Origin of the sequence: Faecalibacterium sp. AF10-46 (genome assembly GCF_003604105.1) — a bacterium.
Classification (GTDB): domain Bacteria; phylum Bacillota; class Clostridia; order Oscillospirales; family Ruminococcaceae; genus Faecalibacterium; species Faecalibacterium taiwanense.
Window position 1 is genome coordinate 1 of sequence record NZ_QVGY01000009.1, and the last position, 57,024, is coordinate 57,024.

General features: G+C 57.7%; 54 protein-coding genes (1 of these 54 only partly in view). 38 read left to right on the forward strand and 16 right to left on the reverse strand.

Annotation, left to right across the window (positions count from 1 at the left end; genetic code table 11):
* The first annotated feature begins 161 nt into the window (after positions 1-161).
* A complete protein-coding gene (locus DWV57_RS10020; RefSeq protein WP_097777460.1) occupies positions 162-1,022 on the forward strand; it encodes a GIY-YIG nuclease family protein in 861 nt (286 codons plus the stop codon).
* Positions 1,023-1,150: 128 nt separating this feature from the next.
* Here DWV57_RS10020 and murC read toward each other — a convergent pair whose 3' ends face one another.
* Positions 1,151-2,533, reverse strand: coding sequence for a UDP-N-acetylmuramate--L-alanine ligase (gene murC / locus DWV57_RS10025; protein WP_120020693.1), 1,383 nt, complete (start codon positions 2,531-2,533; stop codon positions 1,151-1,153).
* Between the two features lie 330 nt (positions 2,534-2,863).
* Between murC and DWV57_RS10030 the strand changes: the two genes are divergently transcribed.
* On the forward strand, positions 2,864-3,712 hold the full coding sequence (locus DWV57_RS10030) for a DegV family protein (protein WP_097777379.1): 849 nt from the start codon (positions 2,864-2,866) through the stop codon (positions 3,710-3,712).
* Positions 3,713-3,747: 35 nt separating this feature from the next.
* Here the strand turns inward: DWV57_RS10030 and coaBC are convergent, their stop codons facing one another.
* On the reverse strand, positions 3,748-4,944 hold the full coding sequence (coaBC, locus tag DWV57_RS10035) for a bifunctional phosphopantothenoylcysteine decarboxylase/phosphopantothenate--cysteine ligase CoaBC (protein WP_120020694.1): 1,197 nt from the start codon (positions 4,942-4,944) through the stop codon (positions 3,748-3,750).
* A 228-nt stretch (positions 4,945-5,172) separates the two neighbouring features.
* Here coaBC and DWV57_RS10040 point away from each other — a divergent pair, with 228 nt between their 5' ends.
* The 13 genes from DWV57_RS10040 (at position 5,173) to DWV57_RS10100 (ending at position 16,831) form a co-directional block, all read left to right on the forward strand.
* Positions 5,173-6,069, forward strand: coding sequence for a type III pantothenate kinase (locus DWV57_RS10040; protein WP_097777381.1), 897 nt, complete (start codon positions 5,173-5,175; stop codon positions 6,067-6,069).
* Between the two features lie 28 nt (positions 6,070-6,097).
* Positions 6,098-7,078, forward strand: coding sequence for a Gfo/Idh/MocA family oxidoreductase (locus DWV57_RS10045; RefSeq protein ID WP_120020695.1), 981 nt, complete (start codon positions 6,098-6,100; stop codon positions 7,076-7,078).
* 148 nt (positions 7,079-7,226) lie between these two features.
* Complete coding sequence (locus DWV57_RS10050; protein ID WP_242959221.1) at positions 7,227-7,820, forward strand: ECF transporter S component; 594 nt, start codon at positions 7,227-7,229, stop codon at positions 7,818-7,820.
* Between the two features lie 138 nt (positions 7,821-7,958).
* Positions 7,959-8,753: an NAD(P)-dependent oxidoreductase gene (locus DWV57_RS10055; protein WP_120020696.1), complete on the forward strand. Its 795-nt coding sequence runs from the start codon at positions 7,959-7,961 to the stop codon at positions 8,751-8,753.
* The gene (locus DWV57_RS10060; protein WP_120020697.1) at positions 8,750-9,343 is read left to right on the forward strand and encodes a dipicolinate synthase subunit B; all 594 of its coding nucleotides are present in this window, start codon (positions 8,750-8,752) and stop codon (positions 9,341-9,343) included. The genes DWV57_RS10055 and DWV57_RS10060 overlap by 4 nt, the downstream gene beginning before the upstream one ends.
* 97 nt (positions 9,344-9,440) lie before the next feature.
* Complete coding sequence (locus DWV57_RS10065; protein WP_120020762.1) at positions 9,441-10,781, forward strand: serine hydrolase; 1,341 nt, start codon at positions 9,441-9,443, stop codon at positions 10,779-10,781.
* Between the two features lie 72 nt (positions 10,782-10,853).
* Entirely contained in the window at positions 10,854-11,420 is a 567-nt protein-coding gene (rfbC, locus tag DWV57_RS10070) for a dTDP-4-dehydrorhamnose 3,5-epimerase (RefSeq protein WP_097777386.1), read from the forward strand.
* 6 nt (positions 11,421-11,426) lie between these two features.
* A complete protein-coding gene (locus DWV57_RS10075) occupies positions 11,427-12,236 on the forward strand; it encodes an ABC transporter permease (protein WP_223388262.1) in 810 nt (269 codons plus the stop codon).
* A 12-nt stretch (positions 12,237-12,248) separates the two neighbouring features.
* Positions 12,249-12,992: an ABC transporter ATP-binding protein gene (locus DWV57_RS10080; protein WP_005943870.1), complete on the forward strand. Its 744-nt coding sequence runs from the start codon at positions 12,249-12,251 to the stop codon at positions 12,990-12,992.
* A gap of 1 nt (position 12,993) precedes the next feature.
* A complete protein-coding gene (locus tag DWV57_RS10085; protein WP_120020698.1) occupies positions 12,994-14,871 on the forward strand; it encodes a glycosyltransferase family 2 protein in 1,878 nt (625 codons plus the stop codon).
* A 4-nt stretch (positions 14,872-14,875) separates the two neighbouring features.
* Positions 14,876-15,412, forward strand: a complete 537-nt coding sequence (locus DWV57_RS10090; RefSeq protein WP_120020699.1) for a DUF5662 family protein — start codon at positions 14,876-14,878, stop codon at positions 15,410-15,412.
* A gap of 283 nt (positions 15,413-15,695) precedes the next feature.
* Entirely contained in the window at positions 15,696-16,238 is a 543-nt protein-coding gene (locus tag DWV57_RS10095; RefSeq protein WP_120020700.1) for a hypothetical protein, read from the forward strand.
* A gap of 56 nt (positions 16,239-16,294) precedes the next feature.
* The gene (locus DWV57_RS10100) at positions 16,295-16,831 is read left to right on the forward strand and encodes a hypothetical protein (protein WP_120020701.1); all 537 of its coding nucleotides are present in this window, start codon (positions 16,295-16,297) and stop codon (positions 16,829-16,831) included.
* 162 nt (positions 16,832-16,993) lie between these two features.
* Here the strand turns inward: DWV57_RS10100 and DWV57_RS14955 are convergent, their stop codons facing one another.
* The gene (locus DWV57_RS14955; RefSeq protein WP_279221645.1) at positions 16,994-17,119 is read right to left on the reverse strand and encodes a hypothetical protein; all 126 of its coding nucleotides are present in this window, start codon (positions 17,117-17,119) and stop codon (positions 16,994-16,996) included.
* 313 nt (positions 17,120-17,432) lie between these two features.
* Here DWV57_RS14955 and rsxC point away from each other — a divergent pair, with 313 nt between their 5' ends.
* The 7 genes from rsxC (at position 17,433) to DWV57_RS10135 (ending at position 24,047) form a co-directional block, all read left to right on the forward strand.
* On the forward strand, positions 17,433-18,749 hold the full coding sequence (rsxC, locus tag DWV57_RS10105) for an electron transport complex subunit RsxC (RefSeq protein ID WP_242959231.1): 1,317 nt from the start codon (positions 17,433-17,435) through the stop codon (positions 18,747-18,749).
* Positions 18,749-19,708, forward strand: a complete 960-nt coding sequence (locus tag DWV57_RS10110) for an RnfABCDGE type electron transport complex subunit D (RefSeq protein ID WP_097774296.1) — start codon at positions 18,749-18,751, stop codon at positions 19,706-19,708. Before rsxC ends, DWV57_RS10110 begins: the two co-directional genes overlap by 1 nt.
* Positions 19,705-20,253 (forward strand): FMN-binding protein, encoded by a 549-nt coding sequence (locus DWV57_RS10115; RefSeq protein WP_097777392.1) that lies wholly within the window; start codon positions 19,705-19,707, stop codon positions 20,251-20,253. Before DWV57_RS10110 ends, DWV57_RS10115 begins: the two co-directional genes overlap by 4 nt.
* Positions 20,254-20,269: 16 nt before the next feature.
* Complete coding sequence (locus DWV57_RS10120) at positions 20,270-20,935, forward strand: electron transport complex subunit E (protein WP_005943886.1); 666 nt, start codon at positions 20,270-20,272, stop codon at positions 20,933-20,935.
* A gap of 1 nt (position 20,936) precedes the next feature.
* Positions 20,937-21,569 carry an Rnf-Nqr domain containing protein gene (locus DWV57_RS10125; protein ID WP_005943888.1) on the forward strand — a complete coding sequence of 211 codons (633 nt, stop codon included), beginning with the start codon at positions 20,937-20,939 and terminating at the stop codon, positions 21,567-21,569.
* Between the two features lie 15 nt (positions 21,570-21,584).
* On the forward strand, positions 21,585-22,484 hold the full coding sequence (locus tag DWV57_RS10130; protein WP_120020702.1) for an RnfABCDGE type electron transport complex subunit B: 900 nt from the start codon (positions 21,585-21,587) through the stop codon (positions 22,482-22,484).
* A gap of 423 nt (positions 22,485-22,907) precedes the next feature.
* Complete coding sequence (locus tag DWV57_RS10135; RefSeq protein ID WP_120020703.1) at positions 22,908-24,047, forward strand: MFS transporter; 1,140 nt, start codon at positions 22,908-22,910, stop codon at positions 24,045-24,047.
* A 27-nt stretch (positions 24,048-24,074) separates the two neighbouring features.
* On the opposite strand, the gene DWV57_RS10140 is transcribed toward DWV57_RS10135, so the two are convergent.
* Positions 24,075-24,704, reverse strand: coding sequence for an epoxyqueuosine reductase QueH (locus tag DWV57_RS10140; RefSeq protein ID WP_005943897.1), 630 nt, complete (start codon positions 24,702-24,704; stop codon positions 24,075-24,077).
* 130 nt (positions 24,705-24,834) lie between these two features.
* Between DWV57_RS10140 and DWV57_RS10145 the strand changes: the two genes are divergently transcribed.
* From DWV57_RS10145 to DWV57_RS10170, 6 genes are all read left to right on the forward strand, one after another.
* Positions 24,835-25,059, forward strand: coding sequence for a DUF896 domain-containing protein (locus tag DWV57_RS10145; protein ID WP_120020704.1), 225 nt, complete (start codon positions 24,835-24,837; stop codon positions 25,057-25,059).
* A gap of 210 nt (positions 25,060-25,269) precedes the next feature.
* Positions 25,270-26,562, forward strand: a complete 1,293-nt coding sequence (locus DWV57_RS10150; protein WP_044953951.1) for an adenylosuccinate synthase — start codon at positions 25,270-25,272, stop codon at positions 26,560-26,562.
* A gap of 45 nt (positions 26,563-26,607) precedes the next feature.
* Positions 26,608-27,510 (forward strand): DegV family protein, encoded by a 903-nt coding sequence (locus DWV57_RS10155; protein ID WP_005943906.1) that lies wholly within the window; start codon positions 26,608-26,610, stop codon positions 27,508-27,510.
* Positions 27,511-27,681: 171 nt separating this feature from the next.
* Positions 27,682-28,056, forward strand: coding sequence for a hypothetical protein (locus tag DWV57_RS14350; protein ID WP_133300977.1), 375 nt, complete (start codon positions 27,682-27,684; stop codon positions 28,054-28,056).
* A gap of 58 nt (positions 28,057-28,114) precedes the next feature.
* A complete protein-coding gene (gene clpB / locus DWV57_RS10165) occupies positions 28,115-30,727 on the forward strand; it encodes an ATP-dependent chaperone ClpB (protein ID WP_120020706.1) in 2,613 nt (870 codons plus the stop codon).
* 259 nt (positions 30,728-30,986) lie between these two features.
* Entirely contained in the window at positions 30,987-32,291 is a 1,305-nt protein-coding gene (locus DWV57_RS10170; protein ID WP_120020763.1) for a hemolysin family protein, read from the forward strand.
* A 135-nt stretch (positions 32,292-32,426) separates the two neighbouring features.
* Here DWV57_RS10170 and DWV57_RS10175 read toward each other — a convergent pair whose 3' ends face one another.
* The 9 genes from DWV57_RS10175 to DWV57_RS10220 form a co-directional block, all read right to left on the reverse strand.
* A complete protein-coding gene (locus DWV57_RS10175) occupies positions 32,427-33,347 on the reverse strand; it encodes an ROK family protein (protein WP_120020707.1) in 921 nt (306 codons plus the stop codon).
* A 100-nt stretch (positions 33,348-33,447) separates the two neighbouring features.
* Complete coding sequence (gene cysS / locus DWV57_RS10180) at positions 33,448-34,845, reverse strand: cysteine--tRNA ligase (protein WP_120020708.1); 1,398 nt, start codon at positions 34,843-34,845, stop codon at positions 33,448-33,450.
* Between the two features lie 119 nt (positions 34,846-34,964).
* Entirely contained in the window at positions 34,965-35,720 is a 756-nt protein-coding gene (gene pflA, locus DWV57_RS10185; protein WP_120020709.1) for a pyruvate formate-lyase-activating protein, read from the reverse strand.
* Positions 35,707-37,959: a formate C-acetyltransferase gene (pflB, locus tag DWV57_RS10190; RefSeq protein ID WP_005943931.1), complete on the reverse strand. Its 2,253-nt coding sequence runs from the start codon at positions 37,957-37,959 to the stop codon at positions 35,707-35,709. The genes pflA and pflB overlap by 14 nt, the downstream gene beginning before the upstream one ends.
* 895 nt (positions 37,960-38,854) lie before the next feature.
* The gene (locus DWV57_RS10200; protein ID WP_120020711.1) at positions 38,855-39,313 is read right to left on the reverse strand and encodes a hypothetical protein; all 459 of its coding nucleotides are present in this window, start codon (positions 39,311-39,313) and stop codon (positions 38,855-38,857) included.
* A 6-nt stretch (positions 39,314-39,319) separates the two neighbouring features.
* Positions 39,320-40,357, reverse strand: a complete 1,038-nt coding sequence (locus tag DWV57_RS10205; protein WP_120020712.1) for a lysylphosphatidylglycerol synthase transmembrane domain-containing protein — start codon at positions 40,355-40,357, stop codon at positions 39,320-39,322.
* A 160-nt stretch (positions 40,358-40,517) separates the two neighbouring features.
* Positions 40,518-42,113: a glycosyltransferase family 4 protein gene (locus DWV57_RS10210; RefSeq protein WP_120020713.1), complete on the reverse strand. Its 1,596-nt coding sequence runs from the start codon at positions 42,111-42,113 to the stop codon at positions 40,518-40,520.
* A gap of 26 nt (positions 42,114-42,139) precedes the next feature.
* Positions 42,140-42,931, reverse strand: a complete 792-nt coding sequence (locus tag DWV57_RS10215) for a hypothetical protein (protein ID WP_097777402.1) — start codon at positions 42,929-42,931, stop codon at positions 42,140-42,142.
* A gap of 58 nt (positions 42,932-42,989) precedes the next feature.
* Positions 42,990-44,105 carry an acyltransferase gene (locus DWV57_RS10220; RefSeq protein ID WP_120020714.1) on the reverse strand — a complete coding sequence of 372 codons (1,116 nt, stop codon included), beginning with the start codon at positions 44,103-44,105 and terminating at the stop codon, positions 42,990-42,992.
* A 402-nt stretch (positions 44,106-44,507) separates the two neighbouring features.
* Here DWV57_RS10220 and DWV57_RS10225 point away from each other — a divergent pair, with 402 nt between their 5' ends.
* The 4 genes from DWV57_RS10225 (at position 44,508) to DWV57_RS10240 (ending at position 49,097) form a co-directional block, all read left to right on the forward strand.
* Positions 44,508-45,956 (forward strand): class I adenylate-forming enzyme family protein, encoded by a 1,449-nt coding sequence (locus DWV57_RS10225; RefSeq protein ID WP_243112344.1) that lies wholly within the window; start codon positions 44,508-44,510, stop codon positions 45,954-45,956.
* A 20-nt stretch (positions 45,957-45,976) separates the two neighbouring features.
* The gene (locus DWV57_RS10230; protein WP_120020715.1) at positions 45,977-47,449 is read left to right on the forward strand and encodes a class I adenylate-forming enzyme family protein; all 1,473 of its coding nucleotides are present in this window, start codon (positions 45,977-45,979) and stop codon (positions 47,447-47,449) included.
* A 187-nt stretch (positions 47,450-47,636) separates the two neighbouring features.
* Positions 47,637-47,879 (forward strand): acyl carrier protein, encoded by a 243-nt coding sequence (locus tag DWV57_RS10235; protein WP_044953961.1) that lies wholly within the window; start codon positions 47,637-47,639, stop codon positions 47,877-47,879.
* Between the two features lie 6 nt (positions 47,880-47,885).
* Positions 47,886-49,097 (forward strand): hypothetical protein, encoded by a 1,212-nt coding sequence (locus tag DWV57_RS10240; RefSeq protein ID WP_120020716.1) that lies wholly within the window; start codon positions 47,886-47,888, stop codon positions 49,095-49,097.
* Between the two features lie 54 nt (positions 49,098-49,151).
* Here the strand turns inward: DWV57_RS10240 and DWV57_RS10245 are convergent, their stop codons facing one another.
* Complete coding sequence (locus DWV57_RS10245; RefSeq protein ID WP_120020717.1) at positions 49,152-50,114, reverse strand: biotin--[acetyl-CoA-carboxylase] ligase; 963 nt, start codon at positions 50,112-50,114, stop codon at positions 49,152-49,154.
* Between the two features lie 161 nt (positions 50,115-50,275).
* Here DWV57_RS10245 and DWV57_RS10250 point away from each other — a divergent pair, with 161 nt between their 5' ends.
* The 4 genes from DWV57_RS10250 to DWV57_RS10265 are packed head-to-tail and all read left to right on the forward strand — an operon-like array spanning position 50,276 to position 52,898.
* Positions 50,276-50,815, forward strand: a complete 540-nt coding sequence (locus DWV57_RS10250) for an RNA polymerase sigma factor (RefSeq protein ID WP_223388239.1) — start codon at positions 50,276-50,278, stop codon at positions 50,813-50,815.
* On the forward strand, positions 50,802-51,368 hold the full coding sequence (locus tag DWV57_RS10255; protein ID WP_120020718.1) for a hypothetical protein: 567 nt from the start codon (positions 50,802-50,804) through the stop codon (positions 51,366-51,368). Before DWV57_RS10250 ends, DWV57_RS10255 begins: the two co-directional genes overlap by 14 nt.
* 11 nt (positions 51,369-51,379) lie before the next feature.
* A complete protein-coding gene (locus DWV57_RS10260; protein WP_120020719.1) occupies positions 51,380-52,069 on the forward strand; it encodes a hypothetical protein in 690 nt (229 codons plus the stop codon).
* Positions 52,050-52,898, forward strand: a complete 849-nt coding sequence (locus DWV57_RS10265) for a DUF1109 domain-containing protein (RefSeq protein WP_120020720.1) — start codon at positions 52,050-52,052, stop codon at positions 52,896-52,898. The genes DWV57_RS10260 and DWV57_RS10265 overlap by 20 nt, the downstream gene beginning before the upstream one ends.
* Positions 52,899-53,260: 362 nt before the next feature.
* On the opposite strand, the gene DWV57_RS10270 is transcribed toward DWV57_RS10265, so the two are convergent.
* Complete coding sequence (locus tag DWV57_RS10270; protein WP_120020721.1) at positions 53,261-54,130, reverse strand: phosphoribosylaminoimidazolesuccinocarboxamide synthase; 870 nt, start codon at positions 54,128-54,130, stop codon at positions 53,261-53,263.
* Between the two features lie 288 nt (positions 54,131-54,418).
* Between DWV57_RS10270 and DWV57_RS10275 the strand changes: the two genes are divergently transcribed.
* Positions 54,419-55,858, forward strand: a complete 1,440-nt coding sequence (locus tag DWV57_RS10275) for a 6-phospho-beta-glucosidase (protein WP_120020722.1) — start codon at positions 54,419-54,421, stop codon at positions 55,856-55,858.
* A 41-nt stretch (positions 55,859-55,899) separates the two neighbouring features.
* Positions 55,900-56,874, forward strand: a complete 975-nt coding sequence (locus DWV57_RS10280) for a glycerophosphodiester phosphodiesterase family protein (protein WP_005943990.1) — start codon at positions 55,900-55,902, stop codon at positions 56,872-56,874.
* Between the two features lie 108 nt (positions 56,875-56,982).
* Here DWV57_RS10280 and DWV57_RS10285 read toward each other — a convergent pair whose 3' ends face one another.
* On the reverse strand, positions 56,983-57,024 hold the 3' end of the coding sequence (locus DWV57_RS10285) for an AEC family transporter (RefSeq protein ID WP_347562394.1). The gene runs 921 nt beyond the window's last position; only the last 42 of its 963 coding nucleotides appear in the window; its start codon lies beyond the right edge, outside the window; it ends in the stop codon at positions 56,983-56,985.

Consider the following 57,024-nt stretch of genomic DNA (forward strand, 5'->3'; position numbering starts at 1 on the left):
CCGAAGATAGTTCGCTGGAAACGGCGCGTGAAAATAGGTAGTCGCCGGCTTGAACAGAAAACGCTTTGAGAGAAATCTCAAAGCGTTTTTTCTTGTCGGAAAATCAATAATTGAAATTCAAGGTACGATGCGATAGAATGAAAAGGGCAGGTGAAGAGAATATGGCATATGGAAAATCTATTGAGCTATTTTTGGTGAACGGGTCGCCAGACAGCATTATAACGGCAGAGCTTTCGAACTGGAACGGTAAAGCAATAAAAATTCCAAGGATTGACGTTCCGTCCTGTACGAGAAATGATATTATGCAGGCGGGCGTTTATTTCTTATTTTGCAAAGAGGATGATGGAACAGAAGCTGTATACATTGGTGAAGCGGAAAATGTAAAAGAAAGACTTGTACAGCATATCCGTGATTATCAAGCCGAAAAAGAAAAGTATTACTGGACTACAGCTGTGATTTTTGTTGGTCGGGATTTGAATAAAGCATTGATACGGTATCTTGAAAATCGCTTTGTTGAAATTGCGAGAAATTGTAAACGCTATGAGGTTCTTACAAAAAATACATATCGCAATACTGTGATGAAAGAATCTCAAATTGCTGTAATGGAAGAATTTATTGACAATGTGAAAATTCTGATTAGTGCATTGGGATATAAGGTTTTGGAAGCTGTTTTAAATACACCTACGCAAAATGATTCTTTACTTGATGATGAAATGTTGAGCATTGAAATTGGAAATGTTAAAGCAAATGGTAAAGTGACAACGGAAGGTTTCGTTGTGCTGAAAGGTGCAACAGTAAATGAAAAAACATCCGACAAATCTTTGACCGCGGGTGCAGTGAAGTTGCGAGAAAAGTATTTTCAGGATGGGCATGTAAAAGATTTAGTACTGACAGATGATATCCTTTTTTCGAGTTCTTCGGCGGCAGCTGATTTCCTTTTAGGGTATAGTGTGAGTGGGCCCAGAACATGGAAAACAACGGATGGAAGAGCATTAAAAGACCTTGAAGCAAGTACAGTTTAAGATATTGGAGAAGTCGGCAGGCATTGTGAGGTGTTATTGTATCTTCCCAATGACAGACAATCATAAAAAGCGGCCCCGCCGCGTTGAGCATTCAACGTGACGGGGCCGCATATTTTATTGGCTGGAGTTTACTTATTATCAGCCACCATCATCTTGCTGGCCTTGTAGATGTCGCCGCAGCCGAGAGTGATGACCAGATCGCCCTCCCGGGCGTTCTGCTTGACCCACTCGGCGGCCTCCTCCAGACTGTTCACCAGAACAGAGCCGGGAATCTGAGCGGCCAGTTTTGCACTGGTAATGGTGGGATCGTTGGGCTCACGGCTGCCCATGATCGGGGTCAGCACGGTGATATCGGGAATCTTGAGCACATCCACAAAGTCGTTGAACAGCATCTTGGTGCGGCTGTATGTAAACGGCTGGTGGACGGCGATCAGACGCTTGTAGCCCATCTCCTTGGCAGTGTTCAGGGTAGCGCGCAGTTCGGTGGGATGATGTGCATAATCGTCCACGACCAAAGCGCCGTTACACTCGCCGTAAACCTCAAAGCGACGGCCGGCACCCTTGAAATTCAGGGCTGCATCGGCGCACTGCTCCACGGTCAGGCCGATGAAGCGGCAGACGGCGCACATGGCAAGCGCATTGTAAATGTTGTGGTAGCCGGGCACAGCCAGACGGATATGGCCGGTGACCTTGTTCCACTCCTTCAGGTCGAACTCAAAGAAGCCGGGCTTGTATTCATTCACGTTCAATGCCTGATAATCGCCGTCGTTCTGGATGCCAAAGGTGCGCACGCGGCGGTCCAGCGTGTACATGACATCCATGGTGTTCTTGTCGTCCGCATTGGCAAAGATCATGAACTTGGTCATCAGGGCAAAGCGCTTGAAGGCAAACTTCAGTTCGCCCATGCTGCCGTAGTAATCCAGATGGTCGTTGTCGATGTTCAGCACAACGGACAGATAGGGGGTCAGCTTGAGGAAGGTCTCGGCGAACTCGCAGGACTCGATCACGATGTCGTCGCCCTTGCCGGCCTTGCCGTAGCCGTTGATGAGGGGCAGCTTGCCGCCGATGACAGCGGACGGGTCGCGGCCTGCCAGCTCCAGCGCGGTGGTGATCATGGAAGTGGTGGTGGTTTTTCCGTGAGTGCCGGAGACGCAGATGCTCTGTTTGTACAGGCGGCTCACGTAACCCAGCAGAACGCTGCGCTCGATGGTGGGGATGCCGTAGGAGGCAGCGGCATTCAGCTCCACGTTATCTTTGGAAATGGCGGCAGAGTAGACCACCATGTCGGTGCCGATCACATTATCGGCGCTGTGACCCAGGCTGACCTTGACACCCATCTCACGCTCGTAGCGGATGATGCTGCCATCCAGCACATCGCTGCCGGAGATCTCGTAGCCTTTTGCGGCAAGGATCTGGATGAGCGGATACATGCCGCTGCCGCCGCAGCCGATGAAGTGGATCTTTTTTACATTGTCCAGCAGGTGCTGGTTGTAATCGGTGTACATGAACATATAAGGCAACCTCCAAATAAATAACGGCCGCAGAGCAGACCGATTCAATCCATTCTATTAGGATACATCTTATTATATAATTTTTGGCGGACAAAATAAACAGGTAAACCCGAATTTTCGGAAAGAACCATAAATCCAATTCGGAATTTGTGATAAGTGTACAAGAAAACCGAAACCGGGAACTGCTTCATAAAAGATTTACATTTGCCTTTCCAAAATACTTAACAACTTTGAATCATCTGTGGTAAAATAGAAAAGGACAATTTTTTTGAGGGATCATAGGCGCGACCGACAGAGGATGCAGAACGGTTTTATAAAAGGAGAAATAACATGAGAATCAAGATCACAGCGGACAGCACCTGCGACCTGTCCGAAGAGCTTTTGGCACAGTGGGACATTGCCCTGATGCCCATGCACATTCTGATGGGCGAGGACAGCTATCTGGACGGCGTAACGATCCACCCGGCAGATGTGTTTGCCTATGTGAATGCGGGTGGCAAAATGCCCAAATCCGCCGCTGCAAATCTGGTGGAATATACCGATTTTTTTGAGCCGTTTGCCAAAGAGTGCGATGCGGTGATCCATATTTCGGTCAGCAGCAAGCTTTCGTCCTGCTTCCAGAATGCGAAGCTGGCGGCAGGCGAATTCGAGAATGTCTATGTGGTGGACAGTCAGAATATCTGTACGGGGCAGGGCTATCTGGTGCTAAAAGCGGCCAAGTGGGCTGCAGATGGCCTGACTCCCCGCAACATTACGATGCGTCTACAGAGCCTTGCCAAACGGGTAGAGCTGAGCTTTGTACTGGACCGGCTGGACTTTATGGCCAAGAGCGGCCGCTGCTCCGGTGTGCTGGCCTTCGGGGCAAACCTGCTGGGCATCAAGCCCGCACTGGAAGTGATCGACGGCGAACTGAAGGTAGTCAAAAAATACCGCGGCAGCCTGCCCATCTGCGTGGGCAAGTACATCACCGACCGTCTGGTGGAACGCGACGACATCGAGGACAGCCTTGTGTTCATCTCCTCCTGCCAGCCGAAGCCCGGCTGCATGGACGCAGTGAAGGCGGGGCTGAAGAAATACGCCAGCTTTAAGGAATGCCACGAGACAGACATCGGCACCACCATCGGCGGCTATTCCGGCCCGGGTACCATTGGCATCGTGTTTGCACGGAAGGAAAAATAAAAAGTGGCTGTTGCACATGCGACAGCCACTTTTTCTCACTGGGAGCGGCGTTTTAGAATTTCATCCAGAATGGCATCGGCCACATCGGCCTTGCTCATCAGCGGCAGCTCACGGGTGCCGTCCGGGGTAATGAGGGTGACTACATTGGTGTCCACACCAAAACCGGCACCGGCCACTTTCAGATTGTTGGCAACCACCATGTCCAGATTCTTTTTGGTCAGCTTTGCAGAGGAGTTTTCCACAAGATCGCGGGTCTCCATGGAAAAACCGCACAGGAACTGGTGGGTCTTTTTGGGGCCGATGGTGCCCAGAATATCCGGCGTGCGTTCCAGAGGGATGGACATGTCGCCGTCCTTTTTTTTGATCTTGTCGTTTGCCACGGCAGCGGGGCGGTAGTCGGCCACGGCAGCGGCCATAATGAGCACATCCGCAGCATCAAAGCGGCTGGTGACGGCTTCGTACATCTGCTGGGCGGTGGTCACGGGCACATCGGTGGTAAACTTGACCGGCTGCAGGGCAGTCTCGCCGTGGATGAGGGTGACATCCGCGCCGCGCATGGCGGCGGCACGGGCAAGGGCATAGCCCATCTTGCCGGTGGAATGGTTGGTGAGGTAGCGCACCGGGTCCAGCGGCTCCTGCGTGGGGCCGGCGGTGACGGTAATGCGCAGACCGGCAAGATCTTTGGGCCGGGCAATGGCATGCAGGATATACTCGATTAGAACATCTTCCTTAGGCAGACGGCCGCTGCCAACATCCTTGCAGGCCAGCACGCCGCTCTCGGAGGGGATCACCGTGAAGCCGTAGCGTTCCAGCGTGGCGATATTATCCTGCGTGATGGGGTTTTCCAGCATTCCGGTATTCATGGCCGGAGAAACGAGCTTGGGGCACTTTGCAGCCAACACTGTGGTGGTGAGCATATCATCGGCGATGCCGTGGGCCATCTTGGCGATGACGTTGGCAGTGGCCGGGGCGACAAGGATCACATCTGCCTTTTTGGCCAGCGAGATATGGGTGACATCAAACTTGAAATCGCGGTCAAAGGTGTCCACCATGCATTTGTGGCCGGTGAGGGTCTCAAAGGTGAGAGGAGTGATGAACTGGGTGGCGTTCCGGGTCATAATGACCTCCACATCGGCTCCCAGCTTGCGCAGTGCGCTGGCCACGTTGGCCATTTTATAGGCGGCAATGCCGCCGCTTACGCCCAGAAGGACGCATTTTCCGTTCAGATCCATTGGTAAAACCTCCTGCAAAAACATACTGTTTCCACATTTCTTACCTTAGTATAATGCAAAAGTTCCGCCAGCACAACAAAATCTTTGTACGGGCTTGTAACTGGGGACAAAATGCGGTAAAATACAGCTTGACAAAGAATAGACAGACTGCGGTGAGGGGCAGGCCATCGGGGAGCTTTCTCCGCCGTCCTGCCGGATACTGCCGCGTTATAAAGGGAAAACAGAATTATGATCTTAGCCATTGATATAGGCAACACCACCGTCGCCCTTGGGGGCATTCGGGACGGACGTGTATGCTTTGTGGCGCGCATGGACACGGTGCGCACCCGCACGGCTGCAGAATATCGTGTCGAAATGGATAAAATTTTTGCGCACCGCCGCCATCCTGAGCGCCCCATGCGCTTTGAGGGCGCTGTGCTCACCAGCGTGGTGCCCCAGATCACCGGGGCACTGGCTGAGTGCGCCCGCCATTATACGGGCAGGAAGCCGGTCATCGTCTCGCCGGAGATCCGAACCGGACTGACCATGGGGGTGGAGGAACCCCACGCCGTGGGCAAGGATCGCCTTGTGGATGCGGCTTATGCGGCGGCAAATTTTCCGCTGCCGGTGGTCACGGTGGATCTTGGCACTGCCACGACCTTTAATGTGGTGGACGAGAACCGCGTGTTCCGGGGCGGTGTCATCTGCCCGGGGCTTTCCACCGGGCTGCGGGCACTGGGCGACCGCTGTGCCCAGCTGCCGCAGGTGCATCTTGGCTCGCCCAAAAGCGCCATTGGCACCAACACCGAAAAATGTATGCTGTCCGGCTCCGTGATGGGCACGGCTGTGCTCATTGACGGCATGGTGCAGCGCATTGAGGAAGAGCTTGGCCGTCCGGCCACTCTGGTGGTAACAGGAGGGCTGGCAAAGTATGTGACACCGCTGTGCCGCCACCCGCTGACCTACGACCCGGAGCTGCTGATGAAGGGACTTGCCCTTTTGTACCAGCTCAATGCGTCCCAGCCGCAGCACCACAGTGCGGGCGGCGGCAGGCACTATGGCCGACAGAACCAGCACGGCCATGCAAAACAGCGCACCTACCCCAAAAAGCGCACCCGCCGCGAGCCGGAAGCGCTGGTAGGCTGACCAACGACAGGATGGGGAGAAAAATCAGATGAAATTAGGCATTCTTGGCACGGGCAAGATCGTGCGGGAATTTTTGCCATGGCTTGCAGAGCACACGCCTTTTACGGTGCAGGCCATCTGCAGCACCGAGCGCAGTGCCGAGCTGGCTCAGAGCCTTTGCGGCCAGTACGGCGTGCCGCAGCACACCACCAATTTTCTGGAACTGCTGCAGTGGGTGGATGTGGTGTACATTGCAGTGCCGAACCTGCAGCATGTGCGCTATGCCCGCGTGGCGCTGGAAGCAGGCAAACATGTTATTGTGGAAAAGCCGCTGGCACCCACGGCGGCCCAGACGGAAGAACTGGTAAATCTGGCACGGCACAAAAAGGTGTTCCTGTTTGAGGCCATCACCACCCAGTACCTTGAAAACTACGCAAAGATCCGGGAGCTGCTGCCCCGCATTGGCACCGTGAAGCTGGTACAGTGCAATTTCAGCCAGTATTCCAGCCGGTACGATGCCTTCTGTGCAGGCGATGTACAGCCTGCCTTTGACCCGGCCTGTGCCGGCGGTGCCCTGATGAATCTTGGCGTATATAATGTAAGCTACATCGTGGGCCTGTTCGGGGAGCCGAATCAGGCCAAATATACCGCCAACATGGAGCGCGGCATCGACACCAGCGGCATCCTGACCATGGATTACAGCGGCTTCAAGGCCGTGAGCATCGCCGCCAAGGACTGCGCGGCCCCGGCCCGGTACATCATTCAGGGCACGAAGGGCTATATCCTGCAGAAGTCCACCGCCAACTGCTGCGGCGGCATCACCTTCCACCCTAACGAGGGCAAGGAAGAGCACTATAACTTGAATGGCGGCAGGCCCCGGCAGGCGGCAGAGTTTGAAGCCTTTGCCCGTGCGCTGGAGAGCGGAGATCAGGAGATGTGCGGCCGGATGCAGGATACCACCATCGCGGTGAGCCGTGTGCTCACGGTGGCCCGCCGCAATGCGGGCATCCGCTTCCCGTGCGACCACTGACCCCCAAAACAGCCATTTCCATTGGAACACGCCCTGACAAAACGCGCTCCAAATTATTTGAATATTTACTTTAAAACCCGCATAGAGCGGGCAGGTTTGCGCCGTATCCGACGTATAGGGCGGAACGGCAGCAGGAGGAAAACTGAATATGAAAAATACGAAAACTCTTACCCGTGTGGCGCTGCTGGTTGCCATTGAGCTGGTCATGAAGATGGTGGGTCTGGGCAGTGTGCCTGTGGGCCCGCTGTACATGAGCTTCCTGACCCTTCCCATTGCAGTGGGTGCCATCACCATGGGCCCCGCTGTGGGCGCATTGCTGGGCGGTGTGTTCGGCGCAGTGAGCTTCTACGATGCCATCACCGGTGCTTCCGCCATGACCGGCGCACTGTTTCAGGTGAGCCCCGTCAACACCTTTATCCTGTGTGTGGGTATGCGTGTGCTGATGGGCCTGTGCTGCGGCCTGATCTTCAGCGGCCTGAAGCGCTTCGACAAGCCCGGCACATGGAGCTACATCGTCAGCGCCATGAGCGCCCCGTTCCTGAACACGGTGTTCTTCATGGGCTGGATCGTGCTGGCCTTCTACGGCTGTGACTACGTGCAGAATCTGGTGTCCGTCAAGGGCGCTGCGAACCCCTTCATGTTCGTGGTGCTGCTGGTCGGCGTGCAGGGCGTGGCCGAGTTCCTTGTCTCCGGCATTCTGGGCGGCATCGTAGCCCGTGCTGTGGCAAAGTTCGTAAAATAAAAGATGTGCCGGATGTCAGGGCGGCGCATTCTATAATCGTGATAAAAAACTCCTCCGGCGAAAGCTGGAGGAGTTTTTTTCACAACAAATATTTCTCGTGCATAGGATGGCCCACGAGCAGGCAAAGGGGGATGCGGCATGGAAGAGAAAAAGCTGTTTGCGGTGGTGGGCACCGATGCCCGGCAGGCGGCGGCAGGCCGGGTGCTGGAACGGGCAGGTTATGCGGTGGGCGGAGCCGAACAGGTTGCACTGGCAGATTATATCCTGCTGCCTCTGCCGCTGGATGCGGCCCGCACCCCGCTGGCAGAGCTGCTGCGGGCCGCAAAGCCCGGTGCGGTGGCACTGGGCGGCAGGCTCTCAGTTCAGGCAAAGGCCATCGCACAGGAAGCTGGCGTGGAGCTGGTGGATTACTTTGCCCGACCGGAGCTGACGGTGTACAATGCCATCCCTACGGCGGAGGGCTGCATTGGCATCCTGCTGGCCGAGCGCACCCGTACCCTGTGGGGCACAAACCTTCTGCTGCTGGGCTTTGGCCCGGTGGGGCAGGCGCTGGGGGCGCGGCTGGCGGCACTGGGGGCAAATGTGACTGTCTGTGCCCGGCGCGCCGAACAGCGTGCGCTGGCCGAGAGCCTTGGCCTGCGGGGGGCAGAGCTTGCCCGGCTGGCCGCGCTGGCTCCGGCCTTTGATACGGTGGTGAACACTATCCCGGCCCCGGTGCTGACCGAGCCGGTGCTGGCGGCTCTGCGGCCCGGCAGCCTGATCGTGGATCTGGCATCGAAGCCCGGCGGCACCGACTTTGCTGCGGCGCAGCGGCTGGGCTGCAAGGCCATCCATGCGCTCAGCCTGCCCGCCGCCTGTGCGCCGGATACGGCCGGGGAAGCGGTGGCACGCACCGTGCTGACCATTTTGCGGGAGCGGGAGGAACACACATGAGCACGCAGAAAAAAGAACGCATTGCATTTGCGGTGTGCGGAAGCTTCTGCACACTGGAAGCGGCGCTTGCGGCAGCGCAGCAGCTGACAGAACAGGGCTGGGAGCTGCTGCCCATCATGAGCTTTGCCGCAAAGCAGGATACCCGCTTTGGCACCGGGCAGTTCTGGCAGGAACGGCTGGAAGCCCTTACCGGCCACGCAGTGCTGGACACATTGCAGGCCGTGGAGCCGCTTGGCCCTAAAAAGCTGGCCAGTGCACTGGTGATCGCGCCCTGCACCGGGGCCACGCTGGCACGGCTGGCGGAGGGCCTTTCCGATACGCCGGTAACGCTGGCGGCAAAAAGCCTTTTGCGGGTGGGATGCCCGGTGGTGGTGGGCGTTTCCACAAACGACGGGCTGGGCGCATCGGGGGAGAACATGGCCCGGCTCTACCAGCGCAAGCACTACTATTTTGTGCCCTACGGGCAGGATGACCCCACCCACAAGCCCAACAGCCTGAAGGCGGACTTTGCCCGTCTACCCGCTGCACTGGACGCTGCGCTGGCCGGGCGGCAGCTGCAGCCGGTGCTGCTGGGAAATCACGACGCGTGAATGTCTTTTCAGCCGGGGCAAAGTGTGGTATACTATTATCTGATGCTTTGCCGGTGCAGTACGACGGGCAGAAAAACGCTCAATGGAGAAAAACCAGATGAAAAAACTGACGGCGACGCTGTGCGTTGTGCTGCTTATGATCTGCGTGTTCGTGCCGGGGGCAGCGGCGGCTGGCCCTGCCCTTGGTGCCACCCGCGCTTACTGCATCATCGATGCAGACACCGGCCTTGTGCTGGCACAGCAGAATATGAACGAAGAGCTGCACCCGGCATCCATCACCAAGGTGATGACGCTGGGCCTTGCCTGCGAAAAGGCGCAGGGGAACTGGGATGATATAAAGCTCACCGTGACCCACGAGGATGTTTACTCGCTGGCGGGCACCGATTCCAGTCACATCGCCCTGCTTGAAGGCGAAGAGGTCCCCCTGACGGATGCACTGTATGCCACCCAGATGGCCAGCGCCAACGACGGCGCGAACCTGCTGGCCGAATATGTGGGAGAGGGCACCATCGCGGACGGCGTGGCAAAGATGAATGCGCGGGTAGAAGAGCTGGGCCTTGCGCACACCCACTTTGCAAACCCTCACGGCATCAGTGACGACGACCACTACACCAGCTGCTACGATATGGCGCAGATCCTGCGCTGGGCACTGGAGCAGCCGGGCTTTGAGCAGGTGTTCACCCGCAATGAGATGTACACCATGGACCCCACCAACATCCAGCCCGTGACCCGCTACTTTTCCCAGCAGGACAAGATGCGCATTGGCTCCAGCCGGTACTACATCTCGTCCATTCTGGGTTCCAAGCTCGGTTATACCAACACGGCCCGCTACAGCTACGCCTGTCTGGCGGAGCAGAACGGCGTCCGGCTCATCTGCGTGACCATGCAGAGCGAGCTGAGCACCGATAAATACAACGATATGCGCACCCTGCTGGATTATGCGTTCAGCACCTTTACCGGCTACACCGACCTGCCCGCGCAGGGCATCACAGCACCACTGAGCGTGGTGGGCGGCGGCGGGAGCCTTGGCACCGTGACCGTCTCCGACCCCGGCGTGCGGCTGCTGCTGGCCAACGGCCTGACTGCCGACGATGTGGAGGTGACGCTGGAACTGCCGGAAAGCTATGTCCTTGGCTCCGACCCGGAGGTGTACGCTGTGTACACCGTCCACGGCGGCGAAAAGCAGGAGAGCACCAGCGTGCGTGTGGATGCGGAAATTTCCGGCCTGCCTGAACTGCTGGAGAACAGCACCGGTCAGGAGCTGGAAGCGGCCAAGGCGGTAAAGCCCCAAAGCCATGCATTCTGGCTGTTGGGCATCTCGCTGGGGTCCACCGCAGCGGCAGCGCTGGTGACCTTTCTGGTGGTGCGGTTCATCACTTGGCGGAAGAAACGCCGCAGAACGCGCACGGAACAGGGACAGACCCGCCGCGGCAAATAAGCGCAAAAGCCTGCGTCGAACAGACTTTTCCAGATAAAACAAACATGCTTCACAAAAAGAGAGGTACAAAATATGGGCAAGTTTACGTTTACTCAGACCGAGATCCCCGGTGTTGTGGTCATTGAGCCGCAGGTGTTCGGCGACGACCGCGGTTATTTTATGGAGACCTATCAGAAGGATCAGTTTGCCGAAGCCGGCATCGATAAGGAATTCGTGCAGGACAACCAGAGCCGCTCCACCCGCGGCGTGCTGCGCGGCCTGCACTTCCAGAAGGAGCACACGCAGGGCAAGCTGGTGCGCGTGACCAAGGGCGAGGTGTTCGATGTGGCCGTGGATTGCCGCCCCCACAGCGCCACCTTCGGCAAGTGGGTGGGCGTGACCCTGTCCGAGGAGAACAAGAAGATGTTCTACATCCCGGAGGGCTTTGCACACGGTTTTCTGGTGCTGAGCGATGTGGCAGAGTTCTGCTACAAGTGCACCGATGTGTACGACCCCACCAGCGAGGGCGGCATCCCCTACGATGACCCCACCGTGAACGTGCAGTGGCCGGACTGCGGCTGCGAGCACAAGACCAGCGCAAAGGACAAGCTGCACGAGCCCTTTGCTGCACAGAAGTTTGAATATTTTGAAAAGTGGTGATCGCCTGTGGCAAAATTCAAAGCAATGTGGAACGGCTTCTGGTGCTACCGCTACCTGCTGTGGAATCTGGTCAGCCGTGACTTCAAGCTCAAATACCGCCGCAGCGTGCTGGGCGTGGTGTGGAGCGTTCTGAACCCGCTGCTCATGTGCCTTGTGTACTGGGCCGTGTTCAGCAGTCTGATGGACATGCGGGGCAGCGGCATCGACAACTTTGCCGTGTTCCTGATGTGCGGCCAGCTGCTGTTCAACTTCTTCAACGAGGCCACCTCCACCGGCATGAGCAGTGTGCTGGGCGCTGCGCCCCTGCTCAAAAAGGTGTATATCCCCAAGTATATCTTCCCGCTGGAAAAGTGCTGCTTTGCCATGGTGAACTGCGTGTTCAGCTTTGTGGCGCTGCTGCTGGTCATGATCTTTACCGGTGCACCCTTCCACCTGACCCTCATCGAGGCGGTCTACCCGCTGGTGACGCTGTTCTTCTTCAGTCTGGGCGTGGGCCTGCTTCTGGCAGCGGCTACCGTGTTCTTCCGGGATATCATGCACATCTGGAGCGTGTTCATCACCGCATTGCTGTATTTTTCCGCCATCTTCTACGACCCCACCCAGATGACCTTTTCCATCGGCGGGTTCAACATGCAGCAGATCATCAAGCTGAACCCCATGTACTGGTACATCACAGGCTTCCGCCGTACCGTGATGTGGGGCATCCCGCTGGATTTCAACATGTTCGCGGTGTGCGGCTGCTGCGCCGTGCTCTCCATGCTGGTGGGCGTGTGGGTGTTCCGCAAAACGCAGGACCGCTTTGTGCTGCATATTTAAGGAGGAAGAACAATGGAACCAATCATCAAAGTGGACAATGTTTCCATGTGCTTCAACCTCTCCAAGGAAAAGCATGAGAGCCTGAAAGAGTATTTTCTGGCCATGGTGCAGGGCCGCCTGCAGTACGATGAATTCTACGCCCTGAAGGACGTGAGTCTGGACATCATGCCCGGCGATTTCTACGGCCTTGTGGGCCTGAACGGCTCGGGCAAGTCCACCCTGCTCAAGACCATTGCGGGCGTGTACAAGCCCAGCAAGGGCAAGGTGACGGTCCGCGGCTCCATCGCCCCGCTCATCGAGCTGGGCGCGGGCTTTGATATGGACCTGACTGCCCGCGAGAACATCTATCTGAACGGCACGGTGCTGGGCTTCTCGCCCAAGTATCTGGACGAAAAGTTTGATGAGATCGTGGAGTTCAGCGAGCTGCAGAACTTTCTGGATGTGCCGCTCAAGAACTACTCCTCCGGCATGGTGGCCCGCATCGGCTTTGCCATTGCCACCATCACCAAGCCCGATATCCTCATTGCGGACGAGGTACTTTCGGTGGGCGATTTCCTGTTCCAGCAGAAGTGCGAAAAACGGATGCAGGAGCTGATGGCGGGCGGCACCACGGTCATTCTGGTGTCTCACTCCATTGAGCAGATCGAGCGCATGTGCAGCAAGGTGGCATGGCTGAGCCACGGCCACCTGAAAATGAACGGCGATACGGCAACGGTCTGCGCGGCCTACAAGGCAACGCAGCGCGGCGAGGCCTGATATGAATGTACGACTGAAACGTGCCAGAGAACTGGCAGGCTATGCGGTGCAGCTGACGAGGGACGAGGGCCTGCCCACCATGCTCAAACGGGGCGCGGGCTTTGTCAAACGCCGCTGCTTTGGCAAGCGTGCCCGCTATCTGCCCGCCAAAAAGGTGCTGGAAGCCCAGCGGGCCGAAATGGCCGGCAAAACGGCGGCAGACTGCGGCCTGCCCATCATCAGCATCCTGACCCCGCTGTATAATACACCGGAAAAATACCTGCGGGAATTTCTGGATTCCTTTGTGAACCAGACGGCCCCCAACGGTCAGCTCTGCCTTGCGGATGCTTCCGATGCAGAACATGCCGATGTGAAGCGCATCGTGGAGGAATATCAGGCGAAATATCAACAAATCGTATACAAAAAGATCGAAAACAAGGGCATCGCGGCCAACACCAATGCTGCGGCAGAGCTTGCCGCAGGGGAATATCTGGCCCTTGCCGACCACGATGATATCCTTGCGCCCCACGCCATGTACACCATGGGCAAAGCCATTCTGCAGCTGCGGGCGCAGGGCGGGCCGGACGGCTTCCTCTACAGCGATGAAGCACTCTTTTCCAAGAGCATCCAGCGGCCCATGGTGGCCCACTTCAAGCCGGATTACGCCCCGGACTACCTGCTGTGCTGCAACTACATCTGCCACTTGGCGGTGTTCCAAAAGGCGCTGTGGGATGAGATCGGCGGGGAGCGGCCGGAGTGCGACGGCAGTCAGGACCACGACCTGTTCCTGCGCCTTGTGGAAAAGACCGGCGGCGCGGCCCATGTGCCGCAGGTGCTGTACTACTGGCGGGTGCACGCAGGCTCCACCTCCGGCGGCACCGATGCCAAGCCCTATGTGGCGGCAGCAGCCAAAAAGGCGCTGGCCGACCATCTGGCCCGCACCGGACGCACCGGCACCGTGGAGGATGGCCTGTTCCCCAGTACCTACCGGGTGAAGTGGGATATCGTGGGCGACCCGAAGGTAAGCATCCTCATCCCGAACAAGGACCACACCGACGATCTGGAAAAGTGCCTGCACAGCATCTGGACCAAAACCAGCTGGGAGAACTTTGAGGTCATCGTCATCGAGAACAACTCCACCGAACCGGCCACCTTTACCTATTATAAGGAAGCCCGGCAGCGCTACGACGGCCTGCAGGTGGTCAACTACCCGCAGAAGGGATTCAACTTTTCCGGCATCAACAACTTTGGCCGGCAGTACGCCAGCGGGGATTATCTGCTGCTGCTGAACAACGACGTGGAGGTGCGCAATGCCGACTGGCTCACCGAGCTTTTGCGGCAGTGCGCCCACCCCGGCGGCGCGGCCATCTGCGGCGCGGAGCTGCTTTACCCGGACGAGACGTTGCAGCATGCGGGCGTTGTGACCGGCCTTGGCGGCTACGCGGGCCACAGCCACAAATACCGCAAGGCGGGCGGCAGCGGCTACCTGTTCCGCGCTGCCACGGTGCAGGACTTTTCCGCTGTCACCGGTGCCTGCCTGCTGGTAAAGACCAGCGTGTGGGACGAAGTGGGCGGTCTGGACGAAGCCTTTGCGGTGGCCTTCAACGATGTGGATTTCTGCCTGCGGGTGCGGGATGCAGGATACCGCATTGCGTGGACACCCTATGCTCAGCTGACCCATTACGAGAGCAAGAGCCGCGGCGGCGACGAAAAAGACCCGGTGAAAGCCCGGCGCTTTGCCGCCGAGCAGCAGCGGCTGTATGCCGTGCACGGCAAGGCGAACATCCTGCACGACCCCTACTACAACCCCAACCTGACCATGGACCGGGAGGATTTTTCCGAAAGCAATGATCTGCGCGGGCTGAAAGAAGGACGTATCACGGTGCAGTGGAGGAAATAACAGCATGAACATCAAAGGCCATTTTGAGACCATCACCCGGCACAAGCTGCTGGTGATGAAATACTGCTTTGCCTGCGGGCTCTATGAGCAGGGCCTTGCCCACGACCTGAGCAAGTACAGCCCTACCGAGTTCATTCCGGGCTGCATCTATTATCAGGGTGACCACAGCCCCAACGAAGCGGAACGTCTGGCGCGGGGCTATTCCTCCGCGTGGCTGCACCACAAGGGCCGCAACAAGCACCATCTGGAATACTGGATCGATTACAGCACCCGGAAGGCGGGCCTTGCCGGCATGAAGATGCCCCTGCGCTATGTGTGCGAAATGGTGTGCGACCGGGTGGCGGCAAGCCAGATCTATCTGGGCGACAAGTACACCGATGCTTCCCCGTGGGAATACTACGAGCGCAGCAAGACCCACTACCTGCTCCACCCGGACACCCGTGCCCTGCTGGAAGAGCTGCTGAAGATGGTGCGCGACCTTGGACACGAGCGCACCTTTGAGCACATGAAATACCTGCTGGGCTGCGAAAAAGATTACTAAAAGGAATATTTTGCCTAAAAACACCGCTGAGGGAGACCCGGCGGTGTTTTTTTGTATGCCATGAAAAAACACAAAAAAGCTCCGGCGCGGTGCTGTGCTTTCCTGCCAAAGGATACGCCGCAGCCCCAAAACGGTGCGCACCTGTGCCAAAAGGCGGACGTATTTTTTGTTTTTTCTGCGAATTGACGTTGCTGCCGGGGGGGGGGGGTACAATAGATAAAACAGACCGGAGGGGTTCGGTCTGGATGTGAGATACCTTTTTGATAAAAAGGAGGAGAAAAAAATGAAACTGTTCAAGAAACTGGCGGCTGCCGTACTGGTGGCGGCTCTGGCACTGACCATGGTGGGCTGCGGTGCAGGCGGCACGGGCTCGGCAATTGATCTGAAGAACGAAGTGCTGAATGTGATCGAAGACAGCTACTGTGCTGACCACAAGGTTGCGACCCACACGACTGCCATGGATGCGGCAGCGGCTGCGCTCATTGAGAAGGCTGCAGCGGATGAAGCAGCAAAAGACGATGATGTTACGGTGAAAGCATTGCTGAAAAAGCAGACCATTGACGGCAATTACATTGCGATCTTTAAACCTTATGGCCAGCTGAGTACGGAATTGATGCAGTATCTCTACATTGGGGAAATGGAAGACACACTTGATAAAGCAATCCAGTACATTGCAAACGAGGGGTACTACAATAATTCTGATACGGCCGTTAAAATTGGCAGCCCTGTAATTGGTGAGGACGATTCGATCGAGATTGGTGCAGCTACGGGTAAGATCAAGGACAAGAACTATCTGGTTCTGCTGGTGAAAAAGGCAGAGGCCTGATCGACCGGCGAAAACAGAACATCGACCTGTAAATAGATTTTAGGAGGAACAAGACCATGAAATTGTTCAAAAAACTGGCTGCTGCTGCACTGGCAGCGGTTCTGGCTCTGTCCATGGTGGGCTGCGGCAATGCGAGTGGCGTCAACTCTACCAAGCAGTTCATTCTGAATTTGATGAGTGATGCTGCAGTGATGACAGATACAGAATGCCACAACACTCCTGAGTTGGACGGCATTGCACAGAAGCTGCTGACCGAAGCCAACGCTGCCTATCAGGATAAAACCCAGACGGATAAGACCGTAGGAGCTCTGATGCAGGCAGCTACGGAAAAAGAGGGCGTCCTGAAGGAAAACACTGGCTATGATATTTCCTTTGTAGAGGACTACAAGTTTAAGTGCAGCATTATTCCTGAAGCTCAAAAACAGGAAATGCTTATGCGGATGATGGATACTATTTATGTAAATAGTGGCGTTGATCGGGATGCAACCAAACGGGATGTTGGCGTTGCTGTTGGTAAAATTGGCGACAAGACCTATGTTGTAGTTGTTGAAACCGAGACCCCGGCTGCCCCTGACACCACTACCAAAAACTAAGCAAACCCCAAACTTTAAAGCATAACAAAAAGGCGCTGGCTCCGGCCAGCGCCTTTTCTGTATCGGTCAACGATCTGCCGACCCGGCAAAAACCACAAAACCCCCGGCCCGGGCAGCGGCACTGCCGCTCAGGCTGGGGGCTGTTTTTGTGCAGGACGGGTGTTACTGCTCGTTTTCGTAGATCTGGATATAGCGAGGCGCGTTTTTATCCTGAATGAACAGCAGCGCGGCGGTCAGGGCAACGGCCAGCGTGGTGAGCAATGCGAGCAGCACTTTGAGAACTTTCATGGTTTGAAGCCTCCTTGGAAAAATCTTGCGCGGAGCGGGGGACGTTCCGCAAGTGAATGTTGACAATAGTATACCATATTTCGTCTGCAAAGGCAAACACCGGATACAGGAAGAAAAATACGGTGGTTAGTTATATATAACCACGAAAAAATGAAAAGAAAGTTCAGGAAAATACATCATTTTTGTGCCATTGTCGTTGACTTCCCACGCCAAAATGATACAATAAACATGTTAAGCAGCTGCTGTCCCTGTACCAGTGCGCCTGCATGGGCGTGGGGGCGGCAATTCAAGCAGAATGGGGGATTTGAATTCCATGTTGAACAAGCTGAAACGTGCGGCGCTTGGCGCGCATACGCCGCATGACAAGGCAACTGCTGCAAGCAAACCGATCCCGATGCCTCTGCCCGCGCAGGTACGCATCCTTATGAGCCAGCATATCGGCGCTCCCGCCAAAGCTCTGGTCAAAAAGGGCGACGAGGTATTCGTTGGCACCAAGATCGGCGAGGCTGGCGGCTTCGTCTCTGCAAACATCCACTCCAGTGTCTCCGGCACGGTTGCCGCAGTGGAGCCCTTCCGTCTGTCCAATGGCCGCATGTGCGACTCTGTCGTCATCAAGACCGATGGCAAACAGACCGTGGATCCGGCTGTCAAGGCACCGGAAGTGACCGATAAGGCCAGCTTCCTCAAGGCTGTGCGTGAGTGCGGCCTGGTCGGTCTGGGCGGCGCAGGCTTCCCGACCGACGTAAAGCTGCAGCCCAAGCAGCAGGTGGATACCCTGCTGATCAACGCTTCCGAGTGTGAAGTGTGGCTGACCAGCGATACGCAGGAAATGCTGAACTGCAGCGATGATATCATCCGCGGCATCAAGGCCGTGCTGCAGTACACCGGCATCCCGAAGTGCGTCATCGGCATTGAGAACAACAAGCCCGAGTGCATCGACCTGCTGTGCAAAAAGACCAATGGCGACAGCACCATCGAGGTCAAGCCCCTGCCCAGTGTCTACGGCACCGGCGCAGAGCTGATTCTTATTGAAAAGTGTCTGGGCCGCGAAGTGCCCCACGGCGGTCTGCCCGCAGATGCCGGCGCTATCGTCATGAACGTGACCAGCGTTTCCACCCTTGGCAAGTATCTGGCTACCGGTATGCCGGTGGTCGAGCGCACCATCACTGTGGACGGCGATGCCTGCGCAAAGCCCCAGAACATCGTTGTCCCCGTGGGTACTGCCTATCAGGACATCATTGATTTTGCGGGTGTCAAGGGCGAGCTGGGCAAAGTGGTTGCCGGCGGTGCCATGATGGGCCCCGCTGTGGAGAACCTGAGCTACCCCACCACCAAGACCACCTCCGGCCTGATCTTCCTGAGCAAGGCCGCTGCAGAGCCTGCACCGGTGAATCCCTGCATCCGCTGCGGCCGCTGCGTGGAGTACTGCCCCATGGGTCTGGAGCCTGTGGAGGTCAATCAGGCATACGCTGCACGCGATGTGCAGGAGCTGGGCAAGCTGCATGCAGACTACTGCTTCAACTGCGGCAGCTGCTCGTTCGTCTGCCCGGCAAAGCGCCCTGTTACCCAGATGATGAGTCTGGCAAAGGCGTTCTACCTTGGTGAAATCAAAAAAGGAGGCAATAAGTAATGGATACGAAGCTTATTGTTTCGGCTTCCCCGCATGTGCGCAGCGAAGAGACCACCCAGAGCCTGATGGCCAACGTGATCGTCGCCCTGTGCCCCTGCGTGGTGGCCTCTGCCATTATTTTTGGTATGCGTGCACTGCTGGTAACAGCCGTGTCCGTGGTGGCCTGCGTGGCCTTTGAGTGGCTGTACTGCAAGCTGCTCAAGAAGCCCAACCCCATCAGCGACCTGTCCGCCGTCGTCACCGGCATCATTCTGGCCATGAACGTGCCCGTGGGCATGCCCATCGGCCAGCTCATCATCGGTGATCTGGTGGCCATCGTCATCGTCAAGCAGCTGTTCGGCGGCATCGGCATGAACTTTGCCAACCCCGCTCTGGTGGGCCGTATCGTGCTGTTCATCAGCTTTGCCGGTTCCATGAACAAGTGGGTGTTCCCGGATGCAGCGGTGGACCAGCTGTCCAGCGCTACCCCGCTGGCTGTGGCCGATAAGTCTAAGCTGAGCCTGCTGGATCTGTTCATGGGCATCCACGGCGGTGTGCTGGGCGAGACCTGCGCACTGGCCATCGTGCTGGGCCTGATCTATCTGGTGGCCACCAAGACCATCAGCATCGCTATCCCGGCTTCTTACGTCGGCAGCATGTTCGTGTTCTACCTCATTGCTACCCACAGTGTGCACGAGGCTCTGGTTGCCGTGCTGAGCGGCGGCCTGCTGTTCGGTGCCGTGTTCATGGCTACCGACTACGTTACCAGCCCCTTCACCCTGAAGGGCAAGCTGGTGTACGGCGTGGCACTGGGCATCGTCACCTTTGCCATCCGTTACTGGGGCAGCTACACCGAGGGCGTGTCCTTCGCACTGCTGTTCATGAACCTGTGGGTTCCCTACATCAACGATCTGACCCGTCAGACCCCGTATGGCTACATCAAGCCTGCAAAGAAAGCAAAGGAGGGTGCTGGCAAATGAGTAAGTCTTCCAACTGGGAGAGCACCATCAAGCCCATTGTTGTGCTGAGCGTTATCTCCCTGATCGCCAGCCTGCTGCTGGCACTGGTGAACGGTATGACCGCCCCGGTCATTGCCGAGAACACCAAGCGCACCACTCTGGCCGCTTATGTCGGCGTGCTGCCCTCCGTTTCGGATGCCAGCGAGCTGGAAGAAGTGACCGATTACACCACCGCCGGCATCACCGGCGTGGTCAAAGCTCCGGACGGCAGCACTGCGATCAAGGCCGAGGAAAAGGGCTTTGACGGCGGTATCCTGACCGTTATCATGGGCTTTGATGCCAACGGCGCCGAGACCGGCATCTGGGTGGACGCTTCCACCCAGACCAAGGGCATCGGTTCCAACGTGAGCAGTGACGACTTCCTGGCGCAGTTCGACGGCATGGACGGCACCCAGAACATTGTGATGAATCAGGATTACGACGCCTACAGCGGCGCAACCATTTCGTCCACCGCTCTGTTTGCTGCCATCAATGACTGTGTCAACTGCTACAACGAGCTGGCGTAAAGGAGGTTGGTAAGAAATGGCACAAGAAAATAAGTCCAAGGTAAGCATCCTTACCAACGGCATTATCAAAGAAAACCCCGTTCTGCGTCTGGTTCTGGGTACCTGCTCCATTCTGGCAGTTACCACTGCAGTTTCCAGCGCTCTGGGCATGGGTGCCGCCTTCACCTTCGTGCTGGTGTGCTCCAATATCATGATCTCCCTGCTGCGCAAGGTGATCCCCGGCAAGGTGCATCTGCCCTGCTACATCGTCATTATCGCAAGCTTCGTGACCATCGTTCAGATGTTCATGCAGGCTTACATGGAAAGCCTGTACAACGCTCTGGGCGTGTTCCTGCCCCTGATCGTTGTCAACTGTATCATTCTGGGCCGTGCCGAGATGTTCGCCTGCAAGAACAGCATCGTGGACTCCGCACTGGACGGCGTGGGCATGGGCGTTGGCTACACCCTCACCGCTACCCTGATGGCATCCATCCGTGAGATCCTGGGCAGCGGCACATGGCTGGGCTTCCAGGTGATCCCGGAAAGCGTTGCCAAGGTCTCCATCATGACGCAGGCTCCCGGCGCATTCTTCTGCTTTGGCCTGTTGATGGCCGGCTGTGTGTGGCTGGAAGGCAAGCTGGATGCCCGCATCGAGCGCAAGAGCTGCTGCGACCTTGATAACCTGAAGAAGGAGGCAGAATAAGATGTTAGTAAAACTCGCTGCGATCTTCTTCAGCATGATCCTGGTCAACAACTACGTGCTGGTGAAGTTCTACGGTATCTGCCCGTTCCTGGGCGTTTCCAAAAAGCTGGATTCTGCGGTTGGTATGTCCGGTGCCGTCATCTTCGTCATGTTCATGGCAACGGCCGTTACCTTCCCCATCCAGATCTTCATTCTGGACCCGGCTGGTCTGAGCTACCTGCAGACCATCGTGTTCATTCTGGTCATTGCTGTTCTGGTGCAGTTCATCGAGATCTTCCTCAAGAAGTACGTGGTTGCACTGTATAACTCTCTGGGCGTTTACCTGCCCCTGATCACCACCAACTGCTGTGTTCTGGCTGTCACCATTCTGGTCGTGGGCGACTACGGCGCAGATGTGGCTGCTATGGGCTTCGGTGTTGCTTACATTGAGGCTCTGGTGTGTGCCATCGGCGCAGGCTGCGGCTTCATGCTGGCTATGGTCATGTTCAGCGGCGTGCGCAAGCGCGTGGAAGCCTGCGATCCCCCGGCACCCTTCAAGGGCCTGCCCATCACCCTGATCGCAGCAGCAATCACCAGCCTGTCCTTCATGGGCTTCGGCGGCATCGTCGAAAACCTGTTCAATGTCACGCTGTAAGGGAGGAACAGGATTATGAATATTGTATCTGCTGTTATCCTGTGTACCATCGTGGGCGCAGTCGGCGCGATCGTTCTGGTCGCAGCGTCCAAGTTCATGGCGGTGGAGGAAGACCCCCGCATTGAAGAAGTTACCAACTGCCTTGCCGGTGCAAACTGCGGCGGCTGCGGCTACGCAGGCTGTGCGGACTACGCAAAGGCTGTGGTCATGGACGGCGTGCCCTGCGACAAGTGCGCACCTGGCGGCCCCAAGGCTGCCGCTGCCATTGCCAAGATCATGGGCGGCACGGCCAGCGCTGTGGAAAAGAAGGCGGTTGTCCAGTGTCAGGGCAATTCCGAGCACTGCAAGCCTGCTTACGATTACAAGGGCATCCAGACCTGTGCAGCTGCTGCAGCCCTGTACGGCGGCCCCAAGACCTGCTCCTTTGCCTGCGTTGGTCTGGGCGACTGCACCAAGGTGTGTAAGTTCGATGCCATCCACATTGTGGACGGTGTTGCCAAGGTGGACAAGGACAAGTGCACCGGCTGCGGTGCCTGCGCAAACATCTGCCCCAAGCAGGTCATCATGATCGATGTGGGCGGCCCGCGCAAGCCGGTGGTCATGTGCTCCAACAAGGACAAGGGTGCTGTGGCAAACAAGCTGTGCACCACCTCCTGCATTGCCTGCGGCATGTGCGAGCGCACCTGTAAGTTCGACGCTATCCACGTGGTGGACGGCGTGGCCCGCATCGACTATGACAAGTGCAAGGGCTGCGGCATGTGTGCCCAGAAGTGCCCCAAGCACATCATCCTCTTCCCGCTGAAGGATGACCCCAATCCCCCGAAGCCGGTGGTGAAGCCCGCCGCTCCCGCTGCTGCCCCCGCAGCAAAGCCGGAAGCCAAGGCTGAGGCAAAGCCCGAGACCAAGGCAGAGTAAACTGTAAATCAAAGCCCGCCGTGCAGCGATGCCCGGCGGGCTTTTTGCATGAAAATGATTGGGAGTGCCCTCCGCGTTGCTCTGGGCATAATTCAAGGAAGTATTCTTCTGGATTTCGGTAGAACGGAACGCCTGCGGGCGTTCCGTTCTACCATTTTCACAAGAAAGGTCGCAGAGAAGAGATGAATTTTCCCGTCACAGCTCCTCTCGTGAAAAAAGCGTTTGGAGCGCTCCGCAGAGCGCGACAAACGCGAAATTAAAAATGATTTTTCCGCTGAAGATGCCCAGAGCGCAAGCGGAGGGCATTTTAAATCGTCCGTGCCCCGGCGGGCTTTTTGCAACTTTTTGTAAGAAAATCCGGTTGCAATGATGCGGAATTATGGTTAAATAGAAGGAGGATATTTTCACAGAAAGAGGACGATCATGGAACAACAGTCTGCACGCCTGCGGAATACAGGCTTTCTTACTTTCTTCTTCAGTGGCATCTGTGCCATCAGTGCGGGCGTGGTGGTCAGCCTGCTGCAGGAGCGCTACGGCTTTGCCTACGGCATGACCGGCACCCTGCTCTCACTTATGAGTGTGGGCAATCTGCTGGCAGGCCTGCTCATCGGTATGCTGCCCAGTGTACTGGGCATGAAGCCCAGTGTGCTGCTGCTCACCATCGGCTATGCGGTGGGCTACGGCATCATGGGCCTGACCGGTGTAGAGATCCTGCTGGCAGTAGCTTTCTTTGTGGTGGGCATTGCTAAGGGCAGTGTTATCAACACCTGCACCATTCTGGTCAGCGATCACTCTGCTGACCGCACCCGGGGCATGAACCTGATGCACAGCTGCTACGCCTGTGGTGCGCTGCTGTGCCCCTTCCTCATTGCGGCAGCGGCGAAGGTGAGCACTGAGCTGGCGGTGTTCCTGCTGGCGGCACTGGGACTTGTGCTGTGGCTGGTATATGCCTTTACCCCGCTGGGCGGCGGCAAGGCCAGGAATGCCAAGGAAAAGCAGGCCATTGACTGGAGCTTTCTGCGTTCGGCACGGTTCTGGATGCTGACCGGCCTTTTGTTCTTCCAGAACGCTGCAGAGCAGAGCGTCAACGGCTGGATGGTCACTTACTTCAAGGGCAGCGGCATCATTGCGGGCACACTGGCGGCTTACACCGTCACGGTCATGTGGGGTGCCACGCTGGTGGCCCGTCTGCTGATCGCATTCGTGTTCCCGTTCAAGAGCCCGCGCAAGGCCATGGTGGGCATGAGCGTGCTGTGCACCTTCTTCTATGTGCTGCTGGTCATGGCCCACACGCAGGGCATGGCCATCGTGCTGCTGTTTGCGTTTGCGTTCTCCATGGCGGGCCTGAACCCCACCGCCGTGGCCAGCGCAGGCCGCATGACCAGCGTGACCAGCATGGGCATCATGCTGCCGGTGGCATCCAGCGGTGCCATCCTCATGCCGTGGATCATTGGCATCGTAGCCGAAAAGGCTGGCCTTGCCGCCGGTATGGCTTCCAACATCGTGCCCTGCGTGGGGCTGATTATTTTCACCCTGCTGGTGGCAAAGCTGCCGGAAGAGTAAGCAAAAAGCGGCCTGCCCGATAACGGCTTACTTTTCGATTCCTCTTGCCTTCGCGCTGAACTCGCACCCGCAGTAATCCTGCCGGTACAGGCCGTATTCCTCCGAAAGCTGCAGGCTGCGCAGATAGCCGTTGTGCTTTTTGAAGTCCGAAGGCAGATGCTTTACGCCGAACTCGGCTTCCAGCTCCTGCCCGATGGCATTGATGCGCTTGGCATCTTTATGCGGGCTGATGGACAGTGTGGTGGTGAACCAGTCGAAGCCGTTCTCACTGGCGTATTGCGCCGCCCGGCGCATCCGCAGCCGGTAGCAGATCGTGCACCGGCTGCCCCGCTCCGGCTCGTTTTCAAGGCCGGTGACAGCAGAGTAGAACTCCTGCGGGTCGTAGTGGTCCTCCACCACGGTCACGCCCAGAGGATGGGCTGCCGCCACGAACTTCTTCAGCTCTTCGCCGCGGCGGTGGTATTCCTCTGCAGGCCATGTGTTGGGGTTATAGTAAAGCACTGTGATCTCAAAATACTGGCACAGCTGTTCCAGCACTGCGCTGGAGCAGGGGCCGCAGCAGGCGTGGAGCAAAAGGCGCGGCCGGGTGCCGTCCAGCGTTTTGAGCACGGCATCCATCTGCTGTGCAAAATTCAATTGAGTTGCCATTTTTATCATCCTTTGCTATACTGATTGAGAAAATTCCTTAAAAGCTCGCCCTTTCGGGGGAGCTGGCATTGCACAGCAATGACTGAGAGGGTTTGCTTTCTTATTATAACATATTCCGCTTGAAAATACAGGAGGCACCATGACACAGGAAAAGATCGCCCGCATCAACGAGCTGGCAAAAAAGAGCAAGACCACCGGCCTGACCGAGGCCGAAAAGGCAGAGCAGCAGGCCCTGCGCCGCGAATACATCGACGATATGAAGGCCAGCCTGCGCGCGCAGCTGGCCAACACCTCCATTCAGGAGCCGGACGGCACCATCCACAAGGTGACCCGCCGTGCCGACCTTGAGACCCCCCGCAGCTGAACGCACAATTTTGCGCACACTTTTTTGGAGGAAAACGCAGCCCAAAGCTGTGTTTTCCTCTTTTTTTGCACGGCGATCTGTGCTATACTATACTTGCATTGGTATGTGCTTTGTGTATGCCTGCTGATGTGTTTTCCCAAGGTGGCGTATCCCGGGCAAGGTGCACGGAAAAGGCTGTCTTTTGAAAAAATGATAAAGAGGTCATTTATTATGCTTACTGCAATTACGGGTATCAACTGGGGCGATGAAGGCAAGGGCCGCATGGTCGACCTCATCAGCCAGGAGTATGACATCGTTGCACGTTATCAGGGCGGCAACAACGCCGGTCACACGGTCAAGAACGAGCGCGGCAAGTTCGTGCTGAATCTGCTGCCCTCCGGCATCCTGCGTCCGAACGTGGTCTGCGTTATGGGCAACGGCATGGTCATCGACCCGCATCATCTGGACGGCGAGATCAACAAGCTGCGGGAGCAGGGCGTTGAGATCAGCCCGGCAAACCTGAAGATCTCCGACCGTGCAACCATCACCATGCCCTACCATGTGGAGCAGGACGGTCTGGAAGAAGCACGTCTGTCCAAGACCGGCGCACAGTTCGGCTCCACCAAGCGCGGCATTGCCTACGCTTACGGCGACAAGTACATGAAGAAGACCCTGCGCATGGGCGACCTGCTGCATCTGGACGACGCTGTGAAGAAGCGCCTCGTCACCATGGTGGATTCCAAGAATCTGGTGATGGAGGGCAGCTACAACGCAGCTCCCATCAGCGTGGATGAGATGTGGGCATGGCTCGAAAAGTATGCCGCCATCTTCAAGGATTACATCTGCGATGTGGGCCAGTATCTGGCCGATGCAGACGCTGCAGGCAAGAAGGTCCTGTTCGAGGCTCAGCTGGGCGCTCTGCGCGACATCGATTTCGGCATTTACCCCTATACCACCTCTTCCAACGTCATCGGTGCTTACGCTCCCATCGGCGCAGGCATCCCGGGCCACAAGCTGCACAACTCCATCGGCGTGATGAAGGCTTACTCCTCCTGCGTGGGTGACGGCCCCTTCACTGCCGAGCTGGCTATGACCGAAGAGGAAAAGCACGACCTGCGTGAGGCTGGCCACGAGTACGGTGCAGCCACCGGCCGTCCCCGCCGCGTTGGCCCCATCGATCTGGTGGCAAGCCGCTACGGCGTGTTCTGCCAGGGCTGCGATGAAGTTGCTCTGACCCTGCTGGACGTGCTGGACTACATGGAAAAGATCCCCATGGTCACTGCCTACAAGCTGACCGATGGCAGCACCACCACCCGCTTCCCCATGGGCGAAGCTCTGGACACCGCACAGCCTGTGGTGGAGTACCTGCCCGGCTGGCACTGCGATATCACCGCAGCCCGCAAGTGGGAAGACCTGCCCAAGGAAGCACGCGATTACGTGGAATATCTGGAAAAGGCTGTCGGCTGCAAGATCACCTACATCTCTGTGGGTGCCGAGCGTGAGGCTTATATCCACCACGTATGATCCCCTGCAAAGCTCCTGAATGATTCAGAAAAGGAAGCGTCACAGATGTTTGATATCATTACCGACAGCGCATGCGACCTGACGCTGGACACTGCCAAACAGCTCCAAATCGAGGTCGTGCCCTTCTATGTCTCGCTGGACGGCGAGCACTACCGCAAAGAAGGCAAGGAGATCGCCGTGCGGGACTTCTACCAGTTCATGGTGGACAACCCTTCGGCCTACCCAAAAACCAGCCTTGCTTCCATTGAGGACTTTGAGCAGGCATTCCGTGCCCATGCTGCTGCTGGCCGGGATGTGCTGTGTCTGGTGTTCACCAGCAAGATGAGCGGCTGTGTGGGCAGCGCCCGCAATGCCCGGGATCTGGTGCTGGAAGATTTCCCCGATGCCCGCATTGAGGTCATTGACAGCGCGGCGGCTACCGTTACCGAGTCCACCATGGTGGAAAACGCCGTGGCCATGCGGGACGCAGGCTGCACGCTGGACGAGACTGTGACATGGCTGGAAGCAGAGAAAGCTACCAACCAGATCTTCTTCACGGTAGGCAATCTGGACTATCTCATTAAGGGCGGCCGCATTGGCAAGGTGACGGGCCGTGCAGCCAACATGCTGGGCATCAAGCCGATGATCCTGTTCAAGGATGGCGAGATCTTCTCCGGCGGTGTGGCACGCGGCCGACAGAAGAGCTTTGAAAAAGCGCTGGAACAGCTGATGAACTATCTGGATGCCCACGGCGGCACCCCGGACGACTACCGCATCACCGTAGGCTACGGCTACGACGAAGAGGAAGGCAAGCGCCTGTGGATGCAGACCCGCGCGGCCCTGCGTGCAAAGTACCCCGGCGCTCAGTGCGAAGTGGGCCTGTTGCAGATCGGCTGCACCATTGCCGTGCACACCGGCCCCTATGCGCTGGGCATGGGCGTGATGCGCCGCTGGAAAAAGCAGGGCTGAACGTAAAGCCTTGACAAATTTATAAAAAGTAACTATACTACAAATAGAAAAGGCACTGCGACAAGCGGTCAGCCCTTTTGGGTTATAGTTCTAAAACGAACCGTCACCGGCCAGGGTGGCGGTTCATCTTTTACCTTTTGTGATCCGCAGCGTGAACGTAAGCCCAAGCAGATGGAACGTAAAAGTAATAGGCATGACTCTCACCTCCTTTCGGAAGCGAGGGCTGAACCGCCTGCCGTTGTATGCAGTGCCTTGCTGCTTACAGAAGCAGCAAGGATAGAGTATCATATCATTCGACAAATTGCAAGGATGCACTGCACGGCTGAAAAGCTGTGTGGTGCTTTTTTTGTTGAAAAAATTATGATTTGCAAACTTTTTATGAACCCTATTGACAAAGTGGGGAAACAGGAGTATAGTTTTAGCAGTCGAACAGATAGAGTGCTAAAACAAGCAAAACCAGTTCGGCAGGAGGTGCTTGAAACCGTGAAACAACTGAAGAATAGCCGCTGCTTCCCGTTCGGCAGCATCTCTGCACCGGGCTTTTAGCAGACGACTATCATGTCCGCTAAAATAAACCTTCCGGTATGAATGGAGGCTTGACTTTATGAATACCAATCAATATACACAGAAAACGCTGGAGGCTTTGCAGGCAGCGCAGCAGCTGGCTGTGGAGTACCAGCACAATCAATTGGAACCTGAACATCTGCTGCACGCCCTCGCTTCGCAGGAGCAGGGCCTGATCCCGCAGCTGCTGCAGAAGCTGAATGTTGACCCCGGCAGTTTTGCTGCCGCCGTGGCCGAAAAGCTTTCGGCTCTGCCTCGGGTCTCCGGCTCCGGCCGTGACCCCGACAAGGTCTATATCTCGCAGGCTGCCGATAAGGTGCTCAGCGCCGCCGCCCGAGAAGCCAAGGCCATGAAGGACGACTATATCAGCGTGGAGCATGTGTTCCTGGGTCTGCTGGACGAGCAGACCCAGAACACCACCGAGTTGTTCCGTGCGTTCAGCATCACGAAAGATAAGTTCCTGCAGCAACTGACGGCTGTGCGCGGCAACCAGCGTGTGACCAACGACAATCCCGAGGAGACCTACAACGCCCTGCAGAAGTATGGTCAGGATCTGGTAGACCTTGCCCGCAAGCAGAAGCTGGACCCCGTCATCGGCCGTGATCAGGAGATCCGCAACGTGATCCGCATCCTGTCCCGTAAGACCAAGAACAACCCCTGCCTGATCGGTGAACCCGGCGTTGGCAAGACCGCCATTGCAGAGGGTCTTGCACAGCGTATCGTGCGCGGCGATGTGCCCGAAAACCTGAAGGACCGCATCGTGTTCAGTCTGGACATGGGCGCTCTGGTGGCCGGTGCAAAGTACCGCGGCGAGTTCGAGGAGCGCCTGAAGAGCGTGCTGAACGAGGTGAAGAAGAGCGAGGGCAAGATCATCCTCTTCATCGATGAGCTGCACACCATCGTGGGTGCCGGCAAGACCGATGGTGCCATGGACGCGGGCAACCTGCTCAAGCCCATGCTGGCCCGGGGCGAGCTGCACTGCATCGGTGCCACCACGCTGGACGAGTACCGCCAGTATATCGAGAAAGACCCCGCTCTGGAGCGCCGCTTCCAGCCGGTACAGGTGGATGAGCCCACCGTGGAGGACACCATCTCCATCCTGCGCGGCCTGAAGGAACGCTACGAGGTGTTCCACGGCGTGAAGATCAACGACAGCGCCCTGATCGCCGCTGCCACCCTTTCCGACCGCTATATCACCGATCGTTTCCTGCCGGATAAGGCCATCGACCTTGTGGATGAAGCCTGCGCCATGATCAAGACCGAGATGGACAGCATGCCCAGCGAGATGGACGATCTGGCCCACCGCATCACCCAGCTGCAGATCGAGCAGGTGAGCCTGAAAAAGGAGACCGATGCCCTGAGCCAGAGCCGCCTGAAGGATCTGGAAAAGGAGCTGGCCGAGCTGCAGGACAAGTTCCGCAGCATGAAGGCAAAGTGGGAGAACGAGAAGAACGCCATCGGCAAGGTGCAATCCCTGCGTGAGCAGATCGAGCAGACCAATGCCGACATTGAAAAGGCTCAGCGCGAGTACGACCTGAACAAGGCCGCTGAGCTGAAATACGGCAAGCTGCCCCAGCTGCAGAAACAGCTGGAAGAGGAAGAGAAGATCGCCGCCGCCAAGAAGGAGGACAGCCTGCTGCGTGACCGCGTGACCGATGAGGAAATCGCCCGCATCGTGGCCCGCTGGACCGGCATCCCGGTGGAGAAACTGGTGGAGGGTGAGCGCGAGAAGCTGCTGCATCTGGACGATGTGCTGCACCAGCGGGTCATCGGTCAGGACGAGGCTGTGACCAAGGTGAGCGAGGCCATCCTGCGCAGCCGCGCCGGTATCGCCAACCCCAACCGCCCCATCGGCAGCTTCCTGTTCCTCGGCCCCACCGGCGTTGGCAAGACTGAGCTGGCCAAGGCACTGGCACAGGCCCTGTTTGACGACGAGCGCAACATGGTGCGAATCGATATGACCGAGTATATGGAGAAGTTCAGCGTCAGCCGTCTGATCGGCGCGCCTCCGGGATATGTCGGTTACGAAGAGGGCGGCCAGCTGACTGAGGCTGTGCGCCGCAAGCCCTACAGCGTGGTGCTGTTCGATGAGGTGGAAAAAGCCCACCCCGATGTGTTCAACATCCTGCTGCAGGTGCTGGACGATGGCCGCATCACCGACAGTCAGGGCCGCACCGTGGACTTCAAGAACACGGTCATCATCCTCACCTCCAATCTGGGCAGCGACATCATCCTGAACGATCTGGAGCAGCGCCGTGCCAACGGCTCCAACGAGCTGAGCGAGGAAGCAAAGCACCAGATCGACCAGCTGCTGAAGAGCAAGTTCCGCCCCGAATTTCTGAACCGTCTGGATGAGATCGTCTACTACAAGAGCCTGACCAAGGACGAGATGCGCAAGATCGTGGATCTGCAGCTGCAGGATCTGCGCAAGCGCATGGAGGAGAGCAAGCACCTCAAGCTGGAGGTCACCACCGCTGCCAAGGACTTCATCATCGATTCTGCTTACGACAGCGTCTATGGCGCACGTCCCATCAAGCGGTTCATCCAGAGCCGCGTGGAGACCCTGATCGCCAAGGCCATCATTCAGGGCAGCTATACCGAGGGCAACACCCTGACGGTAGACTGCGAGAATGGCGCTTTGACCCTGCGATAATGTAAATTTTACCTGTTCTGTACGGACTTTGCGGCAAGAAAGCTTGCACCACCGTACAGAATATGGTATGATTACAAATAACATTGATGTGCTTTTCATCGCGGAACAGCAACGATGGGGAGCACATTTTTGTATACGGAAAGAACTCCTTCCGTCATCGCGCGGCAAGGCTCCCTCTTTGAGGGAGCTGGCTGCGAAGCAGACTGAGGGAGTCTGTTCTTTAATAAAAAACAGAAAGTTGAGTGTGATTTCCCTTTTTATGGACGATGGCAGTATTACGCTTTTAGCGGCGTTGATCATTCTGGTGGCATTTTCCGCCTTTTTCTCCGCCTCTGAGACCGCATTTTCTTCCCTGAACCAGATCCGCCTGAAAAGCCGTGCTGAGGACGGCGATTCGGCAGCAGCCCGCGTGCTGGCTATGTCGGAAAAGTACGACAAGCTGCTCTCCACCATCCTCATCGGCAACAATATCGTCAACATTGCCGCAGCATCCATTGGCACAGTGCTGTTCACCCGCCTGCTGGACCCGGAGCGGGGCGCGACGGTGTCCACCATAGTGCTGACCGTGGTGGTGCTGATCTTTGGCGAGGTGACCCCCAAGAGTCTTGCCAAGGAGATGCCGGAGACGGTTGCTACGGCAGTGTCGCCCTTTTTGAACCTGCTGCTGATCCTGTTTACCCCGCTGACCTGGCTGTTCACCCAGTGGAAGCGCCTGCTGGGGCATTTCATCCACAGCACCGAGGAGGACACCATCACTGAGGGTGAGCTGATGACCATGGTCAGCGAGGCCGAGAACGACGGTGAGCTGACCGACCGGGAAAGCCAGCTCATCCGCAGCGCCATTGAGTTCGACGATGTGGAGGTGGAGGAGATCCTCACGCCCCGCGTGGATGTGATCGCGGTGGAGGACGACCTCTCGCTGGATGAGGTGGCCGACACCTTTGCGGAATCGGGATATTCCCGTCTGCCCGTCTACCACGGCACCATTGACAACATCATCGGTGTGGTACATGAAAAGGACTTTTACCTTGGCCGTCTGCGCAAGGATACCACGCTGGAAGACCTTGTGAAGCCCACCCTTTATACCACCGGCTCCACCCAGATCTCCCAGCTGCTGCGCACCCTGCGCGAGCAGCACCATCACATGGCGGTGGTGGTGGACGAGTACGGCGGCACCGAGGGCATCATCACGCTGGAAGATATTCTGGAAGAGCTGGTAGGCGAGATCTGGGACGAGCACGACGAAGCGACCGAGGATTTCCGCAAACAGTCGGACGGCAGCTGGATCGTGCTGGGCAGTGCCGGTGTGGACGACCTGTATGAGAGGCTGGGCCTGCCGGAGGATGAGGACATCGATTCCAATACGGTGAACGGTCTGGTGCAGGAAAAAACCTGCCATCTGCCCAAGGTGGGCGACCGGTTCACGCTGGGCGAGTACGACGGTGTCGTTACCCGCACGGCCAAGCGCCGCGTGACCGAGGTGCGCCTGACCCCGGCGGAAAAGCCGGAACCGAAGAAGGAAGAAGACGAAAAGCCGCACTTCAACCGGCTGACCAATAAGTAAATCTAAGGGAGAATGCTGTTTTCCAATACGGCCCTATCCTGTGAAAAAGCAAACTCCGGCAGACCGCAGTCTGCCGGAGTTTGCTTTGTAAAAATAATTGTTCCGATGAATAGGGCTGGAGCGAAGCGGAAGCCATTAAATGGTTTTGCTTTCCGCCTGCAGATAGGTATACAATGCTCCCACCTGATTGGCTTCGCTGCTGAAATGGCAGGGCACGATCTCGCAGCGGGGCAGACCGATCATGTAAGGTGATTCCCCACGGGAAGCAAACAGCCCGGCATATACCCGGCGCAGATCGTCCAGCAGCAGCGGCTGCTTGCTGATGCCGCCGCCGATGGCTACCTTTTCCACATCCAGCAATACGGTCAGGTTGTAGATCTGCACGGCCACCATCCTGCAGAACCGTTCCAGCACTTCCAGCGCTTCCGGCTCGGCGGCATTGGCGGCTTCAAAAAAGAGTTTGCCATTCATGGGGGCATCGGCGGGCAGGCCCTTGCGGGCGCGGTACCACTTGAGCAGGTATTTGGTGCTGCACTGGCAGGCCATGGTTTTTTCGGTATTCTCCCACTCGTCGGCGTTGGTGTTCACAAAGCTGTACTCTCCTGCGGTAAAGTGCATGCCGCGCACCAGCTGGCCATTGGCAATGATGCCGCCGCCCACGCCGGTGCCGATGATAAACACCGCCGCATTGCAGCAGCCCTGCAAGGCACCGGCCCGCAGCTCTGCAATGGCTGCAGCCTTGCCGTCGTTTTCCAGCGTGACACGGCAGCCGCATCTTTCGCGCACCAGCTGCCCCACCTGCGTGCCGGTGTTGTACAGAAGTGCCCCGCCGTTGGAGACATAGCCGGTGTTGGCATCCACAAAGCCGGGCAGCGCCATGGCGATACCGTCCACTTCATCCTTATGCGGTGCATACAGAGCGTATATTGTGTCGAGAAAATGCTCCTGCGTATCCTGCGGCGTGGGCACGGAACCGGCATCGAAACGGTTCATCTGCTCGTCCATGACCGAATATTTGATCTCGGTGCCTCCTACGTCAAAAACCATGACCTTCATTGCTGTTCCCTCCGCAAAGCTGATCTTCTTCCTTATTATGGCAAATGCGTGCAAAAAAGTAAAGCCATCCGCAACATGCCGCGAATAGCTTTACTTTAATTTAGAGCTTGCTCAGCTGCGGGCCCTGTGCGGTGTCCTTGACCGCCCAGCCCAGTTCGGTCAGCTGTGCACGGATGGCATCGGCAGTGGCCCAGTCCTTGGCCTTCTTGGCGGCGGCACGCTTCTCTACCAGCTCGGTCACCTCGGCGGGCACCTCGTCCTTCTTGCGGTTGTACAGCAGGCCCAGTACGCCGGTAATCTCGTCGAACGCAGCGGCGGCGGTCTGCAGGGCATCCTTGGAGGAAACAGCCGACAGCGTGTTGATCTCCTTGACCAGATCGAACACGGCAGCCAGTGCATCCGGGGTGTTCAGGTCATCGTCCATGGCAGTGCAGAACTTGGTGCGGGCCTCGGCAGCCTTTTCCTTCAGAGTCTCGTCGGTGCCAAAGGTGTTCTTGGTCAGGGCAAAATCCAGATTCTCGCGGCAGGTGTACAGGCGCTCCAGGCTGTTCTTGCAGCTTTCAATGAGGTCCACGGTGTAGTTCAGCGGCATCCGGTAGCCTGCGGTCAGCATGAAGTAGCGGATGGGTTCGTAGCCGTAGACATCCGCCACGTCCCGCACGGTGAAGAAGTTGTGCAGGCTCTTGGACATCTTCTGATTGTCCACGTTGATGAAGCCGTTGTGCATCCAGTAGCGGGCAAAGGTGCAGCCGTTGGCGCACTCGCTCTGTGCGATCTCATTCTCGTGGTGGGGGAAGATCAGGTCCTGACCGCCGCAGTGCAGATCAATGGTCTTGCCCAGATGGGTGCGGCTCATGGCACTGCACTCGATATGCCAGCCCGGACGGCCCATGCCGTAGGGGCTCTCCCATGCAGGTTCACCGGGCTTTGCGGCCTTCCACACGGCAAAGTCTGCGGGGTCCTCCTTCAGGTCGTCGTCCATCTGGCTGCGCAGCTCACGGTTGCCGCTCTCCAGATCGTCCAGCTTCAAATGGCTCAGCTTGCCGTACTCGGGATCGCTCTTCACCCGGAAGTACACATCGCCGTTCTTGGCAACATAAGCGTGGCCGGAGTCGATCAGATCCTTCACGATATCCAGGATCTGCTGGATGTGCTCGGTAGCCCGGGGCTGGACGGTGGGCTTTTTGCAGTTGAGGCCGGCGGCATCCTTGAGGTACTCGGCCTCAAAGCGCTGAGCGACCTCCTTCATGGAGGTGCCCTCTTCCTGTCCCTTCTTAATGAGCTTATCGTCGATATCGGTGATGTTGGAAACATAGAACACCTTGTTGCCGCGGTACTCAAGGTAGCGGCGCAGGGTATCGAACACGATCAGCGGGCGGGCGTTGCCGATATGGATATAGTTATAAACGGTAGGGCCGCAGACATAGATGCGGTATTCACCGGGCACCTGCGGCACGAATTCTTCTTTCTGGCGGGTCAGCGTATTGAAAATCTGCATGGCTGTTTCTCCTTTTTTACTTTTTTCATTATAACGGTGTACAGAAGGGAAGTCAAGAAAAAACGACCGCTCCCGGCGCATTCTGCACACCGGAAACGGTCGTTTTTCAAATCAGGAGCTTAGCCGAGATACCTGCTCACTTCCAGCAGTTCTTCTGCACGCTTCACCTGCTCCGCTGTGGGCGGCACGGCGTCCGGCAGTGGATAAGGGATGCCCAGCTTCTGCCACTTGAACAGGCCCAGCGTGTGGTAGGGCAGTACCTCCACCCGCTGCACCGTTTTCAGGCTGCGGATAAAGTCTGCGGTCCTGCGCAGGCCCTCCTCGTCGTCGGTCAGGCCGGGCACCAGCACATGCCGGATCCACAGCGGGATGCCGAGGTCAGAAATATGCCGCGCCATCGCAAGGATGTTGGCATTGTCTTTGCCGGTGAGCTGCCGGTGGCGTTCCGGGTCGATCTCCTTCAGGTCGAGAATGACCAGACTGGTGGACTTCATCAGCCGGTCGAAACCGGCCAGATAATCCGGGTCATCGGGCCGGAAGGGCTGCCCGGCGGTATCCAGAGCCGTGTGCACGCCTTTGGAGCGGGCCAGCTCGAAGAATGCCGTCAGGAACTCCATCTGGCGCAGCGGCTCGCCGCCGCTGACCGTGATGCCGCCCTTTTTGCCCCAGTAGTTGCGGTAGCGGTAGACCCGCTGGAACAGCTTTTCTGCCGTCCATTCCTCGCCGCCCTCCGCAGCCCACGTTTCCGGGTTGTGGCAGTATTTGCACCGCAGGGCACACCCCTGCAAAAACACCACAAAGCGCACACCGGGGCCGTCCACAGAGCCGAAAGATTCCAGCGAGTGGACATAGCCGATGGGGTTACAGGGCTGCATGGCAGGTGCGGGAGATAACGTCCATCTGCTGCTCACGGGTCAGGTCGATGAACTTGACGGCGTAGCCGGAGACGCGGATGGTGAAGTTGGCGTACTCCTCCTTCTCGGGGTGCTCCATGGCATCCAGCAGCTTCTCCTTGCCAAAGACGTTCACGTTCAGGTGGTGTGCGCCCTGATCGAAGTAGCCGTCCATGACCTGTACCAGATTCTCCACACGCTCGCCTTCGCTGTGGCCCAGAGCGTCCGGGTTGATGGTCTGGGTGTTGGAGATGCCGTCCAGTGCCCAGTGGTAGGGCAGCTTTGCCACCGAGTTCAGGGAAGCCAGCAGGCCGTTCTGCTCTGCGCCGTAGCTGGGGTTTGCACCGGGAGCAAACGGGGTGAATGCGGCACGGCCATCGGGCAGAGCGCCGGTGTACTTGCCGTATACCACGTTGGAGGTGATGGTCAGGATGGAGGTGGTAGCCTCAGAGTTGCGGTAGGTGTGGCGCTTCTTGATCATCTCCAGGAAGGTGCGCAGCAGCCACACGCCGATCTCGTCGGCGCGGTCGTCGTCGTTGCCGTACTTGGGGAAGTCGCCCTCGGTTTCAAAGCCGGTGGCAAGGCCGCTCTCGTCACGCACTACCTTCACCTTGGCGTACTTGATGGCGCTCAGGGAGTCGATGACGTGGGAGAAGCCTGCAATGCCGGTGGCAAAGGTGCGGCGCACGTCGGTGTCGATAAGGGCCATCTCGGCTTCCTCGTAGTAGTATTTGTCGTGCATATACTGGATTAGGTTCAGCACATTGACGTACAGGCCAGCCAGCCAGTCCAGCATCTGGACATACTTGGGCAGCACCTCGTCGTAGTTCAGGTACTCGCTGGTGATGGGGGCATAGTTGGGGCCGCACTGCTCGTGGCTCTTCTCGTCCACACCGCCGTTGATGGCGTACAGCAGGCACTTGGCAAGGTTGGCGCGGGCACCGAAGAACTGCATCTCCTTGCCGGTCTGGGTGGCAGACACGCAGCAGCAGATGGAGTAATCATCGCCCCACACGGGCTTCATCACGTCGTCGTTCTCGTACTGGACAGAGCTGGTATCGATGGACACCTTGGCGGCATATTTCTTGAAGCTCTCCGGCAGGGCAGAGGAGTACAGAACGGTCAGGTTCGGCTCCGGTGCGGGGCCCATGTTTTCCAGCGTGTGCAGGAAGCGGTAGCAGTTCTTGGTGACCATGCTGCGGCCATCCATGCCGATGCCGCCCACTTCCAGCGTTGCCCACACGGGGTCGCCGGAGAACAGCTGGTTGTAGCTGGGGATGCGGGCAAACTTGACCATGCGGAACTTCATGACCATGTGGTCGATCAGCTCCTGTGCCTGGGTCTCGGTCAGGGTGCCGTTGTCCAGATCGCGCTGGATATAGATATCCAGGAAGGTGGAGATGCGGCCCACGCTCATGGCAGCGCCGTTCTGGGTCTTGATGGCGGCAAGATACCCGAAATACAGCCACTGGCAGGCCTCCTTGGCGTTCTTTGCGGGCTGAGAGATATCATAGCCGTAGGCCTCGGCCATCTTCTTCATGCCCTTCAGGGCGCTGATCTGGCGTGCGATCTCCTCGCGCAGGCGGATGACATCATCGGTCATGGTGCCGTCGCCGCAGTTGGCAAAGTCCTCCTGCTTGAACTTGATCAGTGCATCGATGCCGTACAGGGCCACGCGGCGGTAGTCGCCCACGATGCGGCCGCGGCCGTAGGTGTCCGGCAGGCCGGTGATGATGTGGGTGTGGCGGGCCGCTTTCATCTCAGGGGTGTAGGCATCAAACACAGCCTGATTGTGGGTGCGGGTATAATCGGTAAAGATCTTGTGCAGCTCGGCGCTGGGCTGGTAGCCGTAGGTGGTGCAGGCCTGTTCTGCCATCTTGATGCCGCCGTAGGGCATGAAGGCGCGCTTGAGGGGCTTGTCGGTCTGCAGACCCACGATCTGCTCCAGATCCTTCAGGCTTTCATCGATATAGCCGGGGCCGTAAGCGGTCAGGCTGCTGACCACTTCGGTCTCCATATCCAGCACGCCGCCCTTGGCGCGCTCGGCCTTCTGCAGCTTCTGCAGGGCACCCCACAGCTTGTCGGTCGCCTCGGTGGGGCCGGCCAGAAAGCTTTCGTCGCCGTCATACGGGGTGTAGTTCTTCTGGATGAAGTCGCGTACATTGACTTCTTCTTTCCAGATGCGGCCCTCAAAGCCTTCCCACTGTTCAAAATTGATCATTGGAACCTCCTTGCTCCATTACGCAGTTAGCGTTTTCTAACTAATGAGCCTTTGAAAAACCGCTCTGCATGGCGGCTTTCTGGGGGCAAAACGGTCTTGAACTGCCGATTGTGGCAGCCCCGACTACAAGGTGTAGACAAAAATGAAAACCTGCCCACAAAATCTTGCGTTACTATAATAGCAAGAACCACTTTAAAAAGCAATAGATAACAAGTGGGTTTTCTTCCAAAGCAAAGGGTTTTCTTTGGGCAGAATGTAGAAAAAGCGCCGAAATCCCGGCGGCGCACCCCTTTTGCGAAAAAAATCGCAAAATAAGGGTTGACAAGACTAACCGGCTGTGGTATTCTGTTCTCGCAACGAGGTTAGACAAACCTAACTGCGTTGCACCAGAAAAGCAGATGCTTCTGCAAAAGTGTCTGTGAAAAACCGGTTTGTGTAATGTGCACAGACCCCAAGTTTGTCGCGGCGGGGCCGCTCCATCTTGCTTACGCAAGACCGCTTTGTGGCTTAAAAGCCCCACTGGGACTTTCATTGCTGCGCAAACGCCAATTCCTCCATTCCATTCTCTTTTTTCAAGTGAGCTGTGGTTTTAGTTTGCTCCCACGGCTCGATGCGCGGCATTCGGTGTGATTGGTACCGCACCAAGTGCAAAAGAAAAACAAAAACGGGACATGCAGCTTGACCACCTGCGTGCCCCGTTTTTTGTTTTTATAAGGAAAACGGCCTCGCCCTCTCCGTCATCGCTGCGCGATGCCACCTCTCCCAAAGTGAGAGGCTTTGGCATCACGGAAAAGCATTTTGGTTTCGCCAGAGGCTCTCCCTTTGGGAGAGCTGCCAAGCAGAGCGAGGCTGAGAGGGCGAGGATGCCGACCTCGAAGAGTTGGTTTATCTGCAATTATCCTATGATCTCCGCCAGCTTTTGATACACTTCCTCCGCGCCGCCCTTGGGTTCTTTGATCTTCACGAACTGGCTGTTCACAATGGCGGTGCCATCGGAGTAGACGGTGAACAGGAGGTTATTGTTCTCGGCATCATCGTAGTAGCTCACAGTGACGGAATCCACCGGGTATTCGTGGCTGTAGGAGGAATACTGCTGGTTGAACCGCTTGACGCAGGTAAGGCCGGAAAGCACGTTTGCGATCTGCTGATAGGCAGGGTCGTCGGCAGAAAGCAGCTGAACATCCATCTCTGCGGAGCGGGCAAAGTTCTGAATGTGCTCCACCCGGACACTGGCCTGTGTGCTGGCCTTGATCCCGGATGCAAGGTCGACTTTTGCGGAAGGAAAGATCAGCACCAGTGCAAGCAGCACTAAAATGACAATGCCGAACCGGGACAGGATGCTCTTATCTTTCATGGCGGGTCAATCCTCCTTTGGCGGCTCCAGATCGGTCAGATGCCGCTGAGCGATGAAGAAGCCCACGGCGCTGGCGGCGAACACCACATAATAGCTGGCGATGCGGTAAAGCATCATCACGCTCATCACCTCGCCGCGCTCCAGAAAGCTGCCGAACACCAGCAGGAATGCCGTCTCGATGGAGCCCATGCCGGCCACATTGGGCAGGGCGTTGGACAAAAACAGCATCAGGCTGGTGAGCAGCTGCACCTGCAAAAAGCTCAGAGGGGAAAGCCCCATGAACCGGATGCACAGGTAAGGCAGGCAGAACAGCCCGAACAGCTTGACCGCCTGCAATGCCAGAATTTCGGCGCAGCGGGGCTTATCTGCCAGCAGACGGCGGCTCTCCTCGCCCAGAACATCCAGCTGCTGCTGCCAGTCGGCGCGGCGCTGCTGCCATTTTTCCGTTTTGGGCAGCAGACGCATCAGCCAGCGGGCAAGGTCCTGCACCAGCGGCGATACGCACACCAGCACCAGCACCACAATGATGGCCGCCACTACAGCGTATGCCATGGGCAGATAATTCATCACACCGGTGGTGTTGGCGGCAAGCCATCTGTGCTGAACCAGCAGCATCACCGTGGCGTACAGCAGCACGGCGGATTTGTGGAACACGTACTCCAGGGTCATCAGGCCCACGCCCGGGCCAACCGGCAGGCCGCAGCGGTGCAGATACCATGTCTGCACCGGCACTGCGCCTGCGCCCAGTGTGACCACATTGCCAAAGGTGCCGCACCACGCGGTATCGATGCCCTGCCAGAGCCTGAAGCCCGGGATGCGGCTGCGCACGATGACCCACGCCACGCACCCCTCCAGCAGCGGGTAGCTGAGGCCGATGGCCAGCACCACCAGCACCTGCCATGCGGACAGCTGCGAAAGCGCTGCGGTGATCTCGGCCCAGTTGTCCTTGAACAGCAGCACGATGATGCCGGTAAGTGCGGCGAGCACCAGCAGCGAGATCACTGTCTTTTTGCGGGAAGGTGCGGCAGAGGCGGGTTGGCTCATAGAGAGAACAGGCTCCTTTCAGGCGGAATGATTTGATAAAAGTATAACACACGTGGCCTGTGTCTTTGTGAACGGAACTGGAATTTTCTTGTGCAATTTTGATGGAATGATAAAAAGGCAAGGGCGGATGCACGCATCGACCCTTGCCTTTATCTTGTTTTTAGCCTGTTGATTCGTTCACCAGCCGTGTCAGGGTGGCAACATAGGCTTCGTTGGAATAATATTTCTCGTACATTTTCCGGCAGTCAGCTTTCATGGCGGCCAGCTGTTCCGGATGCAGGATAGCATGCTCCAGCACCTTTGCCAGCTGATCCGGGTCGTCGTCTTTGTACACAAAGCCGTCCACGCCCTCGGTGATCAGCCCGGCGGTGCCGGTGTGCTCCGACACGATGGAGGGCTTGCCGAAGATCAGGCCCTCGGTGACGAAGGTTGGCATGGGATCATCGCGGGAAGCGCATACCACGCAGGTGCACTGATCCATCAGGGATTTGATCTCGGGCCGTTCCAGACGCTTGCGGTAGAAAACGGTGTCCGGGTAGTCCTCCACCAGTGCATCCACGGCGTTCTTCAGGCTCTTGTCCGCCGCCTTGCCCACGAACAGGAAAGCAGCCTTCTGGCGCACCTCGGGCTTTAGCAGGCGGATGGCGTTGCAGAAAATATCCTGACCCTTGCGCGGCTCAAAGGAACCTACGGTCACGAACAGCGGCCTGCCGCCGGCATAGCTGATATCGTAGGGCGGGAAGCTTTCCTGCGCATAGTCCGGCAGACCGTAGATCAGCTGTTCAATGCTGAAGTCCGGCCGCACCGAGTGCATGGCGGCAGTGGCGTGGGAGCCTACGGCGCACACATGCACATTGGAGCCCAGTGTTTTGGGAATCTTGTGCGCAATGAACGGGTAGCCTGCAAAGGCATCGTGCAGCCACCACAGCACCGGCACGAAGGAGCCGTTCAGGGTGCTCACAGCGGCAGCCTCTACCACGGTGTTGGCCAGCACAAAATCGGCACTGGTGGCAAGGCCCCACAGCGACGAGTTCATCACGCAGTCGCTGCGGGTGACAACGGCGGCACCGGCATCCAGAAACAGCGGCAGCGAGCCGTCGTCCGCAGGGCCAAGCACCACCACTTCAAAGCCCATGCTGCGCAGCACCGGCACGGCACTTGTCAGCACGATGGGCGCACCGGTCATGGTCAGCTCGTGGCTCAGGATCAGAGCACGCTTTCCGGAGGCAGAGAACACATCGTCGGCACACAGCTCCCGCCGGAAGTGCAGCAAAGACTGCGGGATGCGGCGGCAGTTTTCCGCCATGGCGGTGGCAAGGCGCAGCAGCTCGGTCACGCTGTCCCTTCCGCGCGCAGCGGCACGCACCCGGTCCAGAAGCTTCCGCGATACCATGGCGCAGCGGCTGCACGGGATGTGCTGGGTGCTCAGATAAAGGGCGGTGGAGCCATCGAAGCCAAAGGCGGCATCACACACCACAAGGTCGGCACCGGTGCGCAGGGCGGCGGCAAAATAGGTCAGGGCGGTGGAGGTGCACTCCAGATCTTCGCTGACCAGCAGCACGCCCTCCACCGAGTCGGTCAGGGCAGGGGTCAGCTCCGTTACCAGCCGGAACTTGCGGTGCAGCTGGTTTTCCAGTGCGTGCTCCAGCGCCTGATGACGGCCCGGTGCATACACCAGCAGATAGGTGCTCTGGGTATCGGTATAAACCTGCTTCGTCAGTTGCTTACGCTGCAGGGTGCTGTAACTGCTGTACATGTTGACAACTCCTTTAGCGATCCAATTCAGCCGCGCAGCAGGCGGCGCAAAGCACGCAGCGGTGCGGTAAGCCGCCAGCTGCTGCTCTCGTACAGGTTTTCCAGCGAATCTTCATAAGCAGCACGGCTGCTCTGCAGTTCCGCCAGCTGATTGTTCAGCCGGGTGTTCTCGGCAAGGGCGGCCTGCAGCTGTTCCAGAACATCGTTCTTTTCGGCCTCAGCCTGAAGCTTGATGGTATTCAACGCGCTGAGCAGGGCCTTGCCGGGCTGCTCGTGCTGGAAGCGGCCCAGCGGATAGTAATGATAGGTCACGGCAAACTTCATCCCGGCCGCAAAGGGCACGGTGCTGCGCACGGTCAGGTTGGGGTCCACATCCAAAAACAGCAGGCAGTCTTCCTGCAGCTGGATGCCGTTCATGGCGCGGCATTCCAGCCGCTCGTCCGAGATGCTCAGGTCAGTCACGCAGCAGGCCAGCTCACCGGGGTCCAGCCGCAGCGCACGGGCATCCGTGGGCAGGGTGAACACCGCAGAGACCTCGTGGGTCAGTTCGTCGTAGGCGTCCTCGGCAACGGTCAGGCATTCCCGCGGGGAATAGCCAGAGCCGGAATCGTAGAACAGCTGCGGCAGGGTGAGGGCGGCAGGCTCGTTGTCGCTGCCGTGCCTTGCCAGTGCGGCCTGATAGTTCAGCACCTGTTGTTCCAGCTCCAGACACCGCTGTGCCAGCCGGGATACACCTTCGTCAGAGAGCTTGAGCTGCTGTTCCAAGTCAGCAGCGCGGCTGCGGGCCGCAGCAAGGGTCTCGGGGGCATCGTTGTTCATAACCGGATTCTCCTCTTACTTTTATGATGGGCTGCACCGCAGCAGCCGGAAAAACATGTCAGTGCCGGGAGGTATAGTGCACGGCGGGCGTTCTGCGCTGTGCAGGGAAAAATCGGATGATGAGTGCGCGGCGTACACGCAGCAGCTCACACACCAGCCAGATAGAGCCCAGAGCGATGGCATATTGCAGCCACATGCCCAGCACCGGCTGCGCAGAGAACTTTGCTACCATCAGATACCACGGAATAGCGATGATCTCCACGGTATGTACGCAGAAAATGTTCAGCGAACGGCGGCCCACCGCTTCCAGAAAGTGCACGATGGGGCCATGGCCATGGCTGAGCCGCATGAACAGCCGGATGAAAAGCAGGCCTGCAGCACCGTCCAGAAAGATGCTCAGCGGCCCCAGTGACCACTCAGCCAGCGAGATGCAGTCGGTGGTGCGGGTAGCAAGAGCGCCTACGGCAATGAGTGCTGTGGCGGCCAGCAGCCCGGCAAAGACTTTGGGCGGCAGGGGCTCGTCCAGCAGATGCTTCTTTTTGGCAAGGAAGCCGATATAGAGGTAGGGCACCACCACGGCACCCTGGATCAGGCAGAAGGGCAGCTCCCACACAAGGCTCGCGCCCCAGCCCAGCAGGACGCAGCCTGCCACAGCCCATGGAACATAGCGCTCCGGGAAGATGTTCAGGATCACATCCAGCAGCACCCAGCCTACCACCAGCGCCAGCAGATACCACATCGGCCCGCAGGAGAAGAACTCCTGCCCGAAATACTCGGCCGTGTGGGGCAGGCCCAGCAGAAAGCCGCCGGTGACCTTGATAGACTCGCCGATGGTGCCGGGCAGGTACTGGAACGTCTTATAATGAATGATAAAGTGCAGCACGCAGGTGAACAGCGCCGTGTAAGCATAGGGTTTGAGCAGGCTTTTGAGCTGCTGGTGGATGCACTTGTGGATAGAGCGCTTGCGGAAGCCGTAGCCGCTGGCAATAAAAAAGGCGGACATCAGCGCTTCGCGGTAGATGAACGGGAAAAACGCGGTCAGGGACAGGCCGCTGACCGCCTGCATGGGATAAAGCTCGGCGGTATGCGCAAAAACGATGGTCAGCATACCGGCACCCTTGAGCATGTCGAACATGCCGATGGAGCTGGCGGTGCGGGGCTTGGTTCCTTCCATGGAGGTTCCTTCCTTGCGCGGGACATTCCATCAGAGCCGGATGCCGCACAATGCGTAGATTTTGAATGAAAAAGATAAAATTTTGTATGGATATAAACCCAGTATAATGCTTTTTGCACAGACTGTCAATTTTGAATTGCGGTCCGGCGGGCGGAGGGCACATTGCAGCCTGCAATAAAAGCATAGCACAGGCAGGGTGGCTTCGCAGCGAAAGGCAGAATTTACATCTGGAAACGACATGATATGCAAGAATTTATTGTCAATATTGGGAATTAAATGTTGCAAAACTCTTGCATTGACACAGGCCTTATTGTATACTGGGCACAGTTGGAAATGACTGGAAGGATCTGTGTTGGCTTACACAGGAGCGCCGGATCGGATGATAAAAATGGAGGCAGAAAAATGATTACATCACTGTATCAGTCCCTTTGCAATATGGAAACCAACATTGCAGACCGTGTGGCTCTGCGCTGGTATGATGAAGAAAAGCAGGGCGTGGCCGAGGTGCACTACGCACAGTATGCCCAGGATCTGCGCCGGTTCGTGGCGTTCCTGCGTGCAGAGTATGGCGACGTGCGCGGCAAGCGTGTGGCGATCCTGGCCCGCAACAGCTACCAGTATGTCATCTGCATGTACGGCACGGTCATTGCCGGAGCCGTGGCTGTGCCGCTGAACCTTGGCAAGGACTGGGATGCCATCTCCTATGAGCTGGGCCTCACCGAGCCGGTGTGCATCCTGCAGGATGGCGAGTTCGCGGAGCGGGAGCCTGCCCTCGCTGAGACCTACGGCAGCATCCTGAAGCCCATGGATGTCTTTGCGGCCTATGAGCCTGCCGAGGACGTGACCGAGGTGGAGGACCTCTCTGCTCTGGCCTTTATCATGTTCACCTCCGGCACCACCGGCCGCAGCAAGGGCGTTATGCTGAGCCAGAAGAACCTGTTCAGCGCCATGCCGGCCTTTCTGTCCCCCTTTGACGATGTGAAGAAGTACACGGGCTGGAACACCGACGAGTTCTCGTCCCTGTCCGCCCTGCCCATGTTCCACATCTCCGCCATGACCAGCCTTGTTTCGTGGAGCATCACCGGCCACTCCATCAACCTGTGCAACAACCTGAAGTATTTCTATCGTGATCTGGGTGCCATGCACAGCGAGGTGATGGCGGTGGTGCCGGTGCTGCTGAAGAGCATCTACAGCGATGTGATGAAGGGCCGCCGTGACCGCCTGAACGGCCTGTGCGTGCTGACCTGCGGCGCTGCCATGTTCGACCCCAAGATTCTGAGTGATATGATGGAGAAGGGCTTCTTTGTGGCCCAGATGTACGGCCTGACCGAGACCTGCGGCGACGGCGCATGGAACTCCTCGCAGGAGGCAAAGTACCTGACCAGCGTGGGCCACGTGGACCTCAGCTGTGAATACAAGCTGGACGACGGCGAGCTGTGCATGCGGGGCGACCCCATCATGCTGGGCTACTACAAGGACCCGGAAGGCACTGCAGAAGTCATCGATGCAGACGGCTGGTTCCATACCGGCGACATTGCCCGGGTGGAAGAGGATGGCTACATGTACCTGACCGGCCGCAAGAAGAACGTGATCATTCTGGACAGCGGCGAGAACGTGAGCCCCGAGGAGCTGGAAAAGCTGCTGGTGCCCTGTGCGGACATTCAGGAGTGCATCGTGAAGGAAAAGGACAAAAAGATCTGCGCTGTCATCTACTGTGACCCTGCAAAGCAGGAAACTGTGAAGGAGTTCGTCACTGGGGTCAACCGCGGCCTGCCGCTGTACAAGCGCATGGTGCCGGAGCTCAGCGCACAGCCGCTGCCCCGCAACGCCATGGGAAAACTGCTGCGCTGAACACAGGAGGAAACAGAACAATGCGTAAGATCAGAGTGCTGGATAATGTCTACGACCTTATCACCATCAACATGGAAGACCGCTTCAAGGATAATGTGGCCTTCCGCTTCTACGACACCGCAAACGATGCCGTGACCACCATCCTCTATAAGGATTATGTGCAGGATATCCGCAAGGCGGTGAATTACTTCCAGTCCACCATCCCGGAGATCAAGGGCAAAAAGATCTGCCTGCTCACCAAGAACAGCTACGAGTATGCCGTGAACACCTTTGGCGTGGTGGCGGCCGGTGCGGTGCTGGTACTGCTGAACCAGCGCAAGAGCTGGGACGAGCTGAGCTACGAGCTGGGCCTTGTGGAGCCGGACGCCATCCTGACCGACGGCGACGACTACGGCTTCAACGACCAGCTCAAGGCTGCCTACGGCGATATCCTCCGCCCCATGGATGGCTTCCGAAGCTATGAGCCTGCGCAGCTGACCCGCTGCATCGACCACGAAGCCCTGATGATCCTGATGTTCACCTCCGGCACTACGGGCCGCAGCAAGGGCGTGATGCTGAGCGAGAAGAATTTCTTCTCGGTGATGCGTGCCCACACCCAGATCGGTGAGCACATGATGGCGTATAAGCACGAACCGGACCTCGTCATGAGCCAGTACACCGTGCTGCCCATGTTCCATCTGGGCGCTTTCATCTGCCTGTTCTCCTGGGCCCACGCAGGCTGGGCGCTGAATGTCAGCAGCGACATCCGCAACTTCTATAAAGAGGTAAAGCGGATGCCCAGTCAGGCCATGGCGGTGGTGCCGGTCATCATGAACTCGCTCCACCACGATGTGATGCGCGGCCGCAAGGACCGTCTGGGTGAGCTGTGGGTGCCTATCTGCTCCTCTGCCATGTTCGACCCGCAGGTGATGCTGGATATGGCGGAACACGGCATGTTCGTGGTGCAGACCTACGGCAGCACCGAGACCTGCGGCGACGGCATCATCAACTACGCACAGGACGCAAAGCACATTGGCGCTGTGGGTCAGGGCAACGATTATCTGGACTACAAGATCGCCGAGGACGGCGAGCTGTGCATGCGCGGCGACAGCATCATGCTGGGCTACTACAAGGACCCGGAGGCCACCGCCGAGGTCATTGACGCGGACGGCTGGTTCCATACTGGCGATCTGGCCCGCAAGGACGAGGACGGCTACTATTTCCTGATCGGCCGCAAGAAGAACCTCATCATTCTGGACAGCGGCGAGAACATCAGCCCCGAAGAGCTGGAAGGCATCGTGGGCAAGTGCGAAGCCGTGAAGGAATGTGTTGTAAAAGAGATGGGCAAGAAGATCGGCGTGGTGGTCTATTGCGACGAGGACAAACAGCAGCAGGTGCGGGACTTTATCACCGAGGCAAACCGCACCCTACCGCTGTACAAGCGTATGAGCGCAGTGGAGTTCAGCACCGAGCCGCTGCCGCGCAACGGTGCAGGCAAGCTGCTGCGCCAGTGATACGGATGCGATCGAATGCCCGGATGCATAAATGGGCCGGCAGACCGGCAGACTGAAAACAGGAGTTCCGACAAAAAACAAAGCTTTGTTGCCGGAACCCTTGCGCACAGGAGAGAATCAGGGTATTATTATGGAAAGGCACAGGAGATTGTGCCTATTATCCGTCACGGAAAGGAAGAATATTTCTATGGAACGAGCAGAGATCATTTCCCAGATCCTGGCCATCCTGGAGGATGTTGCCGAGGTCTCTCCCGAAGATGTGAATGAGAACAGCGTCCTGATGGACGATCTGGATCTGTCCTCAATGGAGATCCTGACCATTGTGGCAGACCTCGAGGAGACCTTCGGCCTGCGCATCCCTGAAAAGGAGCTGCGCAACTTTGTGACCATAGGGGATCTGGTGGATTATCTGGCGGCAAACGCGGGGTAACAGTTCATGAATGAGTCGCAGCGCTCGACGGAGTACATCTTTCAGGGAACGATGTATTTCTTCCGTCGGGAGAAGATCCTGTGCCGGTACCAGTTTGCGCTGCAGGACGCGGTGGAACCCGCTCTTTTGCAGCGCGCACTGGAGGCGGCGCTTTCAGCCGCACCGTACTATCGGGTACAGCTGGTGCAGGAAAAGCGGAGCTTTTTTCTGGAGCCGAACCCGAACCCCTGTCTTGTGTATCAGGGCAGTGCCCAGCGCGATATCCCGGAGGAAACGAACGGCTATCTTTTCAGCGTGAGCTGTGAGGGGGACACCGTCTATTTTGACTGGTATCATTTCCTCATGGACGGCCACGGGGTGTCGCCCTTCCTCACCCGCATTCTGGAACAGTATTGCAACCTGCGCTATGGCACGGCGTTTGCAAACACGCCCATCGTGTGCAGCCCGGCCTATGACATCGAGGCCATGATGGAAAAATATCCACCCCTCACAGCCACCGAGAGCACGATGCAGAGGGATGTGGTGCAGACATGGGAGGGCAGGATGCGCCGCACCCGGGTGCGGCTGACCAAGCAGAGCCTTGTGGACCGGGCAGTGGAGAACGGCGTCAAGCCCTTTACAGCGCTGGCCGGTCTGCTGAGCCTTGCGCTGCGCAGCTATCTGGGCAAAGACGAGATCCAGTATTCCTACTCGACAGATACCCGCAGGGAAGCGGGCGTGCCGGATGCCCTTTACAACTGCGTGTGCTCCTTCCAGAGCGGCGTGAAGCTGCACGATGACACCCGCCTTGCGGACATCGTGCCGGAAATGGATGCCGAGGTGCTCCGCACCCTGCAGCCGGAGGCAAAGCTGCGCCAGATGACCCAGCAAATGAGCTGGGTGTACAAGGTAGACCAGCAGAAAGCGCCCCTGCGCATCAAGCAGAGGGTGTTCCAGATGGGTGAGTACATCAGCGGTGTCCCGGCGGATTTCTGGCTCAGCTATCTGGGCAATCCGCTGCTGCCGGCCACGCAGGAGCTTCAGAAGTACACCAAAGACTTCAATGTCTGGGTCCCACCGGATGGCGGCTCCATGGGTGTGGAAGCCTCCAGCCTGAACGGCATTATCACCCTGTGCATCGAGAACAAGGCCGAAATGCCAGGCCTTGCCGGGATGATCCGCACCGCCTTTGAAAAAGAGGACATCACGGTGCTGGAAGCCGTGGATCTGGATACATAAGTGCAGAACATAAAAAGCACTCTTTCCGGGCGGGAAAGGGTGCTTTTTTGCGTCTTATTCGGTCCGTGCAGGCCGTGTGGTCACCTCGCCGCAGCGCAGAGCCTCCTCCCGGCCATTCTCCCGCTGGATGACCAGCCGCCCTTCCTCGTCGATGGCAAGGGCCTTTGCGGCGTAGGTCTCGGTCTCGGCACACACCGTCACCCAGTGGCCGGGCACAAAGCACCGGGCGCGGTACTCATCCAGACAGTCAAACGCCGGGCAGAGGGCCAGCAGCTCCCGGGCAATGGCCCCGGCCAGTGCGGCCCGGCTCACCGGGGCAGGCCCGCCGGGGTACAGGCTCCCGGCTCTGCGGGCCAGCTCCTCCGGCCAGTCGGCAGCGGTGGAGGTAAGGTTCAGCCCGATGCCCACCACCAGCCATTCCAGCTGTCCGCTCTCGAGGTCGGTCCCCGCTTCGGTCAGGATGCCGCAGACCTTTCTGCCCTGATAGTACAGGTCGTTGACCCACTTGATGGCAAGCTCCAGCCCGCAGAGCTTTTTCACGGCACGGCAGACCGCCACCGCGGCGCTGATGGTAGCGGTCTGGGCATTGGCGGCGGGCATTTCCGGGCGCAGCAGCACAGAGCAGTAAACGCCCTTGCCTGCCGGGCTTTCAAATCTCCGGCCCAGCCTGCCGCGTCCGGCGCTCTGGTGGGCGGTGAGCACCAGCGTGCCATGGGGTGCACCATCCAGCGCCAGCAGCTTTGCCGTGCGGTTGGAGCTTTCCAGCGTGTCATATAAATAGATGGGTGCAGGGTAGTCCCCGATGGCTTCGGTGCAGAACGGGTCGCCGCCTGCCAGCCGGTAGCCCCGGCGGGGCGCAGCTTCCAGCGCGTACCCTTGGGCCGTGAGGGCCGCAGCGGCCTTGTGCACGGCAGCGCGGCTCACGCCGAGGGTCTCGGCCAGCTGCTGGCCGGAAACGTAGCTGCCCCCGGCAGCGGAAAGTGCCTGCAAAAGTGCCTGACGGGTACTGACAGCCATGGCCGAATGCCTCCTTTTGTGCTATACTACTTCTATTGTATCATAAAAATAAAAGTTTTTGCAGGATTTTGAACGGCTGTTTCGTATGAATGTGCAGAAGGGCAGCGCAGGGGCTGCACTTCGTCGGACCGGGACGAAACCGAAAGGAGGTGGACAGGCCGTTGACGACCTTGGAATTCAGCGCGATGGTGCAGAAATACCAGTCGCTCGTGTATACGGTCTGCCACCAGCTGGTGCCGGATGCCGGCGATGCGCAGGACCTGACGCAGGAGACCTTTCTGGCGGCATGGCGGGCCATTGACCGCTGCCCGTCCGGGTTTGAAAAACAGTGGCTGGCACGCATCGCTGCCAACAAGGCAAAGGACTATCTGCGCAGCGCATGGGTGCGCAGGGTGAACATTCCCGGCGACGATGTGCTGGCGCTGGAAGGTGCGCCGCCCGGCACCCAGCCGGAACAGCAGGTGCTGGATGCTCTGGGCGAGGAAGAGCTCACCGCCATGATCCTGGACCTGCGGGAGCCCTATAGAACGCCTTGCCGTCTGGTGCTGCTGGAACAGCACACCATGGCCGAGGCGGCACAGCTGTGCGGCCGCCCGCCCAAGACGGTGGAAGCACAGATCTACCGGGCAAAAAAGATGCTGGCACAGCAGATACTACAGCGTGAAAACGATGGAAAGGAGTGCGTACATGGAACTGTTTGACAAAAACGGCTGCCTGACCGACGAAGGCCTACAGGCCCTGCAGGCAGGCGGGCTGGATGAGCTGGGCCGGCTGGAAACCGCCGAGCATTTATCCTACTGCGATAAATGCATGGACCGCTACACCGCTCTGCTGACGGCAGATGCGCTGGAAACGCCGCCCCACTCCGCGCACAAGGCGGTGATGACCGCCATCTGGGTGCGGCTGATGCAGAACACATGGGGCCGTGCCGCAGTGGCCGGTGCGGCGGCGGTGCTGGCCTTTACCATGTGGCGCTCCGGCACCATAGACCAGCTGCTGAATTTCCGGCAGGAGCTGCACACATGGACACCGGAGACCAGCCAGAGCCAGACCGAAGAAGCCTTGCAGCTGGGCAAGCCGATGGAAGATGACCGCCCGTCCGCCCAGCCGGAAATACTGGGAAAGCCAATGGACGACGACGAGCCGAAGCAGCAGGCTTCGCTGGCAAAAGCACTCAATGACCTGCTGTTCGGAGCCGGCGGCCCTGCAGCAGAAAAACACAAAAATTCGCCACTTGCAGATCAAACAAAATAAGGAGATCGATTATGATGAAAAACGGAATCCTGACCTTCCTCTTCGCCTTTTGCCCGGGCGCAGGCCAGATGTATCAGGGCTACATGAAGCGCGGCCTTTCGCTCATTACGATGTTCTGCGTGGCCTTTGGTGCGAGCACTCTGCTGGAAGTTTTGTATGTAGCCATGCCCATTGTGTGGATGTACAGCTTCTTTGACACCTTCAATCTCCGGGCGCAGATCGGCGCAGGCACCGCCCCGCAGGACGATTATCTGGTGCACATCAACTGGCACGACCAGCGCATGGAACAGTTCATGCTGGACAGCCACAAGCTGCTGGGCTGGGGCCTGATCGCGCTGGGCGCGCTGGTGGCCTACCAGAACATCCTTATGAACACGCTGGGGGATATCGTGTGGCGCTGGGGCCAGAGCAGCCCTTTCTTCCGCGCACTTTACCTGATGATGGATCAGCTGCCGGAGATCGTTGTGTGCGTGGCCCTGATCATCTGCGGTGCATGGCTGGTGCGCGGCCCCAAGGGCAGAAAGCAGAAGCCGCAGAACGATGCCGAAGATGAAGATTTTACCGAGTATGCTGCACAGGATGCGCAGGCAGAGCCGGAAGCAAGGGGCTTTGCCATGCCCAAGCTCTCGGCTCTGCTGGGCAAGCCCGTGACCCCGGACGATGAGACGGAGGATGCCGACGATGGACGAGACGAGAAATGATGCGCCGCTGACCGGTGAAGCACCGCAGCCTGCAAAACCGCAGCCGCTGCGCCGGGTGGGCAGCTTTACGCTGGGCGTATGCCTGATCGCAGCGGGCATATTCTTTCTGCTTGCCTATTTTGTGCCGGGCGTTGACTGGAAGCTGATGCTCAAGATCGCCCCAGCGGCAGGGCTGATCCTGCTGGGCGGCGAGGTGCTGTTCTTTGCCGCCCGCCCGGGCCGCTGGAAATACGATTTCTGGTCGGTGCTGATCTGCCTTGTGCTCATGGGCGGGTGCTTCTGTCTGTCGCTGCTGCCGGTCGTGTGGGATGAACTCGGCCCGGAGCGGAATCAGGCAAGCATGAAGCTGGGGCAGGAATATACGACAGAAGCCTATGACAAGATTAAACAAACAGCCCCGGATATCCGTGTGAAGAATATCAGCGGAAACGCCTACCTGTACAGCAGTGAGGCGAAAACGCTGCGGGATGTGAATGCCGGAAACGGCTATCTGAGCCTGACTGTGGAGCTGTTTGGCGGCTATGACAGCGTACAGGCCTTTGCGCAGGACTGCCGCAGCGTGACCGATGCCGTGCAGCAATGCAGCGCACAGCCGAATGAGCTGCGCATTACATGGTCGCCGGACAACGACCCGGAAGAGAGCCTTGGCACGGGAACACTGCAGCAGGTGGAGCAGTACACGCTGGAGCTGGTGGGCATTGCGCAGCTGGACTGGACGGCTGACCAGATGGCAAAGCAGACCGAGGTGCAGTACCTGCTGGACGAAGAAAACGAAGAAACGGCAGAGTCCGAAGCTTTTTCCGAGGAAAGCGCGGAGCTGAGTGAGTGAAACAAAAAATGCTTCCGTGCGGTGCACGGAAGCATTTTTTTGTTGAAATCAGCCGAAAACTATGTTATGCTATCTCTGCTGCTGAAAGGCGGCGGGGCACTGCAAACAACGGCAGGCGGTTCGGCCCTCACTTCCGAAAGGAGGTGAGTACATGCCAATTACTTTGACATTCCACTTGTTTGGATTGACATTCACCATTCGCGTGAAAAAGTAAGAACCGCCACCCGGCACGGTGACGGTTCTCAAAAACTGTAAACCTTGAACTGGGGCCAACCGCTTGTCGCAGTGCCCTTTCTATAGACATTATAGCGAATCCCGGCAGAGCTGTCAAGCATCTGCCGGGATTCGTTTTATCGTAAAATTTACAGCTTTTTGCCGGTGAGCAGCTCGTAAGCCTCCAGATACTTGGCAATGGTCTTGTCGATCACGTCCTGCGGCAGATCGTAGTTGCTGTCGGGGTTGGCCTTGAGCCAGTCTCGCACGAACTGCTTATCAAAAGAGGGCTGGCTGTGGCCCGGCTCGTAGCCCTCCAGCGGCCAGAAGCGGGAGGAATCCGGGGTGAGCATTTCGTCACCCAGCACCACGTTGCCGTTCTTATCCAGACCAAACTCAAACTTGGTGTCGGCAATGATGATGCCGCGGGAGAGTGCATACTCAGCACACTTCTTATATAGGGCAATGGTGTAGTCGCGCAGCTTGGTGGCGTACTCCTCGCCGTGGCCGGGGAACTGCTTTTCCAGCACCTCAATGCTCTTTTCGTAGGAGATGTTCTCGTCGTGGTCGCCGATCTCGGCCTTGGTGGAGGGAGTGTAGATAGGCTCGGGCAGCTTGTCGGACTCCTTCAGGCCCTCGGGCAGCTGGATGCCGCACACCTTGCCGGTCTTCTGGTAGCTGGCCCAGCCGCTGCCGGTAATGTAGCCGCGCACGATGCACTCAATGGGCAGCATGGTCAGCTTACGGCACATCATGCTGTTGCCGTCAAACTGCGGCTGCTGGAAAAATTCAGGCATATCCTTCACGTCTACGCTCAGCATGTGGTTGGGCAGCAGATCGCGGGTGTAATCGAACCAGAATTTGCTCATCTGGGTCAGAACGGTGCCCTTTTTGGTGACCTTGTTTTTCAGGATGACATCAAACGCGGAAATGCGGTCGGTAGCAACCATGATGAGGCTGTCACCGTTATCATAGATCTCACGAACCTTGCCTTCTTTAATGGGCTTGAACTCAGTCATAATCAAACACTCCATTTTCCAATGCCGAAAAAGCGGCGGTGTATCTTACCTGATTATTGTACCATGTCTGCGGACAGTTTGAAAGAAACAGAATGAAAGGAAAATCAGGCCGTTTTTGCATTTTTCTCGTGAAAAATGTACGAAAAATAGAATCAAAATTCGGCGATTTGACGATAAAAGTCGTACTTTCACAACAATGAAGCACCTTTTTGTAAAATGTAGGCATGGACATTCCGGCGATTGTGCGGTATCTTATAATCAACAAATTAAAATAGGGAGGGTTTCCTTATGGGCAGTTTTCCAAAAGATTTTCTGTGGGGCGGTGCCACCGCTGCCAACCAGTGCGAGGGCGCATGGCAGGCAGGCGGCAAGGGCCTTGCCACCGTGGATGTGACCCCGTTTGGCCCGGACCGCTTCCCGGTGGCGCTGGGTCGGCTGGAAATGCTGGAGTGCGACGACAAGCACTATTATCCCAGCCATGAAGCCATTGACCTGTATCACCATTATAAAGAGGACATCGCCCTCTTTGCCGAGATGGGTTTCAAGTGCTTCCGGCTGTCCATCGCATGGACCCGCATCCTGCCGAACGGCGACGATGCCCAGCCCAATGAAGAAGGCTTGAAGTTCTATGAGGATGTGTTTGATGAGTGCCACAAATACGGCATTGAACCGCTTGTGACCATCTGCCACTTCGATACCCCCATTGCCCTCATAAAAAAGTATGGCGGCTGGAAAGACCGCCGCATGGTGGATGCCTATGTGCACTACTGTGAAGTGCTGTTTGACCGCTACAAGGGGAAGGTGAAATACTGGCTCACCTTCAACGAGATCAACATGCTGCTGCATCTGCCCTTTACCGGCGCGGGGCTGGTGTTCTATCCGGGCGAGAATGTGCAGCAGGTGGAGTATCAGGCGGCACATCATGAGCTGGTGGCCAGCGCAAAGGCGGTCAAGCTGGCCCATGAAAAGATGCCCGGTGCCATGGTGGGCTGTATGCTGGCGGCAGGCCAGTATTACCCGCGCACCTGTGCACCGGAGGATATCCGTGCCGCGCAGGAAGCGGACCGCGACAACTACTTCTTTACCGATGTGCAGGCCCGGGGAGCCTACCCGGTGTGGGCAAAAAAGCGGATGGAGAAGGCCGGCATCACCCTACACACCGAGCCGGGCGATGAGCAGGTTCTGAAAGAAGGCACCGTGGATTTTGTCTCCTTCAGCTACTATTCCAGCCGCTGCATCACCACGGATCAGGAGATCCTGGCAGAAGAAAAGGCCGACGGCAATGCGGTGCTGGATGCCGTGAAGAACCCGTACCTCAAGGCCAGCGAGTGGGGCTGGGCCATCGACCCGGTGGGCCTGCGCGTGACCCTGAACACCATCTACGACCGGTACGAAAAGCCCATGTTCATTGTGGAGAACGGCCTTGGCGCGGTGGATACCGTGGAAGCGGACGGCTCCATCCACGACAGCTACCGCATCGATTATCTGCGCGCCCACATCGAGCAGATGGAAAAGGCCGTCAACGAGGACGGCCTGCCGCTGATGGGCTATACCACATGGGGCCCTATCGACCTTGTGAGCGCATCCACCGGTGAGATGAAAAAGCGCTACGGCTTTATCTATGTGGATAAGGACAACGACGGCAACGGCACACTGGCCCGCAGCCGCAAGGACAGCTTCTATTGGTACAAAAAGGTCATTGCTTCAAACGGCACCGACCTTGCCTGAAATTTGCGAAAAAATAAATTTGTGAGAAAGAATTGGAATTTATGACACCTGAGATCATTGCACACCGCGGCGCGTCCTATCTTGCGCCGGAAAATACCCTTTCTGCGTTCCGCAAGGCGATGGAGATCGGCGCGGACGGCGTGGAAATGGACGTACAGCAGACCAGCGATAAAAAGCTGGTGATCCACCACGATTTTGTCATTGACTGGCACACCGATATGCGTGGCCAGATCTACGACATGACCGAGGGCGAGCTGAAGGCGCTGGACTTTGGCAGCTGGAAGGATGTGAACTATCGGAACGAGAGGATCGCTACCCTGCAGGAGGCACTGGCTCTGTGCAGGGAAATGGAAGGTACCATCGTTCAGCTGGAAATGAAGGCCACCATCGATGACGACCCGGATTTTGTCCCCCGCGTGATCGAGGAGGTGCGTGCAGCAAACATTACCGACCGGCTGGTGGTGATCTCGTTCAACCACGACCTGCTGCGGCAGGCAAAGCAGCTGATGCCGGAGCTGAAGGTGGGCGTGCTGGTCTACGGTGCGTTGGAGACCATGGCGCTGCCCACTAGCACATGGGAAATGCTTGGCCTGCAGAACGGGCTGGAAGAGGATGATTTTCCACAGCTGCCGCCGCTGTCGGTGGAAAATGTGGATGACGAAAACTGCAGCTGGGCCCTGCGCTGGATGGGCAATCAGATCAGTATGCTGCAGGCGAACTTTCCGGGCAAGAGTCTGGTAGAGGTAGCCCAGCGCCTGCTGGAACAGCGGGACCCGGTAAAGTATGTGCAGACGCTGGACTTCAAGCCGGACTGGGTGAGCTGCGAATATCACACCGCTTACCAGCAGCCCAGCATGGTGCAGAAGCTGCATGATCTGGGCATCAAGGCGGCATACTGGACGGTGGACGGGGAACAGGCCGTGAAAGACCTTTGGCCTCTGCAGCCGGATGCCATCGTCACAAACCGCCCGGACCGCGTGCGGGAATGGATCTCTGAACTGGAAATGACAGAATAAAAGGCAGAAGCTGCATCCCTTCGGTGCGGCCTGATCCCCCAAGCAACATCTGAAAAGCAAACAGCGGACAGCCTGCAGGCCGTCCGCTGTTGTGCTATGCAAAAGATGCTATAAAATATATCCGAGGCTCCGCAGCACGAACAGCCAGAA

Bases quoted from the DNA above. Each gene is read 5' to 3' on its own strand.
- DWV57_RS10095 (WP_120020700.1), top strand. From the start codon at position 15,696: ATGAAACTGTTCAAGAAACTGGCGGCTGCCGTACTGGTGGCGGCTCTG.
- DWV57_RS10020 (WP_097777460.1), top strand. From the start codon at position 162: ATGGCATATGGAAAATCTATTGAGCTATTTTTGGTGAACGGGTCGCCA.
- DWV57_RS10060 (WP_120020697.1), top strand. From the start codon at position 8,750: ATGAGCACGCAGAAAAAAGAACGCATTGCATTTGCGGTGTGCGGAAGC.
- pflB (WP_005943931.1), bottom strand. From the start codon at position 37,959: ATGATCAATTTTGAACAGTGGGAAGGCTTTGAGGGCCGCATCTGGAAA.
- DWV57_RS10205 (WP_120020712.1), bottom strand. From the start codon at position 40,357: ATGAGCCAACCCGCCTCTGCCGCACCTTCCCGCAAAAAGACAGTGATC.
- DWV57_RS10235 (WP_044953961.1), top strand. From the start codon at position 47,637: ATGGAACGAGCAGAGATCATTTCCCAGATCCTGGCCATCCTGGAGGAT.
- DWV57_RS10085 (WP_120020698.1), top strand. From the start codon at position 12,994: ATGAATGTACGACTGAAACGTGCCAGAGAACTGGCAGGCTATGCGGTG.
- DWV57_RS10150 (WP_044953951.1), top strand. From the start codon at position 25,270: ATGCTTACTGCAATTACGGGTATCAACTGGGGCGATGAAGGCAAGGGC.
- murC (WP_120020693.1), bottom strand. From the start codon at position 2,533: ATGTTCATGTACACCGATTACAACCAGCACCTGCTGGACAATGTAAAA.
- DWV57_RS10115 (WP_097777392.1), top strand. From the start codon at position 19,705: ATGAGTAAGTCTTCCAACTGGGAGAGCACCATCAAGCCCATTGTTGTG.
- DWV57_RS14350 (WP_133300977.1), top strand. From the start codon at position 27,682: ATGGAACGTAAAAGTAATAGGCATGACTCTCACCTCCTTTCGGAAGCG.
- clpB (WP_120020706.1), top strand. From the start codon at position 28,115: ATGAATACCAATCAATATACACAGAAAACGCTGGAGGCTTTGCAGGCA.
- DWV57_RS10275 (WP_120020722.1), top strand. From the start codon at position 54,419: ATGGGCAGTTTTCCAAAAGATTTTCTGTGGGGCGGTGCCACCGCTGCC.
- DWV57_RS10100 (WP_120020701.1), top strand. From the start codon at position 16,295: ATGAAATTGTTCAAAAAACTGGCTGCTGCTGCACTGGCAGCGGTTCTG.
- DWV57_RS10040 (WP_097777381.1), top strand. From the start codon at position 5,173: ATGATCTTAGCCATTGATATAGGCAACACCACCGTCGCCCTTGGGGGC.
- DWV57_RS10260 (WP_120020719.1), top strand. From the start codon at position 51,380: ATGATGAAAAACGGAATCCTGACCTTCCTCTTCGCCTTTTGCCCGGGC.
- DWV57_RS10145 (WP_120020704.1), top strand. From the start codon at position 24,835: ATGACACAGGAAAAGATCGCCCGCATCAACGAGCTGGCAAAAAAGAGC.
- DWV57_RS10135 (WP_120020703.1), top strand. From the start codon at position 22,908: ATGGAACAACAGTCTGCACGCCTGCGGAATACAGGCTTTCTTACTTTC.
- DWV57_RS10050 (WP_242959221.1), top strand. From the start codon at position 7,227: ATGAAAAATACGAAAACTCTTACCCGTGTGGCGCTGCTGGTTGCCATT.
- DWV57_RS10170 (WP_120020763.1), top strand. From the start codon at position 30,987: ATGGACGATGGCAGTATTACGCTTTTAGCGGCGTTGATCATTCTGGTG.
- DWV57_RS14955 (WP_279221645.1), bottom strand. From the start codon at position 17,119: ATGAAAGTTCTCAAAGTGCTGCTCGCATTGCTCACCACGCTGGCCGTT.
- DWV57_RS10140 (WP_005943897.1), bottom strand. From the start codon at position 24,704: ATGATAAAAATGGCAACTCAATTGAATTTTGCACAGCAGATGGATGCC.
- DWV57_RS10225 (WP_243112344.1), top strand. From the start codon at position 44,508: ATGATTACATCACTGTATCAGTCCCTTTGCAATATGGAAACCAACATT.
- DWV57_RS10030 (WP_097777379.1), top strand. From the start codon at position 2,864: ATGAGAATCAAGATCACAGCGGACAGCACCTGCGACCTGTCCGAAGAG.
- DWV57_RS10210 (WP_120020713.1), bottom strand. From the start codon at position 42,113: ATGTACAGCAGTTACAGCACCCTGCAGCGTAAGCAACTGACGAAGCAG.
- DWV57_RS10090 (WP_120020699.1), top strand. From the start codon at position 14,876: ATGAACATCAAAGGCCATTTTGAGACCATCACCCGGCACAAGCTGCTG.
- DWV57_RS10055 (WP_120020696.1), top strand. From the start codon at position 7,959: ATGGAAGAGAAAAAGCTGTTTGCGGTGGTGGGCACCGATGCCCGGCAG.
- cysS (WP_120020708.1), bottom strand. From the start codon at position 34,845: ATGCAGATTTTCAATACGCTGACCCGCCAGAAAGAAGAATTCGTGCCG.
- coaBC (WP_120020694.1), bottom strand. From the start codon at position 4,944: ATGGATCTGAACGGAAAATGCGTCCTTCTGGGCGTAAGCGGCGGCATT.
- rfbC (WP_097777386.1), top strand. From the start codon at position 10,854: ATGGGCAAGTTTACGTTTACTCAGACCGAGATCCCCGGTGTTGTGGTC.
- DWV57_RS10155 (WP_005943906.1), top strand. From the start codon at position 26,608: ATGTTTGATATCATTACCGACAGCGCATGCGACCTGACGCTGGACACT.
- pflA (WP_120020709.1), bottom strand. From the start codon at position 35,720: ATGCAGCCCTGTAACCCCATCGGCTATGTCCACTCGCTGGAATCTTTC.
- DWV57_RS10215 (WP_097777402.1), bottom strand. From the start codon at position 42,931: ATGAACAACGATGCCCCCGAGACCCTTGCTGCGGCCCGCAGCCGCGCT.
- DWV57_RS10270 (WP_120020721.1), bottom strand. From the start codon at position 54,130: ATGACTGAGTTCAAGCCCATTAAAGAAGGCAAGGTTCGTGAGATCTAT.
- DWV57_RS10080 (WP_005943870.1), top strand. From the start codon at position 12,249: ATGGAACCAATCATCAAAGTGGACAATGTTTCCATGTGCTTCAACCTC.
- DWV57_RS10065 (WP_120020762.1), top strand. From the start codon at position 9,441: ATGAAAAAACTGACGGCGACGCTGTGCGTTGTGCTGCTTATGATCTGC.
- DWV57_RS10255 (WP_120020718.1), top strand. From the start codon at position 50,802: ATGGAACTGTTTGACAAAAACGGCTGCCTGACCGACGAAGGCCTACAG.
- DWV57_RS10230 (WP_120020715.1), top strand. From the start codon at position 45,977: ATGCGTAAGATCAGAGTGCTGGATAATGTCTACGACCTTATCACCATC.
- DWV57_RS10200 (WP_120020711.1), bottom strand. From the start codon at position 39,313: ATGAAAGATAAGAGCATCCTGTCCCGGTTCGGCATTGTCATTTTAGTG.
- DWV57_RS10240 (WP_120020716.1), top strand. From the start codon at position 47,886: ATGAATGAGTCGCAGCGCTCGACGGAGTACATCTTTCAGGGAACGATG.
- DWV57_RS10265 (WP_120020720.1), top strand. From the start codon at position 52,050: ATGGACGAGACGAGAAATGATGCGCCGCTGACCGGTGAAGCACCGCAG.
- DWV57_RS10130 (WP_120020702.1), top strand. From the start codon at position 21,585: ATGAATATTGTATCTGCTGTTATCCTGTGTACCATCGTGGGCGCAGTC.
- DWV57_RS10120 (WP_005943886.1), top strand. From the start codon at position 20,270: ATGGCACAAGAAAATAAGTCCAAGGTAAGCATCCTTACCAACGGCATT.
- DWV57_RS10280 (WP_005943990.1), top strand. From the start codon at position 55,900: ATGACACCTGAGATCATTGCACACCGCGGCGCGTCCTATCTTGCGCCG.
- DWV57_RS10220 (WP_120020714.1), bottom strand. From the start codon at position 44,105: ATGGAAGGAACCAAGCCCCGCACCGCCAGCTCCATCGGCATGTTCGAC.
- DWV57_RS10175 (WP_120020707.1), bottom strand. From the start codon at position 33,347: ATGAAGGTCATGGTTTTTGACGTAGGAGGCACCGAGATCAAATATTCG.
- DWV57_RS10110 (WP_097774296.1), top strand. From the start codon at position 18,749: ATGGATACGAAGCTTATTGTTTCGGCTTCCCCGCATGTGCGCAGCGAA.
- DWV57_RS10125 (WP_005943888.1), top strand. From the start codon at position 20,937: ATGTTAGTAAAACTCGCTGCGATCTTCTTCAGCATGATCCTGGTCAAC.
- rsxC (WP_242959231.1), top strand. From the start codon at position 17,433: ATGTTGAACAAGCTGAAACGTGCGGCGCTTGGCGCGCATACGCCGCAT.
- DWV57_RS10245 (WP_120020717.1), bottom strand. From the start codon at position 50,114: ATGGCTGTCAGTACCCGTCAGGCACTTTTGCAGGCACTTTCCGCTGCC.
- DWV57_RS10045 (WP_120020695.1), top strand. From the start codon at position 6,098: ATGAAATTAGGCATTCTTGGCACGGGCAAGATCGTGCGGGAATTTTTG.